Consider the following 57671-nt stretch of genomic DNA (forward strand, 5'->3'; position numbering starts at 1 on the left):
GGTGAAGATCCCGATCATCATGTTGCCGTAGCCGGTGTCGTACTGACAGAGGTGACGTTTGCCATTCTCCAAAACCAAACGGGTACTTCCCGCACCGCGCATCAGGGTCACTTTGTCATTTCCTTCGACCTTCAGCACAGAGGTCACCGGCTTTCCGTTCTTCTTCGCTGTCATATTCTTTATAGGTAATATAACGATTTTTTCCTTTTTTTACATAGGAACCGAGCGTGGTGACCTGAACCTCGCCGGTTTCACCGTCCACCTGCTGGCGTCCCAAAATGGAAATTAAATAATTTTCCTGCATTTTTACATTCCCCCTACCTTGGGTCAATAGCGGTTGATGTCGATTTGGTGGACCTCCTGGCCGATGTCCCTGCCAAGAAAGATGCCCGCAATGCGGGAGAAATCGTCTACCCGGTCGCTCACATAGAAGGAACAGTCCCCCTTGGCGGGACGGTCACACAAAAGGCCGCGCTCTTCCAGCACCTTGCTGCAACAAAAGGCAGTCTCCCGCCCGCTGTCGATCAACGTAACTTCCTTTCCCATGGTTGCGCCGATAATCCGGCTGATAATCGGATAATGGGTGCATCCCATGATGAGTGTGTCTACACCGGCATCTCGCAACTCCCCAAGATAACGCTCCGCGACAAGGCGGGTGACCTCATCGTCATCTGCAACAAAGCCGTTCTCTGACCAAAGGAACAAATAGGGGGCACTCGCGGTCGTAGACCTGGATTTCCGAATCGATCTCTGCAAGGGCTCTGCGATAAGAACCGCTGCGGATCGTGGCAGAGGTCCCAATGACCCCCACGCGCTTGTTGCGCGTTGCAGCAGATGCTGCAAGGGCTGTCGGATGTAGGACATCGATAAAAGGGACACCCTGGGGCTTTTTGAGGTTTCTGGCCAGAGAACTGACGGTGCCGCACGCAACAACAATCATTTTGACACGGTTTTCCGTCAGAAAGTGGATGTCTTGGGCGGCATATTTTAGAATCGTCTCTTGGCTTCGGGAACCGTAAGGCACACGCCCCGTATCGCCAAAATAGACGATGTGTTCCTGTGGCATAATCTCCAAAAGCTCTTTGACCGCTGTCAGGCCGCCGAGCCCGGAATCGAAAACGCCGATTGGTCGGTTATCCATATTTTTTGCTCCCTATCCCTTCCCGTTCTTACATCCGGCCTTCCTTTTCAAAGGCGAGCTGAATCAATTGGTCCAACAGGTCTGGAATCGGCACGCCACATGCTTCCCAAAGTTTGGGATACATGCTGATCGAGGTGAATCCGGGCAATGTATTGAGCTCGTTGAGCAGAACTTCGGTCCCACCCCGCACAAAGAAATCGACACGCGCCAGACCTGTGCAGCCCAAGAGACGGTATGCACGTTCCGCAGTGTGACGGAGCTCTTCGGAAACCTCCGGCGCGAGATGTGCAGGGATATAGAGCTGTGATGTTCCGTTTTTATATTTGTCGTCGTAATCGTAGAAGTCGGCAGAAGGAGCGATTTCCCCCACAATGGAGGATTTGGGGACATCGTTTCCCATTACGGCGCATTCGACCTCCTGGCCGACAATGCATTCCTCAATGACCACTTTGCTGTCCTCGCGGGCGGCCTTGGAGACCGCTGTATCCAGATCTTCTTCCCGCTCTACTTTACTGACTCCTACAGAAGAACCGGCATTGGCGGGCTTGACAAAGACCGGATAGCCGAGACGCGCCTCGACCTTTCGTTTGATCTTTTCGATGCCCTCGCCGGAATAGTTGCAGGCAAAGAACCAAAGATAATTGGCCTGTTTGATACGCGCGCCGGTCAAAAGGGTATGAGCGATTGCTTTATCCATGCACACGGCAGAAGCTGAGGTCCCACAGCCGACAAAAGGAATGCCGGCCATTTGGAATAGGCCCTGAATGGTGCCATCCTCGCCGTTTTTTCCATGTAGCACGGGAAAAACCAGATCGAGCTTTACCGTTTCACAGGCGCCGCAGCCATTCATGACCACAAGTCCCCTTACAGAGCGGTCAGGGGAGAGGAATGCAACACGGTTGTTTGGATTTTGTTCCCAAGCGCCGCTTGCAATGTCCTCTGTAGAACTGTCCGTCAGAAACCATCGGCCAGCTTTATCAATGCCTACAAGAATCACGTCATATTTTTCTTTTGAAATATTTTCAACAACGCATTTTGCAGAAAGTCGGGAGATCTCATGCTCCGAAGAACATCCGCCGAAAATCACGGCAATCCTGCGTTTCTCCATAAGATATAACCTCCTGGATTATTCGGGATTTTGCGTGTTAAGACTCATTGGCTACACGCGGACCCTTGAATATATATGATAACACACGGCCCAATTCTGCGCAATCTCTACATTTGCCAACGCAAGACGCTGCTACAAAGAATTGCTGGATATTTCGCCGATAAACCGTGGAAGGGGCAACGTGCCGCCAATAAATTAGTATGGTGACAAAAAAATAAATATGTAGTATAATCAACAGAAAAAGGATCAGAACAGCCGTAGGGTCCGTGGGTGCGGACGGCTTTCATAGAGCAGGAGTGATAATTGTTGGATCAGAAGGCATTTGACCTGATTGTAGAGAAAACGGGCGCTTCGCTCGCGCCGCAGGGATTCCAGCGGGACAAAAACGGTGAGAATGAAACCACCGCGTTGTTTGTCGGCGAGAGTGTGGCATACAGCGTCTTTTTTGACGAGCAGAAAAAGCAGTTTGAACTGCGGGCCTGCGCAATGACCGAGGATGGTCCGGACGAAAAGTGGAAGGTCCTTTCCCGCTGGCTGTTTGAGCCGGAAGAGCGGCCGCTCGCGGAGGCGGAGAGTATTGCCAACGATTTTGTGGAAACCATCGAAGGGCCTCGCCGTGTGGCAGCGGTCCAGACGGCAAAGCGCAAGTCAAAGGGCGGCGAAAACAATGCGGACCCGCTTTTCTTTTTTAACCGCCTTGTGGGAATTTTCCCGGAATTGCGCGAGGAGATCACGGAAGAGCGTTCCTGGTATGGGATGGTGCGCGGGGTGACCTTTGCGCGGGAACACGTGTTGCCCAAGATAGAGTCCTTTTTAAACTCTGCGCGGCCGGAGCAGATGAAACGCCTTTGCGATGTTTTGGGAGATATGTATGTTGCAGGGGACATGGATGTGCGTTCGATTATCACCATCGTTCTGCTGAACGGGATTCACGACCCGGAGGTTGTGGAACAAAAGATGGTGCCTCAGTTCCGCAAAGAGCTGCAGGAAGCATACCGTGCGGGAAAAAAATATCGGGGAAAGACCGTAAAACCGGAAAAGAAAAAGAAAGAAAAGAAATATTCAGCGGAGACGTTAAACGACTTGCGTTGAAGCAGGGAACTCTTATCAGCTAGCGGCTGAGAGGGAGGCGCCGTTGCAGTGTCCGTTCATCGAGGCGCTACAACGGCTGTTTATCCCTTGTAATCGGGAAAGTCTAGGGAAATTGCGGCTTTTTCGCAAGTTTTTCGAAAAATTCCCTTGACCGTTGGGCGAGGGTATGGTATAGTTATCTTACCTCATAAATTGGGGTTCTTTTTTTGTGCCCTTTTTTGAGGGAGGCTGTGGGCCTGCAACGAACGTGGGTCCGGGGAACTGTGCAACCGCGCAGATCCTTGAAAATTGTTCCGTATAACGGGAGGTGCCGTCATGAGAGTGAAAATCGTATTAGCCTGCACAGAGTGCAAACAGCGCAACTACAACACTATGAAAAACAAGAAGAATGATCCGGACAGACTTGAGATGAACAAGTACTGCCGTTTCTGCAGGAAGCACACGCTTCATAAGGAAACGAAGTAATCCGGACGGAGGGACAGAAAATGCCAGAAAATACCGAGAAGTCCGTCAAGGACACCGAAAAGGCCGTTAAGGCTGACAAGCCGGCAAAGACGGAAAAGTCGGACAAGAAGGAAAACGCATTTGTCCGCTTTTTCAAGAACACAGGCAAGTTCCTTCGCGACGTTAAGAATGAGGTCAAAAAGATTGTGTGGCCAACCCCAAAGTCTGTGTTTAAAAACACAGGCGTTGTCCTGGTGACCATCCTTGTCATCGGTCTGTTCATCTTTGGGCTGGACACCGTATTTATGAACCTGCTGGGGCTGATTATGAACATCGCCAAGTAGGAAGCGGAGGAATGGCTATGCCCGAAGAAGGAAAATGGTACGTTGTTCATACCTATTCCGGGTATGAAAACAAAGTGGCCTCCAACCTGGAAAAAACCGTTGAAAACCGTCAGTTGCAGGATCTGATTCAGGAGATCCGCGTTCCCACCGAGACGGTTACCGAAATTAAGGATAACAAGAAACGCGATGTGGAGCGCAAGATTTTCCCTGGATATGTGCTGGTCAAAATGGTTTTGACGGACGAGTCCTGGTATGTCGTGCGGAATATCCGCGGATGCACAGGGTTTGTCGGTCCGTCCTCCAAGCCGATCCCGCTCACCAATGAAGAGGTGGCCAAGCTCGGCGTGGAAAAACGCGAGGTGGAAGTCAACTATGGCGTAGGCGATTCCGTCCAGATCGTCGATGGTCCTTTGGAGGGCTTTGTCGGCACCGTGGAGGAAGTCGACCTAGAAAAGAACCGCGTCCGTGTTACAGTCAGTATGTTCGGACGGGAAACGCCGGTGGAGCTGGAGCTCGACCAGGCGGAAACAATGGAATAAGGACCCGAAGGGGTCCGGGCCGTTGGGGTTTGCCCAACGTGTCGGCAAGTGAGGTAATATGCGGGCAACCGCTTATTATGAGGGACGAAGTCCCCTGGGGAGCATAAAGAACCGCTTCCCCTGTGGGAGGAACGGCTAAAATGCTTGTTCCGCCATTTACCACAAATTTTGGAGGTGCAGAAAATGGCTCAAAAGGTTACGGGCTTGATTAAGCTCCAGATACCGGCTGGCAAAGCAACGCCGGCGCCGCCTGTTGGACCGGCTCTCGGTCAGCACGGCGTCAACATTATGGCGTTCACAAAGGAATTCAATGAGCGCACAAAGGGAGACGCAGGACTGATTATTCCTGTTGTTATCACGGTCTATGCGGACCGTTCGTTTACCTTTATCACAAAGACGCCGCCTGCGGCCGTTCTGATCAAGAAGGCCTGCGGAATTGAAACCGCATCGGGCGAGCCGAACAAGAAAAAGGTTGCAAAGATTACCCGTGAGCAGGTCAAGAAGATTGCCGAACAGAAAATGCCCGACCTCAACGCTGCTACTGTCGAATCTGCTATGAGCATGATCGCTGGCACTGCACGCAGCATGGGCATCGAAGTCGTAGATTGATCACCCGGGTGGGAGGAACAAATCCGATTTACCACTCAATAGGGAGGAAAACCAATGAAACACGGTAAAAAATATGTCGACAGCGCAAAGCAGGTCGACCGTTCCAAGTTCTATGATACGAACGAAGCGTTGGAGCTCTGTGTAAAGACTGCCACCGCAAAGTTCGACGAGACAGTAGAAGTGCACGTCAAGCTGGGCGTTGACAGCCGTCATGCGGACCAGCAGGTTCGTGGCGCTATCGTTTTGCCGAACGGCACTGGTAAAAAAGTTCGCGTTTTGGCAATCTGCAAGGGCGACGCTGCAAAAGACGCAGAAGCGGCTGGTGCAGAGTTTGTTGGCGCAGAAGAGATGGTTCAAAAGATCCAGAGCGAGAACTGGATGGACTTTGACGTGCTGATCACGACTCCGGATATGATGGGTCTGGTTGGCCGCCTCGGTAAGATCCTCGGTCCCCGCGGTTTGATGCCAAACCCGAAGGCTGGTACCGTTACGCGTGAGATCGGTAAAGCAATCGCAGATGCAAAGGCTGGTAAGATTGAATACCGTCTTGACAAGACCAACATCATTCACTGCGTCATTGGTAAGGTTTCCTTCGGCGCACAGAAGCTGGAAGAGAACTTCGATGCGCTCATTGGCGCAATCATTAAGGCGAAGCCGGCTGCTGCTAAGGGTCAGTATATCCGTTCCTGCGTGGTCGCTACCACGATGGGCCCGGGTGTCAAAATGAACCCGAACAAAGTTGGCACTGCTTCTTGACAAGGGCTTGTCCCTGTGTTAAGATAAATACTGCTTCCTGTAATATGGAGAGCAGATTCGTTGCTGTTCTTTATTCAAAGACAGCAGGCGCATTGCGTAATGGGGTTTCCCAGCCTGCCGAGGATAGAGCCGCAGAACATGTTTTGCTGTGTTAAACAGCGTGAGAATGTGTTTTACGCCCTTCCCGGTTTGGGAAGGGCTTTTTCTTTGCTCCGTCCCCATGGGAATGTTATTTTGGTTACGGAGGTGAATCCATTTGCCAAGCGAGAAGGTATTGGAACAAAAGAAGCAAGTTGTTGCAGAACTTTCTGAGAGCCTGAAGGGCGCTTGTATTGGCGTAATCGTCGACTACAAGGGTATCACTGTCGCAGAAGACACGAAGCTTCGTAAGCAGCTGCGTGAGACTGGCGAATATAAGGTTGTCAAGAATACGCTGCTGAAGTTGGCCTTGAAGGATGCTGGAATTGAAGGTCTGGACTCCGTTCTGGAGGGAACGACTGCAATTGCCATCAGCAAGGACGACTACACCGGCAGTGCGAAAGCTCTGTGCGACTTTGCGGATAAGAGTAAGACGTTTGAAATCAAGGCCGGCTTCGTTGACGGAAAGGTCATCGATGCAGCGGGTGTTAAGAACCTGGCAAAGCTCCCGTCCAAGGAAGTTTTGGTTGCGCAGGCTCTGTCCGGCTTGAATGCACCGATCACGGGCTTCGTCACCGTGTTGAATGGTACGATGAAGGGCTTGGTTGTTGCGTTGAATGCAATCGCGGAGAAACAGGCTGCGAATGCATAATTGTTTTTATTGGTCCAGCGCCATGTGGGCGTAAACAAATGATTATGAATAAAAAATAGTGGAGGTATTATCATGTCTGATAAAGTTGTTAAGCTGATCGAAGATGTTAAGGCACTCACCGTTTTGGAGCTCTCCGAGCTCGTTAAGGCTCTCGAAGAGGAGTTCGGCGTTTCCGCTGCTGCTCCGGTTGCTGTTGCTGCTGCTCCGGTTGCTGGCGCTGCTCCGGCTGCTGAAGAGAAGACCGAGTTTGACGTCGTGCTGAAGAGCGCTGGCGGCAACAAGATCGCTGTCATTAAGGTTGTCCGTGAGATCACTGGCTTGGGCCTGAAGGAAGCTAAGGAAGTTGTTGACAACGCTCCGAAGGCTGTTAAGGAAGGCGTTTCCAAGGATGACGCTGACGCAATCAGCAAGAAGCTCACCGAGGCTGGCGCAGAAGTCGAAGTTAAGTAATTTAACAAAAGAATGTAAAACCGCTTGTGGAACTTTCCACAGGCGGTTTTTTTATTAGTTTCAAAAAATCCTAGTTCTGTCGATGGTAATGCCCCACAAAAAGTTTTTTCTTCGAGTATCAAGTGAACGGGAGGCAACCAACAGTCTTTCGTAAACGGCAGATTGCGTGCCAACACTTTTAGGCGTGGGCTTGTACCATTGGGGCCTTGTCGCATCTGAAAATCACCTGTTTTGCTGCTGAGGGCCTATTGTATCAAGTACTGTCAAAAGTATACAATAGAATAAAAAGGTTTTAGCGAAATAAAGACGATAGGCCTTCTTACACCCCTATAGGCGAAATTGCCCAACATGTACATACGATTCTTGTCATAGTAAATGCTCCGGGATTTCCCTCCCCATAGTTCTTTATAGAAAAAGCCGCTCTTTTGCTGCTTCGCAAAAGAGCGGCTTTGAAAGGTATGTTTGGGTTTCAATCATCTATCTGCTCGACCTACATGATGTAAAAAATTAAAATGCTGTCAGGAAGATGGCAAAGAAATAGATTACTTCTACAATCAAACCGACGATTGTACCAATCAGGTTACAAACGAACGCATTTTTGAGCTTCTTTTCCTGCCCTTCGGGTGTGAACTCATTTTTGGCAGTAAGTGTAAAAACAAGGCCCACAATTCCGAGCGGAAGGCAGCAGCAAATCAAGTTGATGATCGACCAAACCAACAGCACAGTTGGATTCGTCTGTATTCCACCACCATTGGGAGATGGCTGGTAAGGCGTATAACCAGGCTGCTGCGGGGGCGCCTGATAACTATCATACCCCTGTGGGGGGACGCTGTTATTTGGTTGCTGTGGGTTGTAAGCCGGTTGTGCATGGAACTCCGCCTGGGTAGCATTATTGGCGCCGTCATTCTGCTCGGTCAAGTTATAAGAGCATTCTGGGCAAAATTTTGCACCATCTGGCACATTGCTGCCGCATTTTGGACACGTACTCATGTTCTTTTCCTCCTGCAATAAATATAATGTTGTTTAAAATAATACCTGAATCAAAACTTGTGTACAAAGATTCATCCAATTTAGAACAGGCTCTTCTTCAAAATTCTTAAATTTGGAGAGATAACAAAACCACATTCTTTCCCAAAAGGGATGTAATCCCCTTTTCTACTGGCAAAAGAGTTTAATCCACGAAATAAAAATCCGATACTTCGTTAGTCCCTTGGCCTTTTATGAAAGACAGCTTATCCAATACTTATGCTACTTCTGTGAGGGAAATGTGAATTGGATGGGATTTTCCTTTGAATAGCTCAACATACGGTCCTTATTCCGCTCAGTCTCAGAAAAATCTATCTTTCAGGGTGCCAAAAGAGAAAAGGGAAATACCGGAATATTCCGTAAAACCCAAAAGAGAAGGACCAAAAGCATAATACCATTATAAGCCGATAGGCCTATCTGGAAAAAAGGAAGTGGGTCCTTTCGGAATACAAAGCGAATATATTGCTTAATAAGATAATAAGCGACAAAAAGGAAAAGCCAACAGAAAAAAGGCATTGTAGTGAAGCGCGGCCAAAAAATCTCCATGTACCATTGAAAATAATGCGCGCCCGGCTCCACATCCTGGACAGTAAAACCCCGTCCATTGATAAAAAACACAGACAAAAGGACTTCCATATCGATAGAGATAGAACAATCCTCCCAAAGCAAGCAGGGGAGCACCAATTCCTACAAGTATCCGCAACCAACGGGAACGACTGAATTTCATAAAGCATGCTCCCTATCAGTCAAGAAATGTTTCTCATTAAATATATCATTTCTGACACAGAATGTCAAATATATCCCAAACTATTTAGGATTCTATCACAAATATTGGTTATTATAGGGAAAGACGGAAAACAATGGAAAACAGTTACATCCGGCGATATTTTTTAACCTTACGAAGATTTTTCTTTTTGCGGTTGTAGATCAAAGCGAGGATGAAATAGACCAACAACAGGAAAAGAATGATCCCTGCGATGACAAGGAACCAGGTAGAAGTAAAGATCGATTTTACAGTGTCAGGCTGAGTGTAAAAGTTCGCTGCGTTCTACGGATTCCGCGGCCACCAGGTCCACCGTGGCGAGATTCTGTCCCGCGTAACTCAGCGTGGCGGTGCCAATCTTTTGGCCCTTTTTCACTGGCGCCTCAATTTCTTCCGGCACATGTTTGGTCAAGATGATGCTGGAGACGTCTACGCTGTCCGGCATGATTGTAGAATAATTTTTTGCAGGGACCAGCAAGATCTTATCTTTATTCCAGGCATACTTGAGGGTGATCTCTCCCACCGCATCCTCACTGTTTAAGACATCTTTCATGCTCAGGTTGTTGAATGCCCATTCGTAGAGATTCTTCGAATCAATCATTTCACCCCGTGTGGTGATTTTATTGCCGTTTTCATCCACACTCGGCGAACCGAGTGCAATGCACAGATAGCTGTAGCCGCCTCTGGTGGCTGTAGAAACCAGGCAGTAACCCGCTTGGTCATGGGAACCGGTTTTGATTCCGCGCGCGTAGCGGTAATAAAGGTCCGGGTCCAGGTTCGGGTCAATCAAACGGTTTGTCGTGACCAATGTACGCTGCTGGCCGGCCTCAGGGCCGCCTACAGGGGTATACGTATAACGTGTTTGGTCACAAATATCGGTAAAATGTGGCAGGGACATCGCGTATTTGGTGATGAGGTAGAGATCATGTGCGGTTGTGTAATGTTCATCATCGTGCAGGCCGTGTGGATTTGTGAAGTGGGTGTCCTGACAACCGAGTTCCTGCGCCTTTTCATTCATCAGTTCCACAAAGGCGTTGGAATCACCATTGCCGATATAATCGGCTAATACTAAGGCGGCATCGTTGCCGGAAGGCACCATCATGCAGTTCAGCAGCTGCATAACCGTAAGGACATCGTTTTCTTTGATGCCGAGAGAGAGCTGCCCGTTCCCAACAACTGATCGACTACCTCCTTTGTCACCGTGACCTGCGTGTTATCCAGGTCCTGAATCTGCTCGCTGACAACAATGAAGGTCATAATTTTTGTGGTAGAAGCTGGTTCCCGCCTGGCCGTTGCGTTCTTTTCATAGACAATCGTATCCGTGTCCAGGTTTACCAACTCAATTGCGGCGGAATAGGTTTCAAAATCGATGTTAAAAGTTGCAGCGCCTGCTTGGGCTGCGGGAAGCATACAGCACAGCACCAAAAAGAAACACAGAATAGGAAAGAGCTTTTTTTTCATGGAACTTTTGCCTCCAATGTGATATGATTATAAAATATATAGTATGGTCGTTCAGGACAAATTCATCTTGGTATTGCGTTTCAAATAGCCTAATAAAAAGTATACCAGCTATTGGGCAAAAGATAAAGGCTGATACAAAAATCTTTACAATTAGCCATTCGGCAGTTGACTAAGGAGGGACACTCTTTGCTTTATATCACAGGAAATATGCACGGGGAGATGGCGCGCTTTGAGGACTCCCGCTTGCGCAAGCTGAAAAAGGGCGATACGTTGATCGTCTGTGGAGATTTTGGCTTTCTCTGGGACGGCGGGCCAAAGGAAGAAAAAAATCTCAAAAAGCTTGGAAGTAAAAAATATCAGATTCTGTTTGTGGATGGCACCCATGAGAATTTCGACTTATTAGACTCATATCCGATTTCAGATTGGAACGGCGGGAAGGTTCAGCAAATCAGCGGGAATCTTTATCATCTGATGCGTGGCCAGGTGTATACGCTTGAAGGGAAAAAAATCTTTACCTTTGGCGGAGGAGAGAGCACGGAAAAGCAGATGTATATAGACGCCGGTAAGTGGTGGGAACGTGAGATGCCCAATCTGAGTGAAATGCGCACGGCCGTCGATCAGCTGCGCGCCAATGAATTTCAGGTGGATTACATTCTAACGCATGAGCCGGCGCCGGGCATGCCAGCACATAAAGTCAATCCCAAGGACAGTACGAATCAGTTGGATGCCTTCTTTGATGAGTTGGTCAAGCGGGTGACCTATGATCGGTGGTTTTTTGGTTCGCTCCACATCGACCGAAAGATCACTGCAAAAACATACGCTGTCTTTAACGAGGTTGTACCGCTATGAAAATTTTACATACCTCCGACTGGCATTTGGGGAAGATGCTGTATGGGCGTTCTCTCTTAGAAGATCAGTCGTACTTTATCAACCGGGTGTTTCTGCCCCTTATGGAGCAGGAACACCCCGATTTGATTCTTCTGGCAGGGGACGTTTTTGACCGGCAGATTGCGCCCGTAGAGGCAATCCGGTTGTTTGACCATTTTGTGGAGGAGACCCACCGCCTTGGCATTCCGCTGGCGGCAATCAGCGGCAACCATGATGGGGCCGATCGAATGGCGCTGGGAACGCCTTTGCTGCGTCAAAGCGGGGTGACCATTGCAACCAAGCTGGAAGATGTCTTTCAACCGCTTTTGCTTCCGGAGAACGTGCATTGTTATCTATTGCCGTATTTTGAGCCCCAACAAGTGCGCCAGCTTTTGGGCAGAGAGGTACGGGGCTTTCAGGAAGCCTACCGGGCGGTATTGGATCGTGTGCGCGAACAGCTTATCCCCGGGGCGGTCAACCTATTGGTTGCGCACTGTTTTGTGATGGGAGGGGAGACCTCTGCCTCGGAAAGCCCCACCTTTGTCGGCGGAAGCTCGGAGGTCCATCCGGCATGTTTTGACGGTTTTTCCTATGTAGCATTGGGGCATTTACACCGTCCTCAGAAGGCGGGAACGAATGGACGTTATGCAGGGTCCCCGCTCAAGTATTCTTTTGACGAATCCATGCATCGAAAATCCGTTACATTGGTCACTTTGGAGGATGGACAGGTACAGACGGAATGCATCCCTGTGCAGCCGATGCGTGATTTGCGAACCATCTCCGGGACCATGGAAGAACTTTTGGAACTGGGAAAGCATACGCCGAGTGAGGACTATCTCTATGTGGAATTGCTGGACGAATCTCCGGTGTACATGCCGATGGACCGGCTGCGCCCCTATTTTCCCAATCTATTGGGCATTAACTCGCAATGGCTTTCTCGTGTGGGAACTGGAGAAAACGCCGCCCTGCGAGAGCAACTTTTACATCGAAAGACAGACGATACAGCGATCTTTGAAGCATTTTTACAACAAATATGTGGAGCCGAAGTGGACGCGGCGGATCGAAATTTATTTTTACAGGCGATGCGTGGAGAGGGGGCGGACGTATGAAGCCGGTCACTTTGACCATGCAGGCGTTTGGCTCGTACCTGAAACGGACAGAGCTGGATTTCCGTCTGTTGGGAGACAACCCCATTTTCTTGATTACCGGCGCCACTGGCGGCGGAAAGACGACGATACTGGACGCTATGTGCTTTGCACTCTATTGTAAGGCAACCGGCGGGCGGCGTAGTTGGGACAGTATGCGCTGTGCCGCCGCGCCGCAGGGCGCGGAAACCATGGTCGATTTTGTCTTTCAGTTGTCGGGCGAAACCTATCGATTTACTCGGGCGCAATCCCAATATAAGGCGCGCGGGACAGGGGTTCTCAAGACAAAAGAGACGCATGCCTGTTACCGTATGGAGAATGGAGAATGGTCCCTGCTTTTAGCAGGTGCAGAATCCCGTGTGCGGGAAAAGGCAGAAGAAATCTTAGGACTGACCTGTGAACAGTTTTCGCAGGTAATCGTTCTCCCACAGGGGGACTTCCTGAAGCTGCTTCTGTCCAGTTCCCGTGAGAAAGCGCAGATGTTTCAAACCCTGTTTGCGACAGGTCGTTGGGAGCAGGCCGTTCACAACCTGAAAGAAATGGCCGCCCGATTGGGGAAGGAAGCAGGAGAGCTGGAAGCAGCGAAACGTTCCATCTTGGAGCGGGAGGGGGTGGAAACCCTTCCCCTTTTGGAAGAGCGAGAAGCTGTCCTCCGGGAAGAATTGGCCAAGGCGAAAGCAGCGCAGCTGGCTGCTTCCGTGGCGCTGCAAAAGCAAAATGGTGCATTGCGTGCAGCTGAGGCCTTGGCAGAACAGTTTACTGCATTAGAGAGACAAAAAATACAGGCGCATGCATTGGAACAACAGCGGGAAGATCAGGAGAAAAAGCGCCAAAAACTGGCGTTGGCACGCCGGGCCGCAGGCGTATATCCGTACTTTACAGCATATAGGTCTGCACAAAAGGATCTCTTGACAAAACGGCAGGCATATACAGATGCAAAGCAACAGCTGGCAAAGGCAGAAGCGGAGCAAAACGCTGCGCAAAAGCAGCTGCCCCTCGCAGAACGCTATCGTGCGGGGCTGTCGGAACTCGCAAAAGAGGAAGAACGGCTGCAGGGATTCCGCGAGAACGCCTGCAAGAGACAGGAGCTCCGGGAAAAGCAAAAGGAGCTTGCACAACGTTTTGTCTTATTGGAGAAGCAGCGGAAAGAAGCCCAGGAGCGCCTTAAAACGGCAGACCGGCAAGTTGCTGACGGCAATGCTTACATTGAAAATGCATTGCAGCAGAGCGCTCTTCTCCCGAAATTGTTGGAAGATGTACAGGGGTTGATCAAGGAGGATGCCGCAGCTTCCCTGGCAACACAGTTGCAACAGGGGATTCCCTGTCCTGTATGTGGATCGGTACAACATCCCAGGCCGGCGCAACGGAGTACGCGACTACAGGAGGCGCAAAATGCTTTACAACAGGCGCAGAAAGCGGCAAGTCTATTGGAAAGCGCGCAAAAACGGCTTCAGGAACGCCGTGCACAGCGCGAACAGGCGCAAGGAGATCTCTCCAGGTGCAATGAGAAAATCGCTTTTTTGCGCAGTGAACAGCAAACACAGGCATCCTTGGAGCAGGAGTTGTCGGACAAGTTGGGAGAGTGGAGAGAACTGTCTGCAATTGAACGCCGCGTAACCGAAGTGCGGAACCTGGCAAAGAAAAATGCCGATTTAGCCCGCCAGATTGAGGAACATGCAAATATTTCGAAACGGGCGGCAGCGGCTGCAGAAGCGGTATTGGAGAGCGCGGAGCAGGCATATCGAGAGGCAAAGGAGGCAGAGGCGGTTGCGGCCAAACAGCTTCAACAAGCCTTGGCGGACTCTGGATTGGGGAGAGACGATGATTATGCAGCGATGATGTTATCTCCGGAACAGTTGGAGGCCTTGGAGCGTGCGTTGCAGGCCTATGATGCCGCTGTGGAGAGTGTACGGCAACAGGTAAAACGATTGAACCAGGAATTGGAAGGCAAGGATCGGCCGGATGTCGATGCGGAAAGAACCAAACAGTCTCAAGCACAAGAGGCGGCTGAGCAAGCGGCGCAGGCCGTGGGAAAACTTGAGCAAACGGCCCTTGCAGCCAAAGATTCTCTCGAACGGTTACAGAAACTGGAAGAGAAAGGGAAAAAGCTGGAAGAAAAGTACGGGCGTACAAGCCGCTTGTCAGCCCTCCTATCGGGTAAAAATTTGCGAAAGGTTCCCCTACATCAGTTTGTACTGGGGGTCATGCTGGACGATATCCTTTCTTCGGCAAATCAATTTTTTGCTACATTGAGTTCTGGACGCTATAGTCTCAGCCGCGTAACGGCCATCACCAGCGGGAATGCCCTGGGAGGATTGGATCTGGAAGTATTTGATGCCTATACGGGTGGAGCACGTGCGGTAGAAACCCTTTCCGGTGGAGAGCTTTTTCTCGCGTCTCTGTCCCTGGCGTTCGGTCTTTCGGATGTGGTGCAGAGTTATTCCGGAGGGGTTCATCTGGATTCCCTCTTTATCGATGAGGGATTTGGCTCCTTGGATCAGGAGACACTGGATACGGCGATGAAAGCGTTGGGCCAGTTACAACAAATGGGAAGGACCGTTGGGATTATTTCCCATGTGAGTGAATTGAAAAGCCGCATCGCGTCCCAAATCGTTGTGGGTAAAGATCGAGAGGGTGGAAGCACGGTAGTTTTTCGGAGTGTGTGATAGAATATTTTTATATTCGAAAATGGATAAAGTGGCATTCATGTCCGTGCGGGCTAATTGTTCTCACATGAAACACGATTCAGTAAAAAAGCAAAAGCACTTTCAAAAACAAAGACGCCTTGAATCTGAACTACCCTGAGCATGGTGATTACCCTGTTGGAAAAGACTATTGAAACCATACCAGATGGGACAGAGCGGCTCCTTCACTCGGACCAGGGTTGGCAATACCAGCACAAGCAATACCGGCGTATGCTCAAAAGAAAAGGAATCCGGCAAAGTATGAGCCGCAAAGGCAACTGCTCGGACAACGAATTCATGGAATATTTTTTGGTTTGCTCAAAAGCGCGCTGCTTTATCTGCAAGAGCTCAAATCCGTGAAGCACTTCGAGCAGGAATGGATTGCCAATCTTGATTACTACAACAACCGGCGCATGAAGGCAAAGCGAAAGGGCGTGCTGCCTGCGATTCACAGGCAACAAGCCCTTTCGGTTGCTTGAACAAATTTCTCTTAAAAGTATTGCCTAACTTTTTGAGGTCACTTCAAATCACGTCTGGCCGAATTTGGGGCGTTTTATCCTTGTATCCATTAGGCGGTTTAGATGGAATGAGAGGGTTCGTTGCCCATGGCGTTCTTTGCAGTGGGCAATGGTCAACCACCAACCAATGTTTGGAAGAGTTGATTGACTTCTGCACGCAAGCCTCGATGCTCCGGCTGCTCCAAGGCAAAATCTTGGGCTAAGATGGTACGTGCAACCTCCTGAGCCTGTTTGAGTGTTTCCAGATCCTGCGCCATATCGGCAATTTTCAAATCAGGCAGGCCATGTTGACGAGAACCGAAAAAATCACCCGGACCACGCAAACGAAGATCCTCATCGGCAATCTCGAAGCCATTTGATGTGCGGCACATCACCTGTAGGCGTGTCAGGGCCTCATCATTCTGTGCATCAGAGAGCAGAATACAGGTTGAGCGATGGGTTCCACGTCCAACGCGTCCACGCAATTGATGCAATTGAGAAAGACCATACCGTTCTGCATTTTCAATCAACATTACGACAGCATTGGGAACATCCACTCCGACCTCTACAACCGTAGTGGAGACCAGAATATCCAATTGCCCCGAGGCGAAGTCCTCCATGACGCTCTCCTTTTCCCGCGCCTTCATGCGGCCGTGCAGAATTCCGATCCGAGTTCCGGGCATCCATTCCGTGCGGAGTTTATCCGCATACTGTAGAACGGCAGCCATATCGTTGTCGCCTTCTTCAATGGTGGGACAGATGATATAGCATTGCAATCCTTGATCGATATGCTTTTGCATATAGTGAAATGCACGTGTACGCTTTGAGCTGTCAATCGCATACGTTTCAATCTTCTGACGGCCGGGAGGTAGTTCGTCCAGCACAGAGAGATCGAGATCACCATAAATCATCAATGCAAGCGTGCGGGGGATCGGTGTCGCACTCATCACCAGAAGATGTGGATTATTTCCTTTGGACGCTAGCGCGGCGCGCTGTGCCACACCGAAACGGTGCTGTTCATCTGTGACAACCAATCCCAAATTTTGAAAAGTCACGCCTTCTGAAAGCAGGGCATGTGTACCGATGACCAGACGAATCTCGCCCGCCTGTAGTTGTTCTGCAAGTTTTTTCTTTTTGCTTGCGGTCAATGATCCAGTCAGGCGTGCGATGGGAATATCTGCAGGGGCTAAAATGGAGGAGAGCGTTTCGTAATGCTGATGGGCAAGAATCTCTGTAGGGGCCATCAATGCGGCCTGCATCCCATTTTCCACGACATTGTAACACAATGCAGCGGCCACCGCTGTTTTTCCGGACCCCACGTCTCCCTGTACAAGACGGTTCATTGGACGTCCTCCCGTCATATCTGCCATCGCTTCCTGTACAGCGCGCTTTTGGGCATTGGTGGGCGTAAAGGGCAACAGGCGATAGAATTCCTCTGTATAGTCTTTTGTCAAACACAAAGAAGTCCGTTCTCGCTCGCGGCTTTTCATGCGTAGAAGCCCCAATTGAAGGACCAACAGCTCTTCAAAGATCATTCGATGGCGAGCTTCTCGCAATTCTTCCATGTTAGAAGGGAAATGAATTTGCTCTAAAGCATTGCGAAGCGGGCAAAGATGTTGCTGCGTGCGCAGAGGCGCAGGAATCGGGTCACGCAGGTCATGTGGAAGCAGTAAAAATGCGTGTTTGACCGCATTGGAAATCATGCGGGAACTGAGCCCCTGGGTCTGTCGGTAGATGGGAATAATGGGCGGGCAACTTTCGATTGGATAGAATTCCGGCGAGAGCATTTCACGTTTCAGAAAGTTCGCAGATAACTTTCCATAAAATAGATAGGTTTCTCCTTCGACTAACCGGTCTTTTACATAGGGATTGTTAAAAAAAGTGATCTCCAAATCACTCACACCGTCTGTCACACGGCATTTACATAACAACATCCCGCCACGTACGCGCGTTTCTGTGGGAGCGCGGTATAGGGTCGCTTGGATGGCGCACGGTTCGTTGAGAGGGGCTTCTCGAATGGGATAGGGAGAGGTCATATCCTCGTATGCGCGCGGATAGAGACGTAGCAGTGCCCCAACGCTGGGCGCCCCAATCTTTTCGAAGAGTCTGGCCCGCTTTGGTCCTACGCCTTTTAAATCCTGAATGGGCATGCGAAATAAGGACATAGGTTCCTCCTTCCTATCGGTTGATAGAATCGACAAAAGCCGGATTACTCCGGCTTTTGAAAAACGGTTTCATTCACTTACTGCGTAAACACTGGACAGAATCAAAAAGGTTCCGTCCGTCCATATTGCTGAACAAATTTTTCTGAAAACTGGAAAGGCTTTTTTCTAACCGGATGACAGCATGCATCCATTCTGTAAAAAGGTTTGTACAGGCCGCACCTAGAAGATCGGCTGATCAAGGAAACAAGATATAAACCTTCCTTTATCCATCAACAGGATAGGACCGCGTTCTGAGAAGCCGGAAGCCGATTCTTTCTATCCAGCGAAGAAGATCTGTTTTACAGAAAAATTCGCGTCGGTCGTACCTTCCAACTCCGTTTGATTATTCGACAGAGATGATAAAATAGTAGACGGGTTGACCGCCATTCACGAGCGTTACTTCGATGTCGCCGCTGATCTTAGATTTGATACGGTTGTATGCGTCATTGGCCTGTGCTTCAGTGATGTCAGAGCCATAAATGATGGTGATAAAAGAGGTGCTGCGGTTCACCATAGAGCGTGTCAGTTTGCTGCATGTGTGGACAATATCCTTTTCAATCAATTCCATTTTGCCATTGCGTAACCCAAGAATGTCCCCTTCGCGGATTTTGTGCCCACCAAATTCCGAATCACGTGCAGCAAAGGTCACGGTACCCGTTGCCACGTTGCCGGCAGCTTCCATCATGGAAACAGCATTCTGTTCGGTGGAAACATCTGGATCATAGGCTAGCATCGCAGAGAGTCCCTGGGGAATGGTGCGTGTTGGTAACACGATCACCTTGCGGTCCTTTACCAACGGCACGGTCTGTTCCGCAGCCATAATGATGTTCTTGTTGTTTGGAAGAACCATGACCGTCTTAGCCGGAGTAGCCAGAATTGCCTCCAGAATATCATTGGTACTGGGGTTCATCGTTTGGCCGCCGCTCACTACATGGGTGCATCCCAAATCCGTGAACAGAGTTTTTAAACCATCCCCCACTGCGACGGAGACAAATCCGATCTCCTCTGTGGGCTCTACCGGCTCTAAAGGCTTCTTCTCCGCGGCTGCTTTTGCTTTAGCCGCTTCATTGGCCTCTGCAGCTTTGCGGTGCTGCTCTTTCATATTTTCAATCTTTACAGTGAGCAACTGACCGAATACCAACGCTGCCTGCAAAGCATTGCCAGGCTCTTCCGTGTGCACGTGAACCTTGATGATTTCATCGTCATCCACGACCACAACGCAATCTCCGATTCCTTCCAAATACTGGCGAAGATCCTGTGGATCTTTTTTACATGCGGGGTCACGACCCACAATAAATTCCGTACAGTAGGTGAAATGAATTTCTTGGTCAAATTCCGCCGCCGCATTGCGGAAGAATTCGTCTGCACTCAAATTGGACATATCAGCAGAGGGCTCATTTGCAATGATGGTATGATCCTTAAACACAGACATCATACCGTCAAAAATATGGCACAAGCCTTTGCCGCCGGCATCGACTACACCAGCCTTTTTGAGGACAGGCAACAATTCAGGAGTTTCTTCCAGTGCCTCTGCGGCGCCTTTGCAAATGGCACTCCAAACATAAACGGGGTCATTATCGATCTCCGCGGCTGCTTTTCCCTTCTCACATGCCACACGGGAGACGGTCAGGATAGTCCCCTCTGTTGGTTTCATAACAGCCTTGTATGCTGCCTCAACGCCCATTCCCAGGGCATTGGCCAATTCGGTACCGCCGATTTCCTCCATCCCTTCTACACCCTTGGAGAATCCACGGAACAAAAGGGAGAGGATCACGCCGGAGTTCCCTCGCGCGCCGCGCAATAGAGCGGAAGCCGCTTTGTGCGCAATTTCACCCGCGCTGCCTTCCGCGTTTTCAAGCTCCCGCGCGGCAGCACCCATTGTCAGTACTCATATTTGTTCCAGTATCGCCGTCTGGCACAGGAAAAATATTTAATTCGTCCACAGAAGTTTTATGCTTTGCGATATTATTGGCGCCAGAAATCATGGCGTCCCGCAATTCCAATCCACTGATCATTGCGAACACTCCCTCGGTAGTATTTTCTATAGCTACGACTGTGTTTCTCTCGGTTTTCTTTAGAGATTTTATTGAAATATTATACCATATTCCCATGTGGTATTCAATCAATATTATTGCCATAAAAAAGCGAAGATAGGCGAAAGAATCGGAAGGATTCGCAAAAAGGGTTCCCGCGCGGTTTGACATGCCAAAAGTTCTTTGGCATGGGTACCGTGCGGGAACCCTTTTGTTCATCATCGTTGCTCCACAATTAAGCGGATCGCTGTACGTTCTTCGCCGTCGATGACTACGCTGGCAAAAGCCGGGATACAGACAAGATCGATCCCGGCAGGGGCGAGATAGCCGCGGGCAATAGCGACTGCTTTGATCGCTTGATTTGCAGCGCCAGCACCCACGGCTTGCAGTTCTGCGCTGCCAGACTCACGGATGACCCCGGCAATCGCGCCGGCCACTGCGTTTGGTGCGGACTTTGATGACACTTTTAAAGGTTCCATAAAGCCATCCCTCCAACATCCCTGTATTGGAAATGTACAAAACCATTGCGGGTCTCCCAACCATATGATAAAACATTTTGTACAAAGTTTCAAGCAGAAGAGAAGAATAACTAGCAATTCTTTTTACAATTTTTCCGGGTCTATTCAATTTTTAACCGTTCAACAGCGATTGTTTTCCCTGTTTTTTCGTCTATTGTAAAAAGAACGCACCCCATTTCGCAGGCGCCGTCAGCAAGGTCGAACCGGACGGGCATCTTCAGACCGCATCTTCTGAATGACAAGTTCGGGCTTTACACCGAGAACAGAGCGCTTGGGGCCGGTCATGCCAAGGTCAGAGATATAACCGGTACCGTGCTCAAAAATACATTCGTCCGCAGTCTGTACATGCGTATGGGTACCAAAAACCGCAGATACACGACCGTCCAAATAATATGCCAAGGACTTCTTTTCTCCGGTGGCCTCGGCGTGGAAATCGACCAAAGTAATTTTTGGAACGCCTTCTGCCAGAATGCGATCCGCTGCATCAAAAGGGGAATCCATACTTTCCATATAGACGACCCCCATCAGGTTCAAAACCCCGACCTGGATACGCCCCATATCGACCACGCAATATCCGCGCCCCGGCGCCAACGATGGAAAGTTTGCAGGGCGCAAAAGGGTTTCGCAGGAATCGAAAAGGTCATAGGATTCTTTTCGGCGAAAGGTATGATTGCCAGCAGTAATCACATCTACACCGCTGTCAAACAAGAAGCGGGCAGACACGGGCGTAATCCCATTTCCATCTGCGGAATTTTCCCCGTTTGCAATGACGAGATCTACACCTTTTATTTTTTTCAGTTGGGGCAGATGTGCGCGCAAAAATTTGCAGCCAATGCTGCCAACAACGTCGCCGATGGCGAGAATATTCATAATCGATAGCCTCCTAGAGCTCTTTAGCATGATTAAAATCGGAAACATACTTAGGCGTCTTTTTATCAATAGAGCACGCGAAAAGAAGTATCCGCGGCCGCCTCTGTCATCTCACGCATTTCAATGTGGTCGATCAAACTGTAACCGTTTCCACGCCGGATTGCGGAAGAAAAGATTGCCACCGCTTCATTGGTACCCTGTACTTCCAGTTCTACAGCACCGTCCGCGCGGTTGCGAACCCAGCCGGATAGACCGTTCTTTCGTGCAGTTTGTAGGCAGGTCCAGCGAAATCCTACGCCTTGTACGCGCCCGTGTACGGTCATTTTATAGCGTGGCATGTCCAGTTCCCTCCTTTTTTGAATGAAAAGAGCGGGCAGAATTGCCCGCTCCAAATCTCTTATTTTGCGTATTCGATCGCGCGGCTCTCACGAATAATGTTGACCTTAATCTGGCCCGGATATTCGAGGTCGCTCTCGATCTTTTTACAGATGTCACGTGCCAACAGGATCATCTTATCATCGGAGATCACCTCCGGTTTTACCATCACGCGGATTTCACGGCCTGCTTGAATCGCATAGCAACGCTCTACGCCGTCAAAGGAGGAAGCAACCTCTTCCAACTTTTCCAAACGTTTGATGTAATTTTCCAGGTTTTCACGCCGTGCCCCCGGCCTTGCTGCCGAGATTGCATCTGCAGCCTGCACAATGCAGGCGATTACGGTCTTAGCCTCCACATCGCCGTGGTGAGCCTGGATCGCATGAATAACGGTTTCGCTCTCCTTGTATTTACGCGCCACATCGACGCCGATGTCCACATGGGAACCTTCGATCTCATGGTCCAGCGCCTTGCCGATGTCATGCAACAAACCAGCGCGGCGAGCGATGGTTGGGTCGAGACCAAGCTCCGACGCAATGACACCGGAGAGATACGCGACTTCCAAGGAATGATTCAAAACATTCTGGCCGTAACTGGTGCGATAACGCAGACGGCCCAGCAATTTGACCAACTCGGGGTGAATGCCGTTGACACCAGCCTCGATGACCGCACGTTCGCCCTCCTGCTTGATGGTTGTATCCACCTCGCGGCGAGCCTTTTCAATCATTTCTTCAATGCGCGCCGGATGGATACGGCCGTCTGCAATGAGTTTTTCCAATGCAATACGGGCAACTTCGCGGCGCACCGGTTCAAAGCTTGAAAGGGTGATAGCCTCCGGGGTATCATCGATAATCAGATCCACGCCGGTCATGGTTTCAATGGTTCGAATATTGCGGCCCTCGCGGCCGATGATGCGGCCTTTCATTTCATCGTTTGGCAGCGGCACCACCGAAATCGTGGCCTCTGCCACATGGTCAGCAGCACAACGCTGAATCGCCATAGAGATGATCTCGCGGGCGGACGCCTCGGCGTCTTCCCTTGTCTGCTGCTCAAATTCCATGAGCTTGACCGCTTTTTCGTGCGTGAGCTCGTCTTCCAGATTTTTCATCAAATAGTCTTTCGCTTGTTCGACTGTAAAACCGGAAATACGCTCCAACATTTCAAACTGGCTCTTTTTCACGGCCTCCGCTTCGGCCAACCGTTCATCCGCCTGCTTGTTTTTGTTGTTGAGGATTTCGTCTTTTGCCTCCAGGCTTTCCATTTTTTTGTCGAGTGTTTCTTCCTTTTGCTGGATGCGGCGCTCTTGACGCTGAACCTCTTTGCGGCGTTCGTTCAGTTCCTTTTCAGCTTCTGCACGTTGGCGATGGATTTCATCCTTGCCTTCCAGAACAGCTTCCTTTTTCTTTGCTTCTGCGGTTTTGATGGCTTCGCTTACAATGCGTTTTGCCTCATCTTCGGCAGAGTGAATGGCAAATTCTGCCGTTTTTTTGCGGTGCGCAACGCCTGCAAAGAAGGCGATTGCAGCACTGATCACAGCGCACACCAGTGCTATGACAATACATACGGGGATCGAAATTTGATTCAATTCTGTTGGCACCTCCTTGTTTTCCATTTGATTCAAGGGGGCACTGAACCAGAACTGCACAGATCAACCTGTCCAGTGGCAATCCACTGGGAAAGGGTCCCTTGGTTCTTTCCGACGTGGCACAAAGGCGCAAAAAATCCAACCGGCCTGCTCTTCCTTAAAAACAAAACCGAGGTTCTTGCCTGCAATTGGCATGTCGGATTTTTCGGGTTCCTTCCATTTTAGGGATGGAAAAGCGCAAAAATACGGTTATCTATGGGAGCGAGACAGGGCAGCCATATACCGGATGGCCTGCCGTGCTGATGACACACTTCCCGATGCGCTTAGGACATGTTCGAAACATAAAATAAGAGAAACGGAGAAAAAGAACCGCCGAGCAGCAAACAACCTGAAAAACTGCGCCAGCGGGTTCCAGATCCCTTATGGATGGGTTTCCCAAACATGCACAAAGCAAAAAGTATTTTTAACACAAATCCGGCCGAACATCCGCCGGCGTTGATATTGAGCGAGTTCCTTCAGCGTCTCCCCATGGGGATTCCCGGATGTCCGGACCATCCCACATTTGAAGTTAAAGTCATTGGAATCTGCGGATGAAAAACATCCGCTGTGAAAATAAGATCACGCTTATAATTGTATTACGATATATACCCGAATGTCAAGAATTTTGATGTCAATATGTATAAATTATGAATAGAATTTTAGGGATTGCTTTTGAACAATCACAAGAGATTCTCTGCTTGACAATCGTTGAGGGGAATGATAAGATAAAAACCAGAACATAATAATACCAACGCGTTGATGAGGACGCCGCAGATTCCGGCCAACAGAGAGTATGGGCAGTAGCTGTAAGCCCATACGGCGAAGGGGATTTTGCAAGGGCCACCACCTCGGAGCGCACGCTGAAAGCATTGCAGAAAGCGTGCCGTTTGGCCGCGTTATAGGCCGCTGAAAGGACAGCAATGCTGTCGAATCAGGGTGGAACCGCGGGTTATTCAGCCTGCCCCTTTGGAACGAAGGGGCAGGCTTTTTGTTTTGTTGAAAATCAAAAAGGAGACGAAGAAACCATGGTAAAAGTAACGCTGAAAGGCGATGTGCGGGAATACGAAGCTGGCACGACAATCGCTGAAATCGCAAAATCCATTGGAGCAGGTCTGTATAAGGCAGCCTGCGCTGGCAAAATCGACGGTGAGGCAGTAGACCTGCGTACACCAGTGACCAAGGACTGTACTGTGGAGATCATGACGTTTGACTCTCCCGAAGGGAAGCACGCCTATTGGCATACCACCTCGCACATTATGGCGCAGGCGGTCCAGCATTTGTTCCCAGATGCGGTGTTTGCCATTGGCCCGGCTATCGATAATGGCTTCTATTACGATATGGATCTGCCGCGCACGCTTACGCCGGAGGATCTGGAAAAAATTGAAGCTGAGATGAAGAAAATCATCAAGCAAGATTTGCCATTGGAGAAGTTTGAACTCAGTCCAGAAGAGGCCAAGGATATGATGGCCCAAAATAAGCAGATATACAAAGTAGAACTGATTGAAGAACACTCCGGAAAAGGGGAGAAGATCAGCTTTTATAAGCAGGGCGATTTTACCGATCTTTGTGCCGGACCGCATCTGATGTCCACTGGGGGCGTCAAAGCGGTGAAACTGCTCAATTGTACAGGCGCCTATTGGCGGGCTGATGCCAACAATAAGATGTTGCAGCGTGTTTACGGCATTTCTTTCCCAAAGGCATCCCAGCTGGAGGAATATGTCACGATGCTGGAAGAGGCCAAAAAGCGCGACCATCGAAAGATTGGCAAAGACCTAGAACTCTTCACCATTATGGAGGAGGGACCCGGATTCCCGTTCTTCCTGCCCAAAGGAATGGTGCTGAAGAATCTATTGATCGATTATTGGCGTGAAATTCATCGGGAGGCGGGGTATCAGGAGATCTCCACACCCATTATCCTGAGCCGGAAGCTTTGGGAGCGCAGTGGACACTGGGATCACTATCAACAGAATATGTACACCACGGTCATTGACGATGAGGACTTTGCGATCAAACCCATGAATTGCCCGGGTGGAATCCTAGTATATAAGACAAAACTACACTCCTATCGTGACCTGCCCCTGCGTATTGGCGAGCTGGGGCTGGTTCACCGCCATGAGCTTTCCGGAGCGCTGCACGGCTTGATGCGCGTGCGTTGCTTCACACAGGATGACGCACATATTTTTATGACGCCGGAGCAGATCAAAGAGGAGATTAAGGGTGTGGTACGCCTGATTGATAAAGTGTACAGCACCTTTGGTTTCAAATATCATATTGAACTGTCGACCATGCCGGAGGACCACATGGGTGCATTGGAAGATTGGAACACGGCAACCGATGCATTGCGTGCGGCGATTACAGAGCTGGGTTATGACTATGAAGTCAACGAGGGCGATGGCGCCTTCTATGGCCCGAAGCTCGACTTCCATCTGACAGATTGTCTTGGCCGCACTTGGCAGTGCGGTACCATTCAGCTGGACTTCCAGTTGCCTGAGCGCTTCGAATTGGAATATACCGGTGCAGATGGTGCAAAACATCGCCCGATTATGATTCATCGCGTCGTATTTGGCAGTATTGAGCGTTTCATTGGCATTCTGACAGAACATTTTGCAGGCGCGTTCCCGATGTGGCTGGCGCCGGTTCAGGTGAAGATCCTGCCGATTGCAGAACGTCACCATGACTATGCCGCTCAACTGGAAAAGGCGCTCACCAGTGCGGGTCTACGCGTAGAAAATGATCTTCGAAGCGAAAAGATCGGATACAAGATTCGTGAGGCACAGCTCCAGAAGATTCCATATATGATCGTAGTGGGAGACAAAGAAGCAGAGCAAGGAAATGTTGCTGTGCGCAGCCGTAAAGAGGGCGATCTGGGAACGATGCCAGTGGAAGCTTTTATCGAAAAAGCGCAGAAGGAAGTCGCAGAAAAAGCGCATGATTAATAGGTGGGCATCCACTGCTTGTTGGTAAGAAAGGCCAGGAGGTACACGGTTGGGAAAGATCACTTCTTTTCCAACGGGTGGTCTCCGGCCTTTTTCCTTAGTTTTAGGAAATGTTCGCATTTTGTCTCAAAGATTATGTAAAGCGATTTTTTTGAAATTTTTCCACGGAATTGCACAGCAACTTTTCCAGCTCTAGTGGAAAAGTGGGCGGAAACAGAGGAAAATGCCGCTCTATCTTGTGGAAAACTCAGTGGAAAATGTGGAATACCATAATTCCCGCAAAATATGGAGGGTTTAGGCCTATGGAAATTATGTAAAGCTCTGACAACACCATACTGAAAAGTTTGATTCTCTGCAATCTTTCTGTAAAAAGAGGCTTGCAACTCGATACAATATATGGTAGAATAGTAAAGCTTTCAAAAAAAAGTTTTATAGTATATGCGGCTGTAGTTCATCGGTAGAGATAGAAGCTTCCCAAGCTTCGGAGGTGGGTTCGACTCCCATCAGCCGCTCCAACGCTACGGTATGTCTTGCACATACCGTAGTTTTCTTTTTGTTGCAAATCGTGGTGGCTACTTCCGCATTTTCGCCATAGGACAGAGGATTCATTCCGATCATTCGCGTTCGTACAAAAGATAAGACGATAAGACACCGAAATTACAACGAATTTCCGTAATATGGCATAGAGATTCTTTGCTATAGAATCGTGCAGAGCTTTATTCCTGCTTGATTTTTCTGCCTCTATCGTGATGGTTTATTGAATAAAACTTGCCATAGATCATCCGATTATTCGCACAAATATAGGATTTAAACACGATTCATCAATCCCAAAACAACCATTTTACCGCAGATTTGCTACGGTTGAACGATTCCTGATATGATACAAAAGGAGTGGGAGAGTTTACACCAAAGCCGTGGAGTTCCCTTTTTTCAAGGGTATCACCCCACTGTACTTTAAGCTCAAAATAGAGCTTCTCTTCTGATCGCATAATTTGTCGCCTGTAAATAAAAATAGACCGGTGGGGAGCCTCGGATAAGCTGACAGGCTTGATAAGCTTTTTATTGGATTCGTATGCAAGAGAATGGTAGAATTTCCTTTTGTCCCTGAAAATCCTATACAAAAGAAGATCAGAAACGAGAAACGTAAAAATAGAGGTTGTTTAAGATTTGTGGGAAAAGTCAAAAGAATAAAAGGGTGCTTTTGCAAAAGATTCATTTGTTTGATGTCTTTTCTCCCAGCCTACTTTTTAACCAAAACAACCCAAGTTTTGTCTGACTTAGTGTTGTTTCGGTAGAATCTGCCAAAAATCGCCTCGATCGGTTGACGGACTACACATCCTTCCTCTACAATAAAGATACAAATCGCATGTTTTCATGTGTGCAAAAGATCTGAGGAGGAATTCATACTTATGAAAAAGATGTCCCGTGCGTTCCTTTCCGCTGTTTTAACAGTCGCTCTGCTGCTGTCTCTCGCTGCGTGCAGCAATGCGGACAACCATTCCAGCACCGTTTCTTCCGAGTCTGTTTCTACGGCTGAAACCAGTTCTGAAGCATCCAGCACCGTTTCCGACGCTTCGGAAAGCAAGCCGATCGGTATCATTACTGCAATGTCCAATGAATTGGCGATGTTGCTTGAAAAAGCTGAAATCAGCGAGACCAAAACCATCGGTGGCGTGGATTACAACATCGGGACATTGGAAGGTCAAGATGTTGTCCTTGTACAGGGCGGTATCGGAAAATCTATGGCAGCCGCGGGTACAACGGTTTTGATTAATGAATTTGATGTGAAATCCATCATCTTCACAGGTATTGCCGGCGGAGTAGGCGATGAAGTTCAGGTTTTGGACGAGGTCATTGCAACGGATTTGGTATTCCACGATTATGGCAATCAGACAAACGATGGATTTGTTTGGGACGCAGCGGCAGGAGTCAATGAAGATGGCACCATTCCTGTAGATGAAGAACTCAGCAAGAAAGCGTATGAAGCAGCCGTTTCCGTTCTGGGTGAGGATCATGTATTCCAGGGCCGCATTGCTACAGGCGATCAGTTTGTTGCCAGTGCAGAGTATGTCACTTATCTACAGGAAGAGTTTGACGCTATTGCCTGCGAGATGGAGGGGGCGGCAGTTGCGCGCATTGCTGCTCAATATGAAGTTCCTTGCTGTGTTATTCGCGCGATGTCGGACAAGGCAGACGGTGCTGCACATGACACCTATGAGAACTTTGGTGATACAGCCGCCGACAATTCTGCGAGCATTGTCCTGGCAATGTTGCAGAGTATGTAACAGCATTTTCAATCGAATGGATCGGTTGTAAATCCCCCGCAGTCCCAAAACTGCGGGGGATTCTTTTTTTAAGTTGGCATGTGTGCATATTTCCAATGGAAATGACCTTATATACAATGCTTTCCAACGGTTTTACCGGCTATCTCCGGTTGGAATAATATGATAACAAGAAAGAATATTGTGTTGTTCCAGTTTGTTTTTGGCGGAACCGATTCCTTTTAAACATGCAATAGCATAGAAAGATGCCATCCTTTATCATGGAAACTACTTTCGGAATATTTCTCAGAGGAATGGGACGGGAACGATTCAGAAGGATTGCTGAACGAAGTTGTTTCAAGTTCCTGGAAAACGATTGACCATTTTAAAGAATGTGTTCCGCTGATTCAACAAGCAGTGAAGCGCACAGAACATCAGGAGAAAAGTGTCCGCCTTTACTATAATGGTATCACACGGAAGGGGGAGAAATCGTTGAATTGGACCGCTGCATTGCAAAATGCAATTGACTACATGGAGGATCATCTGACAGAGACCTTGGATTATGCTGAAATTGCAAAGTGTGCTTGTTCTTCCAGCTTCCATTTTCAGCGAGTTTTTGGTATTGTCTGTGGGTATACGCTGGGGAATATATCCGCAACAGGAGACTCACCCTTGCAGGAAGTGAACTAGTCTCTTCCGATGCCAAAGTCATCGATGTTGCGCTGAAATATGGTTATGACAGTCCAGAAAGCTTTGCGAGAGCCTTTGTCCGGTTTCACGGCATTACACCATCCCAGGCAAAGTCAAATGCAGCGAGCCTAAAGTCTTTCTCCCGTCTTTCCGTAAAATTGGTGATGGAAGGTGGAAATGTAATGGATTATCGCATCGAAAAGAAGGGGCCAATTCAGTTGGTTGCACACAAGGAACGCTTTCAGGGCGGTGATGTTGGAAAGCAGGAGATTCATGCCTTATGGAACAAATTTTGGAAAGACGGCACTATAGAGATACTAAGCCGTTATATCCGTCCCGGAAATGCCATTGGGGATGCACTTGTGGGTATCTGCTTTGACAATCCAGAACAGGGAGATTTCGACTATGCGATCGGCGTCGCTTATGGGGGCGGAGAACTGAAAGATACGCTCTCTTTCGAAGAGATTCCTACCAATACCTGGGCGATTTTCCCCTGCGTAGGGCGTATGCCAGAGGCCTTTCAAAGCTTGTGGAAAAGAATTTATACAGAATTCTTTCCCACCAGTGAATATCAGCCATCGGGAGGCATATGCTTAGAGGTTTATCCGAGCGCCAATATTACTGCTCCGGATTATACCTGTGAGTTTTGGATTTCTGTCGCGAAGAAATAATTCGTTTTTGTCGAAAAAGGGTATGCATATGCATACCCTTTTGGTTTGTTAGGGTCCCCGGCAGAGTCGATGGAGGCACCCTCCAAAAAGCTTTTCCTTTACGCATCGAACAAAGCGAACCGCTAACAACGGTCTTTCAATGATAGAAGGTTGCCGTTAGAACAGTGATTGCCCGTTTACAGGTTATGGAGCAAGGGGTGTAAGCGGCATAAAGCTTTGTGCGTCTGGGGACACTTGCCGGCAATAGACATTTATAAGGACCCCTTAAGCCACCGGCTTAACCGATGATTTTAACTTAGTATATTAGCGAGAGGGACACCCTACCTTTTGCGGAGACTGTCCCTATTAAAAATATTCATTAGTCAATTAGCGAGAGGGATCATCCGCCATTTTACAGCTGCCGTTTGATCACAGTTATCCCTATTACCAATATCCGTTTGTTTATTTGTAATGGGGATATATCAAATGACAGCCCCCACCCAATTGCAGGGTAACCCTGTCATTACTATGATTTATCAAATCTTTAAAGATATGAGGCGAAATTTCAAGTGAATATTTATAAACAATTTGAAAATAGATTGGAATGGAAACACAGAATGTAGATAGGTGTATGTTAAGGGATTAGGGAATGTATTAATTTATTAATACGGAAAATTATAGTCTTTTCTACTTGTGAAAACTAGTAAAAAGAGTGTTCTTTAATTTAATTATTTAACGCGACAACGTGTAATAATATACAGAAATAATTGATTATATATTCTATTTTTATAAAATATAGACAGACAAGAATTACCGTGTTATAATGATTTTGCCTTTAAAGGTAAAATATGTGAAGGAGGAATTGTAACCATGTTTGCAGTCTGGAAATCTTCAAGACGATTTCTAGCCATGTGCTTGGCGGCTTCCATGTTAACCAGCATGTTCAGTGGAGCTGCTTTTGCCGTGGGAGAGACGCAGACTCCAACGTGGAGCAGCAGTGCGCCACAACTTTATGATGCAGGTGGAAATCCCCTGCAAGCGAAAGGCCCGGAACTCGCGCCGGAAGAACCCAAATTTACCCATTACGAGTATACGGGAAAAAACTATACGGACCTCAATGGAGAGGAAGTCCGTGCTAGCGACATCTTTGAAGTAAACCGCGAAGATCCTCACACAACGGCTACCGTAGCCTATGATTCAGAGGAAAAAGCCGTTCTCGGTGCGGTAAACTTTGAAAAAGAGCGCTCGGACTATGTCCAGGTGCTTTCTTCGGATGATTGGGAACTGACGGTCGTACGAAACGACGCAGAGGGGAAGAAATTCCTCGATGGGAAGTTTTATAACAGTGATTATGTACAGGACCCAGAAGACGGATGGCGCACAGTCGATGTTCCTAGAAGCTGGACAACCTATGAAGGGGCTGACTGGGACACTCCGCTTTATGGCGATACGGTAATGCCTTGGCAGCTCAAGTACGATTCGGATGTCCAGGTTCCTGGTATTCCGGTAAATTACAGTCCAGTGGGATTTTATCGAAAGACATTCACAGTGGACGATTCCCTCTATGGAAATGACAACCGTATTTTTATCAATTTCCAGGGAGTTGAGACGGCCTATTATGTGTGGGTCAATGGAAAAGAGGTCGGCTATAGCGAGGATAGCTTCCGGCCACACGAGTTTGACATTACCGACTACTTAAACCCAGCAGGAGAACCGAATATCCTGGCAGTTGAGGTTCACAAGTTCGCAGACGCAACCTGGATGGAAAAACAGGATATGATCCGCGATGGCGGTATTTTCCGCGATGTCTACCTGTTCGCAACCCCGCTGGTTCATATCAACGACTACCAGCTGGAAACCGATCTGGACGATCAGTATCAGGATGCGACCCTGAAGATGGATGTCAATGTCAAGAATTTTAGTTCCGTTCCGGTGGACAACTATGCCGTAGAGGTAAAGCTTTACGATGCAGAGCAACAGCTGGTTCCCGAGGAGCAGTTTGAGACCCAAAGCTTTGATGTGGGTAAAATTGCATCTGGCGAACAGTCCAGCAATAAACAGGCATGGGCTGTAAAAAATCCACATCTGTGGTCCGCAGAAGACCCCTATCTCTATACGTTGGTTCTGAATCTGTATGATAAGAATACAATGACGTATGTAGAGAGCATTTCTCAGCAGCTGGGCTTCCGAGAGATTGGCTTTACACATACGGAACTCGATGATTCTTATCACAATATCACAGAGGAATATGAGCCGATGACGATCAACGGGCAGCCGCTCCTCATCAAAGGTGTCAACCGTTGCGAGTCGGATCCATTCTATGGAAAGTATGTTCCACGCGATGTGGCAGAAGAGGACGTCCGCTTGATGAAACAGTATAACATCAATTCGGTTCGTACTTCTCACTATGGAGACGATGAATACTTCTATTATCTCTGCGACAAATACGGCCTGTACATGATGGCAGAAGCCAACATTGAAGCGCACTCGTTGATTAATGAGATCGATACGATGGCGAAGTATTTCACCAAGGTAGCATTGGAAGACCGGACACCGACCTCTTTCCATACATTGAAGAATCAGACCTCTGTCATTATGTGGTCCATCGCCAACGAGACAGGGTATCCACAGCTGGAGGATTCCGACAGCCTCAAGGCGATGGAAGACGGCGATTATATTTTCCCGAAGTTGGTTGCTTATTATCACGACCGCGACCAGACCCGCCCGGTACATAGTGAAGGTATGCGCTATCAGGGCGGCACCGATATGGATAGCCGGATGTATCCGACTTTGGAGCGTGTACAGCAGGCGGCCGATGCAGAAACCAAGATGCCTTACATCATCTGCGAGTATGACCATGCGATGGGCAACGGTGTTGGAAACCTGAAAGAATATTGGGACATCATCCGCAGCAAGCCCCACATGTTGGGCGGTTATATTTGGGACTGGGTGGATACAGTGCGTGCAACGGATATTGAGGATTGTGCACGGCAGTATAATATCACCGAACTGAGCAATTATGGCGTCACCATGCAGGTCCAGGGTGGAGACAAGCAGGAGGATGCAGACCCAGCCGAAGCGGTGGTGGACAAATCTTTTGGAGGGTTCCTTGTTCTTCCGAAGGACAAAAATACCATCTATGACCAGTATCTCTCCGGGGAAAACATCAACTTTACGCTGGAGACCGTTGTAAAACCACAGGCGGATGTGGCCGATAATATCTTCATTGCGAAGGGCGACTACCAGGTGGCGCTAAAAACATCCGACGATGGTACGCAGCTGGAATTCTCCCTATGCGCAGAAGATGACGGCAATTATTCTTGGCCTGCAATCTTCTGGGACCTTCCGGAAGACTGGGCAGAGAAATGGCATCAGATTGCAGCTACCTATGATGGTAAGGTCATGAAGCTCTATGTTGACGGCGAAGAAGTCGGCAGCAAAGAAGGAAGCTATCAGGTGCCCAATTGGGACGGGATCGATGCCCTCGGCATTGGCTATGATTCTAAGAACCCCGACCATACGCTTAGAGGGCAGATGTCTCTCGCCCGCATCTATGCCAGGGCATTGACACAGGAAGAAATCGTGGCGCAGCGCAGTACGGACGCCCCCATCCAGCCAAACAGCGAGGACGTACTCGTTTGGGTGGACTATTCGCAACCATTTGAATCGGCCAAAACTGGCAACTACAATTACTATGTAGAAGATTTTGCCCATAATCGCCTTTATAACAACGGAGAGATGGACGGAAAGTTCTATGCTTTTGGCGGCGACTGGGGCGACTATCCGACGGACTATGATTTTTGTGCAAATGGCCTGGTATCTGCGGACCGCGATCCACAGCCAGAGCTGTATGAAGTGAAATACCAGTACCAGAATTTCTGGATGACAGCGGATGAAACACAGATCAAAGACCGTCAAGTGACCTTCTACAATGAAACCAGCTTTACCAATTTGGACCAGTATGAGGTATCCTGGCAGCTGATGGAGGATGGTAAGGAGATCGACCAAGGCTTCTTGCATGAAGAGCTTGGTCCGCGTGAGACAAAAACGTTTACCGTTCCTTATACATTACCCGCAGAGAAAAAGGCTGGTGCGGAATATTATCTGAATATCTGGATTCGCCTGAAGGAAGATACCCTCTGGGCGGAAGCAGGGCATGAGATTGCACATGAGCAGTTTGCCATTCCGGCAGATGCACCGGCAGTATCTCCTGTGATTTCCGACCAGGAAGTGGTGATCGATCAGGAAAGCGATCCACAGGTAATCACCGTAACCGGAACAGATTTCCACTTTGAGATCGATAAAACGACAGGCGCCATGCAGAATTATTACTATAAGAATGATCTTCTTATTGAACAGGGACCCATCCCTGACTTCTGGCGCGCAAGAAATAGCAACGATGTCGGCAATGTCGATGGCGATTGGCAAAAAGCCAATAAAGATATTTCGGTAGAGGAAAACGGGATTCAGATCTCTCAGAGACGCGACGGCCGTATGGTCATCACTGCAAATTTGATTTTGAACAGTGGAAAGGGCGCAAAAGAAACGGTTATCTATACCATCGACGGCTCTGGTGTAGTGACGGTCAGCCTGACTTTGGATGCCAGGGGAACAGGGCTTGGTTCCATTATGAAGGTCGGTTCCACAATGACGCTTCCTGTTGGTTATGAGGACATCACCTGGTACGGGGACGGTCCATCTGAGTCGTATACCGATCGTGGCAGCTATGCGATGACTGGATTGTACAACTATACAGTTGACGAAAGTTTCTATCCGTTTGTGGACCCGCAGACTTCCGGCAATTTCAGTGGTGTGAAATGGATGGCTTTGACAGGAAGCGACCGCAATACCGGCATCATGGTAGCTGCTGATGAAAATTTGGAGGCAAGTGCTCTGCGCTTTACTATGGACGAGCTGGACGAAGCGAAGCATCCCTTTGAGCTTCCAGACCCAGATGGCAGAACCTATTTCCATGTCGATCTGATTTCTCGCGGTATCGGCAACGCGAGCTGCGGACCGGACAACCTGGAACAGTATACAATCCCAAATGATCGCGCTTACTCTTATCAGTACTCCATCGTTCCTTTTGAGAATGGCGCAGATCTGATGGAACTCAGCAAGCCGTGGCGCTTACCCGATCAGGAAGAAATCGACCGACAGGCTGCCAAGGTGGTAGAAGACGCTATCGCAGACATTTATGTTTATTCATACAGCCAGCTGGAAGCGATCGAAGCGGTTAAGGCGCAGTACGATGCATTGACCGAGGCGCAGAAAGAGCTGGTTCCCAACTACGGCGACTTGGAGAAAGCTTTGGCGGATGTCTATGCTTTGGAAGGGACTGTCACCGTTATCAAAGATCAAAGTTCCCATCATATCGATACGGAAATTCCCGACAGTGCGGAATTGATTCCCGACGAGACGTTTGGGCTGGTTTTTAGGCGGGAATATGCCGATTCCCAATACCAAAGGTTCCAATGGTGGCGACATCTTTAGCGAAGTATTCCAAGGAAAGCATCCCTTTACCGTAGAATCGTGGTTTAAGCCGCTCGAATCCAATATGGGCGATGCATACAATGTGATCGTTGGAAAGGGAGACGATTGCTTTGGCTTGCGAGCAACCTTGCAAGGGGATGCAACCTATTATGAGTTGTATCTGAAGTCTGGAAACAATTGGTATACCGTAGAGGATACGCTCACTGACAAGGTGCTAAATGTCAATGAATGGCATCACATTGCGGGTGTGTATACAGGAACGACCTTGCAGATCTATCTGGATGGCGAGATGATCCTGGAGAATGTAGATGGAAGCCGCAATGGCATGAATGCAACAGATACAAACTTCTGGATTGGTTATGATCCTGTAGGAGGCTTTGTCGGAAAGAATGAATACGCGATTACACGTGTTTATTCCAGAGCTTTGACAGAGGAAGAACTGACCGGCCAGGAAAAATATGACCGTAAGGAAGCAGCCGAACCCGCAGTTGCACCAGAAGATGAATCGGTCGTCCTGTGGATGAACTTCGCGGACATCGAGTATCGGGATGTGCCGGAAGCGGGCGCAGAAGTGGCCCTGTCTCCAAAACGTGCAGAAATTGTTGTAGGAACCAGCCAAGAGTATACGATTGTAAAGGCCGCTCCGACGGCAATTGCAAAGGCGGGTTCTGCACGTGCAGCAGCAACACTGGAAGACCTGCAAGCACTGCTGGATCAGGCAAACGCCATTGATACCAGCATCTACACCGAGAGCAGTGTTGCAATCTTGAAGGCGGCAATCAATGTGGCAAACGTTGTTGTTGCTACGCCAGGTGTAACGGAAGAAATCATCGACAGTGCTTACAACATGCTGAAGGCCGCTATCGAAGGATTGGTGTGGGACGATACCTATGAAGTGATGTCTGCAGATTGGTCGGTGGTGGATGTATTCGGCAAGCCGGTAAATGGTGTCACCATTACCCCGAATGCGGAAGATGCCGGCAAGGCGACCGTTTCTGTAGGCGAAGCGGTTCCGGTTGGAACACGAATTCGCGTGATGGCGACGAACATCAATGGCAATGAGAATCTTACAGCAAAGACCTATGCAACCGTCGTTCCAGAGCCGGAAAAGACCCCGCGCGAAAAGCTGGAAGAACTGTATCTGGAAGCGACCAAGATCCACGACGCAGGCCAGGGCGAGTATCTGGAAGAGGCTTGGAATGCGTTCGAGTCCGCTTATAAGGCGGCAGGAGCAACGCTTGACAACGAGGCGGCGACGGACGACGAGCTGAGAAATGCAGCAGAGACTCTGCAAAATGCCATTGACGGCTTGACCGCAGAAGAGCCATCCGAGCATAAGCTGCTGGTTGAGTTCGACGACAATGTGACTTTGTGGGTCGACGGAGAGAAACCGCCCTATGCGGATAAGCTAGGCAGCTATACGGCAAATGTTATGGCAGGCGATGAAGTACAACTGACCTTTGCTCCGAGAGTGGACGGCAGAGAATTTGCAGCAGCCTCTGTGATTGTGAACGGTGAAGAGACAACAATCGATATCGAGGCGCTGGAATCCACAAGAGCGATTGACTATGTGCTAAATATGCCGAACACGGAGACTACGGTGCAGTTCAAGAGCACGATTGTCAACAAGCTTTTGTTGCGAGACGCGATCCAGAGTGCAGGAAAGGCTATGAAAGGCGACGAGTACGCGACGATGGTGCCAAGCGCGAAGAAGCTCTTTGACGAGGCCTATGAGGCGGCAATCAAGGTAGAGGCGGACAGAACCGCATTGCAGGACGAGATCAATGAAGCATGGCTAAACATGACGGATGCCATGTTCTACCTGTCCTTTACCGCAGGAGACCGAGAGGGCCTGAAGGCGTTGTTGGATAGCCTGCCGGAACTGAATGAGGAAGACTTCACGCCGAACAGCTGGAGCGTCTATGAAAAGGCAAAAGCGGACGCAGAAGAGTTGGTAAACGACGAAGATGCTCTCGAGGTGGAGGTAGAGCCGGCGAAGCAGGCTTTGCGTGATGCAATCCAGGGCTTGACGATGCGGGCGGACACCAGCACACTGAAAACGCTGATCGCAAAGGGCAATGAGATTCTTCCAGACCTGGACAGCTATGAGAGCAGCGAAGAAGTCAAAAAGGCCTTTACTGACGCGCTGAATGCGGCCGAGGGGATTCTGAACGATCCGAACGCGACGCAGGAAGAAGTGAACAGCATTGCGACCGAATTGACCATAGCGATGGCAAATCTGCGCAAGACGCCGGATAAGGAAGCGTTGGAAGCTCTGATCGCAAAGGGCGAACAGGTAAATGCGAACGACTATACAGCGGCAGATTATGCAGCGTTGCAGGCAGCGCTTCAGACAGCGAAGGTAGTTCTGGAAAAAGAAGATGCGACTTCCGAAGAGATTGAAAGCGCATACAATGCGTTGGAAGCGCGTATCCAGGCGACAAAGGGAGAAGAACCCACAAAGCCGGATAACGACCAGAATAGCGGAAACAAGAAACATACCAGCTCTTCCGGCTCGAAGAGCAGCGGGAACATCTATGGTTCCGCGGGCAGAGCAGTGGTGAATCCGACCGTCGCAGCGGCGCAGGGAGTTGTAGCCCAGGCGAGCGTATACAGCGATACGACGGTAAACTTCACATTGAAGAGAGGCGCAGCATACTGCTTCAAGATGACCGTGGTGAATGGAAACGGGCTGGTACCGAGCTTCACAGTGGGCAACGGAAGCGTTCTGAAGACACAGTTTGTGACGCAGATCGGCAATGACTACTACTATAGAGTTTATGCAGTTGGCACACCGGGCCAGAGCACGGGAGTCTATACGACCTTGCCGGGCCAGAATGCGCAGATGCATTGTACGGTGACGGTTGGCTGAATGCCTGGATAACTTGCGAATGGCATAAGCCACTCAGCTTAGGCAGCAGATGACGGAAGCGCGTTTTCGTAGAAAACGCCGTAGGAGCGAAAGACGCTGTGCGTCCGCCAGGCGAGGGTACGGGAGGTCTATACGACCTTGCCGGGCCAGAATGCGCAGATGCATTGTACGGTGGCCGTTGGTTGAGCACTGGATAACTTACAAATGGTATAAACCCATTCAGTTAGGTAGCAGATGACGGAAGCGCGCTTTCATAGAAAACGCCGTAGGCGCGGAAGACGCTGTGCGTCCACCGGGCCAGAGTACGGGAGGTCTATACGACCTTGCCGGTACAGAATGCGCAGATGCATTGTACGGTGACCGTTGGCTAAGTGGAGAAAGAAAACTCTATAAAAGTGTCGCGGACAGATTTCAATGCTTGGAAATTGGGATTTGTGACCGATACATAGGCATATTCTCATCCCTAATTCGATAATGCAGGACACCCTGCCGCATTCCTAAATGTGTTTGCGGCAGGGTGTTTCTATGATCAAACTGTTTTTTGCTCTTATTGGACGGAGTGTATACAGCACTCGCCGTGTTATGGAAGCCTCCCTTCATCCTTTAATATGTCGATTAAATATGTTAGCTTATCATTTCAACGCCAATTGGGAAGGGAATAGTCCAGCTTTCTGGCAAACCTGTTGGAAAATCTCAAGTGTTTTTTGCAATTTTTCATTCCATATAGAGGAAAACATTGTGGTATAATAAGGATGAAAACTGTTCATGGAGATTTGGAAAAATATTTTTCGCTTGACAAAAAATGGATTTGCAATATAATTAAAAAAATTGAAGTATTTTAAAATGAGCTGTTTTGCACCTGCCGGACGTTTGAAAACGGCTGCGTGGAGTGTGCCCGATTTGGGGAGTTCTCCTGAGGGACCTTGTGGTTCTTCGCACCGCGGACGGCAATCTAAAAGAGAGAAAGAATGGTGTGCATATGAGTTTTCAGATCCTAGGAACGGGAAGTGCCCATCCGGTCTGTTCACAGACAAATGATGACCTCTCTGTGTTCCTGGATACCTCTGATGAATGGATTTCCACGCGAACCGGGATTAAGAGCCGGTATGTCTGTACCACGGAAACCATTTCCGATCTGGCTGTACAGGCGGGGCGTGCTGCGCTGCAAAATGCAGGAATTACACCAGAAGAACTGGACTTGATCCTCTGTTCTACCATACGCGGCGATTACATAACCCCTGCCTTGGCTTGCATCGTGCAAAAAAGTTTAGGGGCGACATGTCCGGCTTTCGATATTAATGCGGCATGTTCGGGTTTTGTCTATGCGTTAGATGTTGCGGATGGATATTTCGTCCGTAAGCGTGTAAAAAAGGTTTTGGTTGTCGCTGCTGAAGAGATGTCCAAGTTATTGGATTGGAAGGACCGCAGAACTTGTGTGTTGTTTGGCGATGCTGCGGGCGCGGCGGTGCTAGGAGAAGGCGAAGGACTGCGCTCTATTCGAATTACGACGACAGGAAATTCGGATGCCTTGCGCATCCCGCATGTGCGGGGAAGTTCTCCATTTGATAAGACCCAGGCTGAATCCGCGGAGTCCTTCCTATATATGGATGGACAGGAAGTCTACAAATTCGCGGTGGCCGCTATGTGCAACGATGTGCGCATCGTATTGGAAGAAGCGGGGTTCACGGAGGAGGATGTGGATTACGTGTTGCCACATCAGGCCAATTTGCGCATCATTGAGACAGCGAAAAAGAAGTTGAACATTCCTGCGGAGAAGTTCCATGTCAATATCAGCCGGTATGGCAATACATCGTCCGCTGGAGTGGCAATCTTAATGGATGAGATGCATCGTGCAGGGAAGTTTCATCCAGGCGACGTACTGGTGCTTTCGACCTTTGGCGGAGGTTTGACAACAGGCGCCTGTACATTGGTATGGACGGTATAAGTAAGGATATTTGGAAAGGAGTCGTTTTTTATGATAAAGACACCGATTTGTGAATTGTTGGGCATTGAATACCCGATCTTGCAAGGGGGGATGGCCTGGGTGGCTGATGCATCCTTGGCTTCCGCGGTATCCAATGCGGGTGGCTTAGGCATCATCGCTGGCATGAATTCCAATGGCGAGCAGCTCCGTACCGAGATCCGCAAATGCCGCGAATTGACGGACAAACCTTTCGGCGTGAACGTGATGTTGATGAGCCCCTTTGTAGAAGAGGTCGCACGTGTGGTCGTGGAGGAGAAGGTTCCGGTGCTCACCACGGGAGCAGGGAATCCCGGTAAATATATGCCCGCATGGTTGGAAGCGGGTATCAAGGTGGTACCGGTGGTAGCTTCTGTGGGCGTGGCCAAACTGGTGGAAAAGCGTGGAGCGGCCGCAGTGATTGCAGAGGGTGGCGAAAGTGGCGGCCATATCGGAGAATTGACTACGATGGCGCTTGTCCCTCAGGTATGCGATGCGGTAAAGATCCCTGTGATTGCGGCGGGCGGTATTGCAGATGGCCGTCAACTGGCAGCAGCTTTCATGTTGGGCGCTGTAGGGGTGCAGGTAGGTACCCGTTTCTTGGTGGCGAAGGAATGTACGATTAGTCCTGTTTATAAGGAGAAGATTCTCAAAGCAAAGGATATTGATACGATCAGTACCGGCCGCCGTTTGGGGCACCCGGTGCGCGCTTTAAAGACGCCGTTTACCCGGGAGTTGGCCCACATGGAATATGATTCCAATATTTCAGACGAGGAGCTTGAGCAGTTTGGCGTAGGCGCTCTGCGTAAGGCGGCACGTGAGGGGGATGCGCAACACGGTTCGTTCTTGGCAGGTCAAGTTGCGGCGATGGTCCACAAGGAGCAGACCGCCAAGGAGATCATCACGGAACTCTTTGAACAGGGAGAACAGGTACTTGGAGGTGCGATGAAATGGGTAAAATAGCCTTTTTATTCAGTGGCCAAGGCGCCCAATATCCTGGAATGGGAAAATCGCTTTGTGAAGCCAGCAGTGCTGCGAAAGCGGTATTTGACCTGGCAGATTCTGTGCGTCCTCATACATCTGTACAGTGCTTTTCTGGCACCAAAGAAGAACTGAGCCAGACAGAGAACACACAGCCCTGTGTTTACTGTGTCGATTTGGCAGCAGCGGAAGCACTGAAAGCGTGTGGCATTGTTCCGGATGTGGCAGCTGGTTTTTCGCTCGGAGAAGTGGCGGCGCTAACCTTCTGTGGAGTACTGACTCCGGAAGAGGGGTTTCAGCTGGTTTGTAAGCGTGCTTCTTTTATGGATGAAGCAGCCCAACGTACCAACGGCGGCATGGCCGCGATTCTTAAGTTGCCGGATGAGCGTGTAGAGGCGCTTTGTGCAGAACAGAAAGGGACGTATCCGGTCAATTACAACTGCCCTGGGCAGGTGTCGGTGGCGGGGGAAAAGGCAGCACTGGAACGGCTTTGCAAAGCGGTTCAGGAAGCCGGCGGCCGCGCCGTACCGCTTGCTGTCAGCGGCGGATTTCACTCCCCAATGATGGATTCGGCGGCGGAAAAGATGCAGCTGGAGCTTCAGAATGTGGCGGTGTCCGCTCCAACAGTTCCGCTCTATGCCAACTACACCGCAGAGCACTATGCGGCGGATGCGGCAGCAATCAAAGAGAATATCGCCATGCAAGTGAACCATCCGGTGCCATGGCAGGCAATTTTGAAAAAGATGGCGGAGGAAGGTGTCACCGACTTCGTAGAGGTCGGCCCTGGGAAGACGCTTGCCGGCTTGGTAAAAAAGACCCTTCCGGGGGTTTCCATCCATCGCGTAGAGGATGCAGAAACCTTACAAGCTACCGTGGAAGCACTAAAATAACACTGAAATCACGAGACTAAAGGAGGAATTCTTTTGCTGACCAACCAGACAGCCGTGATCACGGGAGGTTCCCGTGGAATCGGCCGCGCGATTGCCCTGAAGATGGCGGAAAACGGCGCAAATGTAGCGATCGTTTATGCGGGCAATGAGGAAGCCGCCCAGGAAACGTGCGCACTCGCTGCGGAGCACGGCGTAACGGCCAAGGCATATCGCTGTGATGTGGCGGACTTTGATGCAACAAAGGAGGCCGTGGCACAGATTCTGGCGGACTTCGGACAAATCCATATTTTGGTGAACAATGCCGGTATTACGCGCGATGGTCTGCTGCTTTCTATGAAGGAAGCAGACTTTGATGCGGTGATCGGCACCAATCTGAAGGGCGCATTCCATATGATTAAGCACTGCTATTCCCATTTTATGAAGCGCCGCAGCGGAAGAATCATCAATATTTCCTCCGTTTCCGGTCTTATGGGGAATGCGGGACAGGCAAACTATGCGTCCGCAAAAGCCGGTTTGGTCGGATTGACTAAGACGGTTGCAAAAGAACTCGCATCCCGCAATGTGACTTGTAATGCCATAGCGCCGGGATTTATTGAAACCGACATGACAGCGCAGCTCAGCGATAAGGTCAAAGAGGGAGCAAATGCAGTCATCCCGCTCAAGCATATGGGAAAACCGGAAGATATTGCAAATTTGGCGGTTTTCCTGGCAGGGGATGGCGCTTCCTATATCACTGGTGAGGTCATCCGCGTCGACGGCGGCCTCGGTATGTAAACGTTTGGGGGATTGTAACGATGGAAAAAAGAGTTGTGATTACCGGAATTGGCGCGCTTACACCGCTTGGCAATGACATTCCGACCTCTTGGGAAAACCTGATTGCAGGCAAAAACGGCATTGCGAAGATTACAAAATTTGATACCTCCAACAGCAAAGTGAATATTGCAGCAGAGGTCAAGGGGTTTGATCCGCTTCAATATATTGAAAAGGCACAGGTGCGCAAATTGGATCGATTCACCCAGTATGCCATTGCCGCTTCTGCACAAGCAATGCAGGACAGTGGCATCGAGGGGAAGGTGAAACCGGAGCGCCTGGGGGTTTATATCGGGACCGGTGTGGGCGGTATGGACACCTTTGTAGAAGAGGTCACTAAGTTGCTCAACAAGGGCCCGAAAGGGATTTCGCCGTTTTTCATCACAAAGATGATTACCAATATCGCCTCCGGCAATGTCGCAATCCGGTACAATGCGAAGGGTCCGTCCATGTGCGTTGTAACGGCATGCGCGACTTCGGCACATGCGGTTGGCGAAGCATTCCGCGCGATCAAGCACGGTTACGCGGATGCAATCCTTGCAGGTGGTACGGAAGCGACCATCAATGAAATGGCAACCGCCGGCTTTGCAAATTGCATGGCGTTGTGTACAAGCAACGATCCGGAGACTGCATGCACCCCGTTTGATAAGCGCCGCAGTGGCTTTGTCATGGGCGAGGGCAGCGCGGTCATGGTTTTGGAAGAATACGAGCATGCAATTGCACGCGGTGCGAAGATTTACGCCGAATTGGTCGGTTATGGAAACACAAATGACGCGCACCATGTGACAGCGCCAGACCCCGAGGCGGATGGTCCAGCCAATGCAATCCGGTTGGCGATTGCAGAGGCACAGATGCCAGAGGATGCCTCCCTGTATATCAACGCGCATGGAACCAGCACGCCGCTGAACGATAAGACGGAGACGCTGGCCTTTAAAAAGGCTTTGGGACAAAAAGCGTATGAGGCGGTCATCAGCTCTACAAAGTCGATGACCGGTCACATGTTGGGGGCAACGGGCGCATTTGAGGCGATTGTGTGTGCTTTGGCGTTACAGAATAGCATTGTTCCGCCGACCATCCATTATCAAGAGCCGGACCCGGACTGCGACCTCGACTATACGCCCAATACAGCGCGCAAGGTGGATCTGGATTATGCACTGTCCACCAACCTTGGCTTCGGCGGACACAACGCATGTTTGGTCCTCAAGAAGTACAAAGGTTAAGGAGGTAGTGTCATGAAGATCGAAGAAATTCGGGAGCTGGCACAGATTATGAAGGAAAATGGACTGGGCGTCCTGGAACTACAAGAGGACGGAACCAGCCTTCGTTTGGAAACTGCTTGCGCGACGGCTCCCGTGGTTCAGGCAGTGGTGCCTGCCGCCGCCCCTGCGGCGCCCGCCCCGGCTCCAACAGCTCCGGCAACCGCGCAGGATGGGACGCCGGTGGACTTCAACAATCTCAAAGAGGTCAAGTCGCCGATGGTCGGCATGTTTTATCAGGCTCCTTCCCCGGAGGCGGCCCCCTACGTCCGTGTCGGCAGCAAGGTGAAAAAGGGCGATGTGCTCTGTGTTATTGAGGCAATGAAGCTTCTCAATGAGATCACTGCGGATACGGATGGCGAAATTGTAGATGTTTGTGTTGAGAATGGGCAGTTGGTAGAGTATGGCCAGGTGCTCTTTAAGATTTTTTAAATGCTGGGGGAGAGGAACCGATGACAAAAGAAGAGTTGAAAGAGGTTCTGCCGCATCGCGAGCCGATGCTCTTGCTGGATGAGGCAACCAAAATCGAGGACAACCTAGCAGAGGGTAAGTATACGGTGCGCGGCGATGAATGGTTTTTGCAAGGGCACTTTCCAGGGAACCCAGTGGTTCCAGGGGTCATTCAATGCGAGATGATGGCGCAGACCTGCTGTGTTTTGTTGGTAGAGGATGTCAAGGGGCATACCCCGCTCTACGGCGGCCTGGATAAGGTGCGCTTTAAGGGGCAAGTAAAACCCGGCGATACCATAGTGTTCCACTGCAGTGCGACCGGGCGGCGTGGACCGTTCTGCTTTGCAAAGGGCGAAGGGCGTGTCAACGGCAAGGTAGTGGTCAAAGGAGAGCTCTCCTTTGCCATTGTTTGAGCTTGTGAATCTGAGGATAAAGAGGTGTAGGCCTTGTTTTCGAAAATATTGATCGCCAACCGCGGGGAAATCGCGGTGCGTATCATCCGTGCCTGCAAAGAGATGGGGATTTCCACCGTAGCTGTCTTTTCGGAGGCGGATCGCGACGCACTGCATGTGAGTTTGGCGGATGAGAGTATCTGCATTGGCCCCGCGCCGGTGCAGGACAGCTACCTGAACATGACGGCGATTCTCTCCGCTGCGGAGGCGACGGGCGCTGGCGCCATCCATCCGGGATATGGCCTGCTCTCTGAAAATGCGAAGTTTGCCGCTTTGTGCGAGGAATGCCATATTGTCTTTATCGGACCGACCTCAAAAGTTATTTCTGAGATGGGCGACAAGGATGCCGCGCGTAAAACCATGATTGCAGCGGGGGTGCCGGTGGTACCGGGCTGTGAGATGGTAGAGGATCTGGAACAGGCGCACAAGGAAGCGGACCGGATTGGGTATCCGCTTTTGGTCAAAGCGCGCGCAGGCGGTGGCGGACGGGGGATTCGCCGCGTCAGATCGTTCGGAGGATTTTGAAACGGCGTTTCGTTCTGCATCGCAGGAAGCACAGTTGGCCTTTGGAGACGGCGGGGTCTACCTGGAAAAATTTGTTGCTCCGGCCAAACATATCGAAATGCAGCTGCTCTGTGACCGCCAAGGAAACGTGGTCACATTGGGCGAGCGAGAGTGTTCCATCCAGCGCAAAAATCAGAAGTTGATCGAGGAAAGCCCCTCTCCGGCGGTTACCCCGGAACTTCGCCAGAGAATGGCGGATGCGGCAACCAAGGCTGCAAAGGCGGTTGGGTATACAGGTGTGGGAACGGTGGAATTCCTACTGGACCCTGAGAAAAATTTCTATTTCATGGAGATGAACACGCGCCTTCAGGTGGAGCATCCGGTCACAGAGATGGTCACCGGTATCGATTTGGTGAAGTGGCAGATTCGTGTCGCCGCAGGAATGTCTTTGGGCTTTACCCAGGAAGATATCCAGATTTCCGGCCATGCGATTGAGTGCCGCATCAATGCGGAAAATCCAGAACTGAATTTCCGGCCAAGTTGCGGAAAGATCTCTTTGTTGCATATTCCGGGTGGTCCTTGGGTTCGGTTTGATACGGCATTGTACCAGGATTATCTGGTACCGCCGTTCTATGATTCGCTGATCGGCAAGCTGATTGTCCATGCGCCAACGCGTGAAGAGGCTATCCGCAAAATGCAGGCGGCCCTGTGCGAATTGGTGGTCGAAGGCGTGGATCACAACGCAGAGCTTCACATGGATATTTTGAGTTCTCCGTCGTTCAAGTCCGGAGATTACTATACAAACTTCATGGAATTGCGGGAAAAGAGGGGATAATGGATGCTTTCGAAAAATCTGTTTAAGAAACCAAAGAACGACCTGGAATCGTACGACAAATACACCAAGTCCCCCGCTCCGGATATTCCCAGCGAATTATGCATCTCCTGTCCGGAGTGTAAGGCGATGCTCTTTACCAGCGAATTAAACGATCATCTGCATGTTTGCCCCAAGTGTGGCCATCATTTTCGCGTAAATGCGCGGCAGCGAATCAGCCTGATTGCCGATGAGGATTCATTTGAAGAGCACGATGCAGGAATGCGTTCCCGCAATCTGATTGGCTTTCCAAATTATGATCGTAAGCTGAAACATGCGTATCTGGACAGTGCAGAAAAGGAAGGCGTTGTTTGCGGTACGGCGCGCATCGGTGGGATGAAGTGTTGCCTCTTTGTGATGGAGCCGTATTTTATGATGGGAAGTATGGGGACTGTTGTGGGTGAGAAAATTACCCGCCTGTTTGAATATGCCACAGCACATTCCCTCCCGGTAATCGGTTTTACGGTTTCTGGCGGTGCACGCATGCAGGAGGGAACCCTTTCCCTCATGCAGATGGCAAAGACCAGCGGTGCGGTAAAACGCCACAGCGATGCTGGTAACCTTTATGTGGTTGTGTTGACCGATCCGACGACCGGTGGGGTGACGGCAAGCTTTGCAATGGAAGCCGATATCACATTGGCAGAGCCAAATGCATTGATCGGCTTTGCGGGGCCGCGTGTCATCAAACAGACGATGCGGCAAAAGTTGCCCGCAGGATTCCAGCGTGCGGAGTTTCTGTTTGAGAAGGGGTTCGTAGACCAAGTGGTCCAGCGAAGCGCGCAGAAAGAAGTGTTGACAAAGTTGTTGGCATTGCACGGCGTAACCCCGGAAGGAGGAGCGTCCAATGGAAGCATTTGAGCGTGTACAGGCGGCCCGTGCCAAAGGGCGGCCGACTGGAACGGATTTCATCAATCATATTTTTGAGGATTTTATCGAGATGCATGGCGATCGCCGCTTTGGAGACGACAAGGCGATTGTGGCGGGAATTGCCCGCCTGAACGGCTTGCCCGTTACGGTCATTGCACTGGAGCGCGGCCATGATACAAAGGAAAAATTGTTCCGAAATTTTGGTTCCGCTCACCCGGAGGGGTATCGGAAAGCACTTCGCCAGATGAAGCTGGCAGAGAAGTTTCATCGTCCTGTGGTCTGTTTTGTCGATACAGCCGGAGCTTTCTGCGGCATTGCAGCGGAGGAACGTGGACAGGCGCAGGCCATAGCGGAAAATCTCTACGAGATGATGACTCTTAAGACGCCGATACTTTCCATATTCATTGGCGAAGGCGGCAGTGGCGGAGCGTTGGGCCTTGCGGTGGCCGATGAGGTGTGGATGCTGGAAAATGCCGTCTATTCGGTGATTTCGCCTGAAGGCTGTGCGAGTATCCTTTGGAAGGACAGTTCTAAGGTGCGGGAGGCGGCTGCATGCCTGCGCATGACGGCGCAAGACCTGCTGGAATTTGGCATTATTGAAAAAGTCATTCCGGAGGAGCAGAACCAATTTGAAGAAGTATATCAGAGCTTAAAGGCCGAACTGTATGAGAAGCTTTCTCATAATGCAACGCTTCCCATTCAACAATTGCTCGACAACCGTTATAACCGCTTCCGCAGACTGGGGGCGGGAAACGGATGATTACACTGGTGACGGACAGCACGGCTTATTTGACAAAGGCGGAGGCGGAAAAGCTGAAAATTCGCTTAGTGCCGATGCATTATATTCTTGCTGGGAAGTCCTATGCAGAGAGTTATGCGGATGAAAATGGCGATTTTGTTCCCCAAATTGCTGCGCATCAGGAGATCTGTGCAACAGCACAGGCTTCTGTAGCGGATTTTGTCGGAATCTTTCAGGCCATTGTTCATCAGGGGGGCGAGGTGCTCTGCCTGGTAATTTCCTCACGACTGAGCGGCGCTTACAGCAGTGCCTGTATTGCTGCAAAGGCGGTAGACGCTGAAAAAGTGCGTGTGGTGGATTCCCGGACAACGGCGGGGGGCTTGGCGCTGCTGCTCAAGCGCGCGGCTGCTTTGATTCGTCAAGGATATCCTTTGGAGGATATTGTGGCGCAGATCAAAGAGCAACGTGGAAAGACCGGCATAGCCTTTTCTGTAGAGGACATGGATGCTTTGCGCAAAAGTGGGAGGCTGAGTATTGTACGCCAGTCTGTAGGCTCTATTCTCAATATCCGACCGATTCTGTGCTTGGAAAAGGACGGAGGCGCCCTGATTTCGGGAGGAACAGCGCGTGGCCGTAATGCACAGATGCAGGCGTTGGCCGATCGTGTACCGGAGAAAGTCAAAGAGGTCATCATCGAGTCCTTGGGTAGCGCTTACATGGCACCCGCGCTGAGAGAACGTATCCGCGCGCGGTTTCCACAGGTGACCATCTCACATGCCACCATAGGCCCGGTGTTGGCGATTCATATAGGCCTGGATGTGATTGGTGTGGCGTGGTCGGAAGAATAGATATAACAGAGAAGTCGATTTTAAAAAGTATAGAGGTAACTCGCTTTCGATAAGAGGGTGTCCCCAAACTACGAATCTTTGGATTCATAGGAAAGGGGCATCCTCTTTCTGTTTGGAAAAATATCTGCGTTTCTAAAAAACGTGGGCATCCTTCAAGTCATTTCATGGCTTTTGGGATACCCCCTTTGTTTTTTTAGCCCGAAAAGCTCTGATAGTACTAGAGGGTTAAAAGGAGTTTTAATAGGGAATAGAAAATGGAGATCCTTTTGGACGCAATAGAGCCGTAGCCTGTCGATTGTGCTGAGTATTTAAAAGAGGATAGTTGGACATGGCGTCCAATAACGCGAATTGCATCACACATATCACATGGAATTGTAAACAGATCAGGTTTTTATCTATAGATATCGAAGTAAATCAGGCTCGTGGATAGATCAAACTGAAAAATCACGTTTCATAATGACTTTGTCGGATGGCAAAGTGCGTGCTTGAGATCCATATGGCATTGCATGCATGAAGGACAGCTTCACCAGCCGGTTCCTGGGGCCTCAATGTTTTCAGCTGATAAGATCGTTGATTGAAAGAATGATCCTATAGATTCGCATGAGCTTCCGTATCCATTGAAAAATCGACGGAAAAGATGGTATGGCCGTTGGTGCTTTCTACGGAAATCTTTCCGTGGGAACCTTCGACAATCGATTTTGCGATTGCAAGGCCCAGACCATAACCGCCGGTTTCACGCGAACGGGCGCTGTCTGCACGGTAGAAACGATCGAATACATGGGGAAGCGCTTCTGCAGAAATCTCTTCCCCAGAATTTTGGACACGAAGAATCACGCGGTTCTTTTCGCGGAAAAGCCCGATGTTCACCGTGCCTCCCGGTGGGGCATGCTTAACGGCGTTGTCGAGAAGAATGTCTACCAGCCGGGAAAACTTTTCCGGACTTCCTCTCACAAGGAGGTGTTCGGAAACTTGGGAATGAATGGCAACCCCTTTTTCGTAGGCGACCGCTTCGAAAGAGAGCAGACAACCAGTCACTAGGCGGCTAAAGTCCACTGTTCGCGTGGGGCTGGCATCTTGATCGTGATCCAATTTGGCGAGCGTCAGCATATCGCTGATAAGACCGCTCATACGGGTAATCTGAACGCGCATAGCGGAAATCCATTGCTTTTGGCTGTCGACGGATTCAGCGCCGTTTTCCTCTAGAACAGATAGATTGGCGTTTATAATTGCGAGTGGTGTCTTTAACTCATGCGAGGCGTCTGCAACGAAATTCTTTTGCCGCTCAAATGCCTCTTGGACAGGACGTACCGTCCGCGATGCAAAGAGCGTACTCAATCCAAACAACAGAAGAAGGCTTAAAAGACAGACTCCAAATAAAATGAACAGAACATTTCGCTGCATAGCCCGCGGGCCGGTTTGATCTAATAGGACCAAGTGCGCATGGGTTTCGTCGAACGCATATGCAAAGTGGTATGAGTCGAGCGAGAAATTTCCCTGCTGTTGCTGTTGTTTCTGTGCCAACTCGGAAATCTGCTGTACCCACTCTCCGGAGATGTCTGGCGGCGCGCTGAAAGAGACAATTTGTTGTTTTTCATCGAACATCACGCGGATAATCCCCATGACTGGTGGCGGTTGATGCTGCCCTTCGGGAAAATGAAGGGCGGCATTTAGGGACATCTGTGTTTGCCGGTCGCTGGCCACGATCATCAGGACAGCGGTTACGGCAAAGATGGCAGCGAATACCAGGCTCAAAAGAGCCATATTGAAACGAACCAATTTCCATTTTAGTTTTCGAAACATAGCGGCTCCTCCAAGCGGTATCCCACATTTCGAATGCACGCGATGCGCATACGGGAACACAGATAAGTCAACTTCTTCCGGAGAAAAGAAATATAAACTTCGACGTTGTTTCCAGCAGCTCCATTTTCAAATCCCCAGAGTCTGGTTAAGAGTTCCTCTTTGTTGAGAATGGTATCCGGATGTAAAAAAAATTGTTTCATGATCTCAAACTCCTTGTTGGCCAGTTGAACCCGTTGATCGCCACGGGAGAGGGTATAGTTGGCCAGATTTAGGGTGAGATCGCCCACCTGTAAGGTATCGTCAAAGATCAGTTCTCCGCGCCGGCGGGTCATGGCGCGAATACGCGCCAACAACTCTTCGGTTGCAAACGGTTTTGCCAGATAATCATCCGCACCACAGTCCAACCCCGCGACCTTATCGCTGATCTCTCCCTTGGCAGAAAGCAGCAACACTGGGGTGGAGATAGAAGCGGCGCGAAGACGCTGCAAAACAGTGAGTCCATCTAGCTTGGGAAGCATTATGTCCAACAGGATGATGTCATAGATACCGGTCAATGCTTCATCTAAACCGGTTTCCCCATTGTAAGCAGCGAAGGTTTCCCAACGTTTTTTGCTGAATATCTGACAAAGCGCGTCGCTCAAAGCCTTTTCATCCTCAATCAATAGTATTTTCATAGGATTTTTCCCCTCCTAAAATATCAAAAGTCGGCCAAAGCCCAATTTTCCACAATAAGAGTACAAAAGAGGTGTGAACGGTATTTGCTGAAAATGTGACGATTCCCTGATTTTGTAAACGAACATCGTTCTCCAAAAAGGATAAAGTCCTTAAGAAGCCCTTTTTCAATTGTAACACATTTTCCGTCGCCTGTGACGAACATGTGAAGGCCCCCTTAAACTTGTGTGAAGTGGGATTTTTTTCAGGTTAATTTCAGCTTTTTTCCCTATAATGAGAACCGTACAAACGGCGGGAAGTTACAGGGCTTCTATGCCGCATCAGAGAAAGGGGTGTATGATCCATGAATGGATTTCTGCAGCGCAGGGAGTGGATCGCGCGTCTTCCCCTTTTTTGGGAGACGCACCGATGGGCAATTTTGGCAGCTCTTTTGGGGGTAGCAGTCTGGGCGGCGGGAATCGCAGGGACCCTTTTGCTCGCCGGAAGATAATCTGTGAAAAATTTGATGAGGTGATTAAGATGAATCATACATGGAAACGAACCATGTCCATGCTTTTGGCTATGGGTATGTTGACACTCTCCATTCCAGCGCAGGGAATCGCCGCGTCTGTGGATACTTCGGATAAGGTGCTATCCAACTTAGGAATCACCGATTCGGTGTTGGTGGCCTCCAACGCTGAGGTGACGCGGGCACAGTTTGCACAGTTGTTACTAAATACTTCTTCTTTTAAGGGAAAAACGGGAACAACTGTCAATTACCGTAGATTTAGCGATGTGCCTACGGATTCCACCTACGCTGCTGCAATCAATATTGCGGCGCAACAGGGATGGATGACTGGTTATCTCGACGGAACCTTTAAACCTGACCAACCGGTGAAGTTGCGCGAAGCGGTTTATGGTGTGTTGGCTTTGTTGGGTTATACCAATGAGGACTTTACTGGCGATCAGACCCAGGGACGCACCTCCATGTACTATGCAAAAGAATTGGACGAAGGCTTGGCGTTGGTGACCATGGAATCCAATTTGACCATGTCCAACTGTGAGGCGTTGCTTTACAATACCCTCAAAGCGAATACAAAATCTGGAACAATGTATGGACAAATTTTTGACTGTGAACTGGACAGCGATGGGGAAATCAATTATTTGAAGCTGTCGGATAACAACATTAACGGCCCTATTCGTGTGACTGCTAGCAAGGATATCGAAAAGATTTTGCCCTTCAGCGAGCAAAACGCAACCTATATCATCGATGGCGAAGTAGGTTATAACCTTGACTACAACAGCGTGGAAGAAGACGATATCGTTTATTACAGCAGCAAGACCCGTACCGTATGGGTCTATCAGGATGATCGCGCAAGCGGCGAGGTGACAGGAATCGTCTACGACAATTCCAGCTCGATGACGCCGGTAGCTGTCTATGTGGAGGGAACTAAGTATACCATTGAGAGTGAAGAGATGCAGTATGCGTTTTCTACATTGGGAAAGGTCCATGTTGGGGATGAAATAACGGTGGTGTATGACGACCAAACCAACACAACCGATCCCGATAACTATAATTTTGTATTGAAGGGGTATCTGCTCGATGACTGATACGGATGATGTGAAGTTTGATACGGCGGAATTGGAAAATCTTAGGCCCAAACGTTCCTTTTTCCGCAGGAAGAACCAGCCAGATGGAAAACGGCCCAAATGGAAAAAGCCTATTAAGGTATTGATTGCATTGGTTCTGGTTGCTACTCTTGCTTTTGCTGGATTCCGTGTATTCCGGAAACCCGAAGGGCCGAATATGGAGGATGCGACCCGCACCGCCACAGTTGAACGGCAGACGATTCAGTCGTCTATTTCTTCTTCGGGTACACTGGCCGCCCTGGATACATATACCATCACTTCCCTGGTCTCAGGAGAGGTGATTCGCGCAGATTTCGAAAAGGGTGACCAGGTTGAAAAGGGAGATGTGCTTTATTGCATTGACACTGGCGATGTGGATGAAAAAATTGAATCGGCTCAAACCAGTTTGGAACGTGCCGAAAAGAAGTATGCAGAGGCGCAAAAGAATTACAACAAGGCCGCGGAGGATTATCAATCTCTCGACTATGTCTCCCCAGAAGAGGGCTATGTTCAAACGGTCTATGTGGAGGTAGGAGACACTGTTAAGAGCGGCGATAAGTTGGTCGATTTATATAACGACCGAACGATGGTACTCAAAGTGCCGTTTTTAAGCGCTGATGCCAGTAAAATCAAAGTGGGCGATGTAGCACAGGTACAGATTTTGGAGACCTATGAAACCGTCAACGGTACAGTAACAGCCGTTAGCTCTATGGAACAAACACTCAACGGTGGCAGCGTGGTCCGCATGGTGACCATTGAGGTCGGAAATCCCGGAGGAATTTCAACCTCCAGCACAGCGGCCGCGACGGTTAATGGTGTGACATGCAGCGGCGACGGAACCTTCACAGCAAAGCTGGAAGAGACGATCACAGCCGAGTATGGTGGAGACATTGCTTCGATGAACGTCGAGGAAGGCAGTTATGTGCACGAAGGGGCGGCTTTGTTCACTTATACCCAGGAGTCGGCAGACGACGCGTTGCAGACTGTCAAGGATTCGTTGGAGTCAGCAGAGCAGAGTGTAGAGGATGCCCAGACCAATTTGGAGAATGCGCAAGACAGCTTGGAGGACTATGAAATAACAGCGCCGATTTCTGGCCAAGTGATCGTGAAAAACACAAAGGCTGGAGATACATTGAAGAGTGGAAACGACAGCAACGCAAGCATGGCCGTGATTTACGATATGTCTGCTCTTACATTTGACATGTATGTGGATGAACTCGACGTATTAGATGTAGAAGTTGGCCAAAAGGTGCAAGTCACGGTGGATGCATTTGAAGGAGAAACATTCACAGGAAAAGTGACAAATGTCAGCTTGGAAAGCACATCAAGCAATGGCGTTACCCAATATCCCGTGACCGTCCAGATGGACGAGGTGGGGGATTTGCTTCCCGGCATGAACGTCAATGGAGAAATCATCATTGACGAAGCAGAAAATGTACTGGCAATCCCGGCTCAAGCATTGCAGCGCGGCAATGTGGTCTATGTAAAGGATGACAGCGTGACCGAAGCGGAAGGCAACGTTCCGGCGGGCTTCCGGTCGGTAGAGGTAGAGACCGGCTTAATCAGCGAAAATTATGTAGAGATTCAGAATGGTCTTTCTGAGGGGGATGTCGTCTACATCGATCCGACCACTTCAACAGACAGTACAGTCATGATTGAAATGGGCGGGATGCCCGGTGGCGGTATGCCTGGTGGCGGCGGAATGCCCGGCGGAGGTCCTGGCGGCGGTGGTATGCCTGGCGGCGGTGGCCCCGGCGGACCGGGAGGTGGTTTCTAAGATGAAACAGACACAGACCGGGACGCAGCCCCTGATCTCGCTGCAAAATATTTATAAGATTTATCAGATGGGCGATATGGTGGTGCGTGCAAACGACGGGATTTCCTTAGACATCTATCCCGGAGAATTCGTCTCCATTGTTGGCAAATCTGGAAGCGGAAAGTCTACCATTATGAATATCATTGGGGCACTAGACGTGCCAACAGAGGGAAAATATATCTTGAACGGCGAGGATGTAAGCGAGATGAAGGACGACAGCCTCGCGGAAATCCGCAACAAGACCATCGGGTTTGTATTCCAACAGTATAATTTGCTTCCCAAGCAGAACCTGCTGGAAAACGTAGAGCTGCCCCTTGTTTACGCGGGGGTCGGAAAAAGGAGCGCACAGAGCGATCTTTGGAATCGCTTGAACGAGTGGGACTGCGCGATAAGTGGCGCTACATGCCCCAACAGCTCTCCGGCGGCCAGCAACAGCGCGTGTCCATTGCACGCGCCTTGGTCGGAAATCCTTCCTTGATCTTGGCAGATGAACCCACCGGCGCGTTGGATTCAAAGACAGGCCGGGAGGTTCTCGACTTCCTCAAGCAGTTGCATGAGGAGGGCAACACCGTGGTCATCATTACCCACGACAATTCCATTGCCATAGAGGCCGAGCGCGTGGTCAAGATCAGCGATGGAAAAATTATATTTGACGGAGACGTGAAGGCCTATGAGTCAATCCTTTAGGCTTGCGCTCAAAAGCATCGCAAGCAGCAAAATGCGCTCCTTCCTAACCATGCTCGGGATCATCATCGGTGTGGCATCCGTTATCATCCTGGTCAGTTTGATGCAGGGGATGACAAACTATATTTCGGACAGTTTTTCCGATTTGGGGACGGATCAAGTAAGTGTATCTGTCACCAATACGGACACCCGAAACGTGGATGTTGACACCATGTATGAATTCCTGGATGAACAACAGGATTTGTTTGCTGCGATGAGCCCAATGGTTTCGGTTCGAGGGACCATCAAGAATGGCACGGAGAGTTCCACAACAGCTTCCATCTCCGGCGTAGGGGAAGATTATCTGTCCATTCAGGCGTTGGAGCTCTCTTTAGGACGTTTTATCCAGTATTCGGATATTGTTTCACGGCAAAAAGTCTGTGTGATTGGTTCCTATGTTGCGCAGGACCTCTTTGCAGGGGAATCCGCATTAGATCAAATTCTCAAGATCAACGGAGAAGCCTATACAGTGGTTGGCGTGTTGCAGGAGAAGGCAGATTCAGAGGAGGGGTCCTCGGACGATTGCGTATATCTCCCTTATTCGGTGGCGACAAAACTTTCCTTTAGCGCAGATATATCCAGCTATGTGTTTACCGTAACGAATGTAGACCATATGGAAGAGGCTAAAACGGTACTCAAAGACTTTTTGTATGAAATCTTCCTCAATGAGGATCTGTACAATGTAACTAGCCTTTCCGAGATGTTGGAGATGGTCACTTCTATGACGGACATGATGACAATGCTTTTGGTAGGCATTGCCGCCATTTCGCTATTGGTTGCTGGCATCGGAATCATGAACATCATGCTGGTATCGGTGACTGAACGAACACGTGAGATCGGTATCCGTAAATCTCTCGGTGCAAAGCGGCGTACCATCCTACAGCAATTCGTCATTGAAGCAGGTGTCACCAGTTCGTTGGGCGGTATTGTCGGAATTGCAATTGGCTGCGTATTAACCTCGGTGGCAAGCGGGATTATTGGATTTGATGCATCCCCTTCGGTGAGTGCCATTTTGGTTTCCTTTGGGGTATCTGCAGGGATCGGCGTAATCTTTGGCTATATGCCGGCGCGCCGGGCGGCGAATTTGAATCCGATTGACGCTTTGCGCAGCGAATAAATCTGGCGGGAATGGGGCGTGTTGGATCGCGCGACACTGGAGGACAAAATGCTAGAAAATAAATGAAAGTGCCGCTTATTCTATAAAGATCTATATCCAGTGCCCGCCCATCCGGACGGCTTCCAACAAGCCCCACCTTATCATAGATAAAAAGAGCACAACAAGTCGAAAGGACTCGTTGTGCTCTTTGCTTTATTCTACAATATGAATATATTCGTCGATCTCATCGGGGGTGGGTTCTTCAAACCAGGAGGAAAATCGTTTGCGTTTTTCTTCATCAATCGGATAGGCGCGGAGTTTACCGGTTTCGATCAATCGGTTTCGCTGCTCCAAATGGCGGGTGATAATCTCATAGGGGGCGTCTAAAACGATCAATCGGACCGGAATTCCCTGTTTACAGAAATACTGTTTGGTATCCAGGCGTTCCTTTCGGTTCCAAAAGCCGAAATCCAGCACAACATCGAGGCCCAGGGCAAAAAGGGATTCAGCCTGCCGCAAGAGAAAACTTCTACACCGGCGTTCCATGTCCTGATGGCGTTCCCGGCCGATACAGGCGTCAAATAAAGTCAGGCATCAGATCGTCACTGGATAGAACAAAGGTATTTCCGCGTGCCTGTAACGTCTTTGCATAGGTTGTTTTCCCGCAACCGCACGGTCCGCAAAGCATGATGATTTCCGGCATATTTTTACCCCTTCCCTAATAAAGCTGCTGGTATTGTAGCACATACAATAAAAAAAGAAAAGAATATGGGAAGTGTCCTTTTGCTCCAAAGGCATTCATCCAAGTTGCGTATCCCATACGCAATGCCGGAGACATCCCCTTTGGATGGAGATGAATCGAATCCGGTTCTCTGTGAAAGAGAGGTTCCTATCACCGGTTTTTTAAGGCTGTTTACCAATCCAATCATTTGCCGTTTTGTAATCGATGATTTGGTAAGCAACTACTTGCCATAAACCGGTTGTTTCTTTATAATCCTGCTTTTCCATGAGAACCAATAATTTGTCCGTTGGAGGATTGCATTCCACGATGACACTTGCAGAATCGTTCTCCTGGTGCAGAACTAC

Annotated in this window: 53 protein-coding genes, 1 tRNA gene, 5 pseudogenes and 1 other annotated feature (1 of these 60 running past the window's edge); of the genes and pseudogenes, 37 read left to right on the plus strand and 22 right to left on the minus strand. The window is 49.6% G+C overall.

The window, feature by feature from the left end:
* From ACGCCZ_RS01180 to ACGCCZ_RS01200, 5 genes are all read right to left on the minus strand, one after another.
* Window positions 1-174: DUF1934 domain-containing protein (locus tag ACGCCZ_RS01180; RefSeq protein WP_411655122.1), on the minus strand; the 174-nt coding region annotated here is incomplete at its 3' end.
* Window positions 116-304, minus strand: a complete 189-nt coding sequence (locus ACGCCZ_RS01185) for a DUF1934 family protein (RefSeq protein WP_411655088.1) — start codon at window positions 302-304, stop codon at window positions 116-118. The genes ACGCCZ_RS01180 and ACGCCZ_RS01185, both read right to left, overlap by 59 nt.
* Window positions 305-327: 23 nt before the next feature.
* On the minus strand, window positions 328-705 hold the full coding sequence (locus ACGCCZ_RS01190) for a glutamate racemase (protein WP_411655089.1): 378 nt from the start codon (window positions 703-705) through the stop codon (window positions 328-330).
* Entirely contained in the window at window positions 668-1141 is a 474-nt protein-coding gene (gene murI, locus ACGCCZ_RS01195; protein WP_411655090.1) for a glutamate racemase, read from the minus strand. The genes ACGCCZ_RS01190 and murI overlap by 38 nt, the downstream gene beginning before the upstream one ends.
* A 28-nt stretch (window positions 1142-1169) precedes the next feature.
* Window positions 1170-2249, minus strand: coding sequence for a D-alanine--D-alanine ligase family protein (locus ACGCCZ_RS01200; protein WP_054323562.1), 1080 nt, complete (start codon window positions 2247-2249; stop codon window positions 1170-1172).
* A gap of 303 nt (window positions 2250-2552) precedes the next feature.
* Here ACGCCZ_RS01200 and ACGCCZ_RS01205 point away from each other — a divergent pair, with 303 nt between their 5' ends.
* From ACGCCZ_RS01205 to rplL, 8 genes are all read left to right on the plus strand, one after another.
* A complete protein-coding gene (locus ACGCCZ_RS01205; RefSeq protein WP_411655091.1) occupies window positions 2553-3341 on the plus strand; it encodes a DUF7674 family protein in 789 nt (262 codons plus the stop codon).
* 315 nt (window positions 3342-3656) lie between these two features.
* Window positions 3657-3806 (plus strand): 50S ribosomal protein L33, encoded by a 150-nt coding sequence (rpmG, locus tag ACGCCZ_RS01210; protein ID WP_054323564.1) that lies wholly within the window; start codon window positions 3657-3659, stop codon window positions 3804-3806.
* Window positions 3807-3826: 20 nt separating this feature from the next.
* Complete coding sequence (secE, locus tag ACGCCZ_RS01215) at window positions 3827-4129, plus strand: preprotein translocase subunit SecE (protein WP_082402119.1); 303 nt, start codon at window positions 3827-3829, stop codon at window positions 4127-4129.
* A gap of 17 nt (window positions 4130-4146) precedes the next feature.
* Window positions 4147-4668: a transcription termination/antitermination protein NusG gene (gene nusG, locus ACGCCZ_RS01220; protein WP_054323593.1), complete on the plus strand. Its 522-nt coding sequence runs from the start codon at window positions 4147-4149 to the stop codon at window positions 4666-4668.
* Between the two features lie 183 nt (window positions 4669-4851).
* Window positions 4852-5277 carry a 50S ribosomal protein L11 gene (gene rplK, locus ACGCCZ_RS01225; protein WP_054323565.1) on the plus strand — a complete coding sequence of 142 codons (426 nt, stop codon included), beginning with the start codon at window positions 4852-4854 and terminating at the stop codon, window positions 5275-5277.
* A 54-nt stretch (window positions 5278-5331) separates the two neighbouring features.
* The gene (gene rplA, locus ACGCCZ_RS01230) at window positions 5332-6033 is read left to right on the plus strand and encodes a 50S ribosomal protein L1 (RefSeq protein WP_054323566.1); all 702 of its coding nucleotides are present in this window, start codon (window positions 5332-5334) and stop codon (window positions 6031-6033) included.
* Window positions 6034-6089: 56 nt separating this feature from the next.
* Window positions 6090-6248: a sequence feature (ribosomal protein L10 leader region), on the plus strand.
* 41 nt (window positions 6249-6289) lie between these two features.
* Window positions 6290-6823: a 50S ribosomal protein L10 gene (gene rplJ / locus ACGCCZ_RS01235; protein ID WP_054323567.1), complete on the plus strand. Its 534-nt coding sequence runs from the start codon at window positions 6290-6292 to the stop codon at window positions 6821-6823.
* A gap of 72 nt (window positions 6824-6895) precedes the next feature.
* On the plus strand, window positions 6896-7273 hold the full coding sequence (gene rplL / locus ACGCCZ_RS01240; protein WP_082402120.1) for a 50S ribosomal protein L7/L12: 378 nt from the start codon (window positions 6896-6898) through the stop codon (window positions 7271-7273).
* 507 nt (window positions 7274-7780) lie between these two features.
* Here rplL and ACGCCZ_RS01245 read toward each other — a convergent pair.
* The 5 genes from ACGCCZ_RS01245 to ACGCCZ_RS01265 all read right to left on the minus strand — a co-directional run bounded on the left by ACGCCZ_RS01245 (window position 7781) and on the right by ACGCCZ_RS01265 (window position 10523).
* The gene (locus ACGCCZ_RS01245) at window positions 7781-8263 is read right to left on the minus strand and encodes a CD225/dispanin family protein (protein ID WP_411655092.1); all 483 of its coding nucleotides are present in this window, start codon (window positions 8261-8263) and stop codon (window positions 7781-7783) included.
* Between the two features lie 502 nt (window positions 8264-8765).
* Window positions 8766-9026, minus strand: coding sequence for a DUF2752 domain-containing protein (locus tag ACGCCZ_RS01250; RefSeq protein ID WP_411655093.1), 261 nt, complete (start codon window positions 9024-9026; stop codon window positions 8766-8768).
* Window positions 9027-9170: 144 nt separating this feature from the next.
* Window positions 9171-9305 (minus strand): hypothetical protein, encoded by a 135-nt coding sequence (locus ACGCCZ_RS01255; RefSeq protein WP_411655123.1) that lies wholly within the window; start codon window positions 9303-9305, stop codon window positions 9171-9173.
* A gap of 13 nt (window positions 9306-9318) precedes the next feature.
* Window positions 9319-10182 (minus strand): D-alanyl-D-alanine carboxypeptidase family protein, encoded by an 864-nt coding sequence (locus ACGCCZ_RS01260; RefSeq protein ID WP_411655094.1) that lies wholly within the window; start codon window positions 10180-10182, stop codon window positions 9319-9321.
* Window positions 10170-10523, minus strand: a complete 354-nt coding sequence (locus ACGCCZ_RS01265) for a hypothetical protein (RefSeq protein WP_411655095.1) — start codon at window positions 10521-10523, stop codon at window positions 10170-10172. Before ACGCCZ_RS01265 ends, ACGCCZ_RS01260 begins: the two co-directional genes overlap by 13 nt.
* Before the next feature lie 186 nt (window positions 10524-10709).
* Between ACGCCZ_RS01265 and ACGCCZ_RS01270 the strand changes: the two genes are divergently transcribed.
* The 5 genes from ACGCCZ_RS01270 to ACGCCZ_RS01290 all read left to right on the plus strand — a co-directional run bounded on the left by ACGCCZ_RS01270 (window position 10710) and on the right by ACGCCZ_RS01290 (window position 15698).
* Window positions 10710-11372, plus strand: coding sequence for a metallophosphoesterase (locus ACGCCZ_RS01270; RefSeq protein WP_085531663.1), 663 nt, complete (start codon window positions 10710-10712; stop codon window positions 11370-11372).
* On the plus strand, window positions 11369-12499 hold the full coding sequence (locus tag ACGCCZ_RS01275; RefSeq protein ID WP_411655096.1) for an exonuclease SbcCD subunit D: 1131 nt from the start codon (window positions 11369-11371) through the stop codon (window positions 12497-12499). The genes ACGCCZ_RS01270 and ACGCCZ_RS01275 overlap by 4 nt, the downstream gene beginning before the upstream one ends.
* Window positions 12496-15201, plus strand: a complete 2706-nt coding sequence (locus tag ACGCCZ_RS01280) for an AAA family ATPase (RefSeq protein WP_411655097.1) — start codon at window positions 12496-12498, stop codon at window positions 15199-15201. Before ACGCCZ_RS01275 ends, ACGCCZ_RS01280 begins: the two co-directional genes overlap by 4 nt.
* Window positions 15202-15342: 141 nt before the next feature.
* Window positions 15343-15579, plus strand: coding sequence for a DDE-type integrase/transposase/recombinase (locus ACGCCZ_RS01285; protein WP_082402124.1), 237 nt, complete (start codon window positions 15343-15345; stop codon window positions 15577-15579).
* Window positions 15576-15698: a hypothetical protein gene (locus ACGCCZ_RS01290; protein WP_411655098.1), complete on the plus strand. Its 123-nt coding sequence runs from the start codon at window positions 15576-15578 to the stop codon at window positions 15696-15698. The genes ACGCCZ_RS01285 and ACGCCZ_RS01290 overlap by 4 nt, the downstream gene beginning before the upstream one ends.
* A 152-nt stretch (window positions 15699-15850) precedes the next feature.
* Here the strand turns inward: ACGCCZ_RS01290 and recG are convergent, their stop codons facing one another.
* The 6 genes and pseudogenes from recG to rny all read right to left on the minus strand — a co-directional run bounded on the left by recG (window position 15851) and on the right by rny (window position 23301).
* Window positions 15851-17881: an ATP-dependent DNA helicase RecG gene (recG, locus tag ACGCCZ_RS01295; RefSeq protein WP_054323575.1), complete on the minus strand. Its 2031-nt coding sequence runs from the start codon at window positions 17879-17881 to the stop codon at window positions 15851-15853.
* A gap of 382 nt (window positions 17882-18263) precedes the next feature.
* Window positions 18264-19935 (minus strand): annotated as a pseudogene (locus ACGCCZ_RS01300) (DAK2 domain-containing protein).
* Between the two features lie 236 nt (window positions 19936-20171).
* Window positions 20172-20432 carry a stage V sporulation protein S gene (locus tag ACGCCZ_RS01305; protein WP_054323577.1) on the minus strand — a complete coding sequence of 87 codons (261 nt, stop codon included), beginning with the start codon at window positions 20430-20432 and terminating at the stop codon, window positions 20172-20174.
* Window positions 20433-20572: 140 nt separating this feature from the next.
* Window positions 20573-21341 (minus strand): annotated as a pseudogene (locus tag ACGCCZ_RS01310) (TIGR00282 family metallophosphoesterase).
* A 65-nt stretch (window positions 21342-21406) separates the two neighbouring features.
* A complete protein-coding gene (locus tag ACGCCZ_RS01315; RefSeq protein WP_411655099.1) occupies window positions 21407-21679 on the minus strand; it encodes an acylphosphatase in 273 nt (90 codons plus the stop codon).
* A 59-nt stretch (window positions 21680-21738) separates the two neighbouring features.
* Entirely contained in the window at window positions 21739-23301 is a 1563-nt protein-coding gene (gene rny / locus ACGCCZ_RS01320; protein WP_242967210.1) for a ribonuclease Y, read from the minus strand.
* 1064 nt (window positions 23302-24365) lie between these two features.
* Here rny and thrS point away from each other — a divergent pair.
* From thrS to ACGCCZ_RS01415, 19 genes and pseudogenes are all read left to right on the plus strand, one after another.
* Window positions 24366-26276 (plus strand): threonine--tRNA ligase, encoded by a 1911-nt coding sequence (gene thrS, locus ACGCCZ_RS01325; RefSeq protein ID WP_054323595.1) that lies wholly within the window; start codon window positions 24366-24368, stop codon window positions 26274-26276.
* A 440-nt stretch (window positions 26277-26716) separates the two neighbouring features.
* Window positions 26717-26791: transfer RNA gene (locus ACGCCZ_RS01330), tRNA-Gly, on the plus strand.
* A gap of 894 nt (window positions 26792-27685) precedes the next feature.
* Window positions 27686-28561: a 5'-methylthioadenosine/adenosylhomocysteine nucleosidase gene (locus ACGCCZ_RS01335; RefSeq protein WP_411655100.1), complete on the plus strand. Its 876-nt coding sequence runs from the start codon at window positions 27686-27688 to the stop codon at window positions 28559-28561.
* Between the two features lie 315 nt (window positions 28562-28876).
* Complete coding sequence (locus ACGCCZ_RS01340; protein ID WP_411655128.1) at window positions 28877-29227, plus strand: hypothetical protein; 351 nt, start codon at window positions 28877-28879, stop codon at window positions 29225-29227.
* Window positions 29188-29277 (plus strand): annotated as a pseudogene (locus ACGCCZ_RS01345) (AraC family transcriptional regulator); the annotation flags it as partial. The gene ACGCCZ_RS01340 and the pseudogene ACGCCZ_RS01345, both read left to right, overlap by 40 nt.
* 132 nt (window positions 29278-29409) lie before the next feature.
* Window positions 29410-29898 (plus strand): GyrI-like domain-containing protein, encoded by a 489-nt coding sequence (locus ACGCCZ_RS01350; protein ID WP_411655124.1) that lies wholly within the window; start codon window positions 29410-29412, stop codon window positions 29896-29898.
* 849 nt (window positions 29899-30747) lie between these two features.
* Complete coding sequence (locus tag ACGCCZ_RS01355; RefSeq protein ID WP_411655101.1) at window positions 30748-35370, plus strand: glycoside hydrolase family 2 TIM barrel-domain containing protein; 4623 nt, start codon at window positions 30748-30750, stop codon at window positions 35368-35370.
* The gene (locus ACGCCZ_RS01360; RefSeq protein ID WP_411655102.1) at window positions 35324-38242 is read left to right on the plus strand and encodes a LamG-like jellyroll fold domain-containing protein; all 2919 of its coding nucleotides are present in this window, start codon (window positions 35324-35326) and stop codon (window positions 38240-38242) included. Before ACGCCZ_RS01355 ends, ACGCCZ_RS01360 begins: the two co-directional genes overlap by 47 nt.
* A 979-nt stretch (window positions 38243-39221) precedes the next feature.
* Window positions 39222-40187: a beta-ketoacyl-ACP synthase III gene (locus ACGCCZ_RS01365; RefSeq protein WP_085534629.1), complete on the plus strand. Its 966-nt coding sequence runs from the start codon at window positions 39222-39224 to the stop codon at window positions 40185-40187.
* A 30-nt stretch (window positions 40188-40217) separates the two neighbouring features.
* Window positions 40218-41165, plus strand: a complete 948-nt coding sequence (gene fabK, locus ACGCCZ_RS01370; protein ID WP_054323939.1) for an enoyl-[acyl-carrier-protein] reductase FabK — start codon at window positions 40218-40220, stop codon at window positions 41163-41165.
* The gene (locus ACGCCZ_RS01375) at window positions 41153-42073 is read left to right on the plus strand and encodes an ACP S-malonyltransferase (protein ID WP_054323940.1); all 921 of its coding nucleotides are present in this window, start codon (window positions 41153-41155) and stop codon (window positions 42071-42073) included. The genes fabK and ACGCCZ_RS01375 overlap by 13 nt, the downstream gene beginning before the upstream one ends.
* 33 nt (window positions 42074-42106) lie before the next feature.
* On the plus strand, window positions 42107-42847 hold the full coding sequence (gene fabG / locus ACGCCZ_RS01380) for a 3-oxoacyl-[acyl-carrier-protein] reductase (protein WP_054323941.1): 741 nt from the start codon (window positions 42107-42109) through the stop codon (window positions 42845-42847).
* A gap of 20 nt (window positions 42848-42867) precedes the next feature.
* Complete coding sequence (fabF, locus tag ACGCCZ_RS01385) at window positions 42868-44103, plus strand: beta-ketoacyl-ACP synthase II (RefSeq protein ID WP_054323942.1); 1236 nt, start codon at window positions 42868-42870, stop codon at window positions 44101-44103.
* 12 nt (window positions 44104-44115) lie between these two features.
* Complete coding sequence (gene accB / locus ACGCCZ_RS01390) at window positions 44116-44571, plus strand: acetyl-CoA carboxylase biotin carboxyl carrier protein (protein WP_411655103.1); 456 nt, start codon at window positions 44116-44118, stop codon at window positions 44569-44571.
* 20 nt (window positions 44572-44591) lie between these two features.
* Complete coding sequence (gene fabZ, locus ACGCCZ_RS01395; protein WP_054323944.1) at window positions 44592-45002, plus strand: 3-hydroxyacyl-ACP dehydratase FabZ; 411 nt, start codon at window positions 44592-44594, stop codon at window positions 45000-45002.
* A gap of 33 nt (window positions 45003-45035) precedes the next feature.
* A pseudogene (gene accC / locus ACGCCZ_RS01400) lies at window positions 45036-46380 on the plus strand (acetyl-CoA carboxylase biotin carboxylase subunit).
* 3 nt (window positions 46381-46383) lie between these two features.
* Window positions 46384-47274, plus strand: coding sequence for an acetyl-CoA carboxylase, carboxyltransferase subunit beta (gene accD, locus ACGCCZ_RS01405; protein WP_054323946.1), 891 nt, complete (start codon window positions 46384-46386; stop codon window positions 47272-47274).
* Window positions 47261-48043, plus strand: coding sequence for an acetyl-CoA carboxylase carboxyltransferase subunit alpha (locus tag ACGCCZ_RS01410; RefSeq protein WP_054323947.1), 783 nt, complete (start codon window positions 47261-47263; stop codon window positions 48041-48043). The genes accD and ACGCCZ_RS01410 overlap by 14 nt, the downstream gene beginning before the upstream one ends.
* Window positions 48040-48870, plus strand: a complete 831-nt coding sequence (locus tag ACGCCZ_RS01415) for a DegV family protein (RefSeq protein ID WP_054323948.1) — start codon at window positions 48040-48042, stop codon at window positions 48868-48870. Before ACGCCZ_RS01410 ends, ACGCCZ_RS01415 begins: the two co-directional genes overlap by 4 nt.
* Window positions 48871-49458: 588 nt before the next feature.
* Here ACGCCZ_RS01415 and ACGCCZ_RS01420 read toward each other — a convergent pair.
* The 3 genes from ACGCCZ_RS01420 to ACGCCZ_RS01430 are packed head-to-tail and all read right to left on the minus strand — an operon-like array spanning window position 49459 to window position 51480.
* Complete coding sequence (locus ACGCCZ_RS01420; RefSeq protein WP_054323949.1) at window positions 49459-50670, minus strand: sensor histidine kinase; 1212 nt, start codon at window positions 50668-50670, stop codon at window positions 49459-49461.
* Complete coding sequence (locus ACGCCZ_RS01425; protein ID WP_085533700.1) at window positions 50655-51344, minus strand: response regulator transcription factor; 690 nt, start codon at window positions 51342-51344, stop codon at window positions 50655-50657. Before ACGCCZ_RS01425 ends, ACGCCZ_RS01420 begins: the two co-directional genes overlap by 16 nt.
* The gene (locus tag ACGCCZ_RS01430) at window positions 51325-51480 is read right to left on the minus strand and encodes a hypothetical protein (protein ID WP_411655104.1); all 156 of its coding nucleotides are present in this window, start codon (window positions 51478-51480) and stop codon (window positions 51325-51327) included. Before ACGCCZ_RS01430 ends, ACGCCZ_RS01425 begins: the two co-directional genes overlap by 20 nt.
* 205 nt (window positions 51481-51685) lie before the next feature.
* On the opposite strand from ACGCCZ_RS01430, the gene ACGCCZ_RS01435 reads away from it, so the two are divergent.
* From ACGCCZ_RS01435 to ACGCCZ_RS01455, 5 genes and pseudogenes are all read left to right on the plus strand, one after another.
* Entirely contained in the window at window positions 51686-51832 is a 147-nt protein-coding gene (locus ACGCCZ_RS01435) for a hypothetical protein (protein ID WP_158089022.1), read from the plus strand.
* Window positions 51833-51861: 29 nt separating this feature from the next.
* Complete coding sequence (locus ACGCCZ_RS01440; RefSeq protein WP_411655105.1) at window positions 51862-52932, plus strand: S-layer homology domain-containing protein; 1071 nt, start codon at window positions 51862-51864, stop codon at window positions 52930-52932.
* The gene (locus ACGCCZ_RS01445) at window positions 52925-54727 is read left to right on the plus strand and encodes an HlyD family efflux transporter periplasmic adaptor subunit (protein WP_054323952.1); all 1803 of its coding nucleotides are present in this window, start codon (window positions 52925-52927) and stop codon (window positions 54725-54727) included. Before ACGCCZ_RS01440 ends, ACGCCZ_RS01445 begins: the two co-directional genes overlap by 8 nt.
* 1 nt (window position 54728) lies before the next feature.
* Window positions 54729-55453, plus strand: a pseudogene (locus ACGCCZ_RS01450) (ABC transporter ATP-binding protein).
* A 49-nt stretch (window positions 55454-55502) separates the two neighbouring features.
* Window positions 55503-56606 carry an ABC transporter permease gene (locus ACGCCZ_RS01455; RefSeq protein ID WP_411655106.1) on the plus strand — a complete coding sequence of 368 codons (1104 nt, stop codon included), beginning with the start codon at window positions 55503-55505 and terminating at the stop codon, window positions 56604-56606.
* A 192-nt stretch (window positions 56607-56798) separates the two neighbouring features.
* Here ACGCCZ_RS01455 and ACGCCZ_RS01460 read toward each other — a convergent pair whose 3' ends face one another.
* From ACGCCZ_RS01460 to ACGCCZ_RS01470, 3 genes are all read right to left on the minus strand, one after another.
* A complete protein-coding gene (locus ACGCCZ_RS01460; RefSeq protein ID WP_411655107.1) occupies window positions 56799-57131 on the minus strand; it encodes an AAA family ATPase in 333 nt (110 codons plus the stop codon).
* A 31-nt stretch (window positions 57132-57162) separates the two neighbouring features.
* Entirely contained in the window at window positions 57163-57288 is a 126-nt protein-coding gene (locus ACGCCZ_RS01465) for an AAA family ATPase (protein ID WP_411655108.1), read from the minus strand.
* A gap of 200 nt (window positions 57289-57488) precedes the next feature.
* Window positions 57489-57671, minus strand: partial view of a hypothetical protein gene (locus ACGCCZ_RS01470; RefSeq protein WP_411655109.1) — the 3' end only. The gene runs 378 nt beyond the window's last position; only the last 183 of its 561 coding nucleotides appear in the window; the start codon falls outside the window, past its right edge; its stop codon occupies window positions 57489-57491.

Source organism: Anaeromassilibacillus sp. SJQ-1 (assembly GCF_046693725.1).
In the GTDB taxonomy this organism is placed as follows: domain Bacteria; phylum Bacillota; class Clostridia; order Oscillospirales; family Acutalibacteraceae; genus Anaeromassilibacillus.

Coding starts and splice junctions, on each gene's coding strand:
- ACGCCZ_RS01185 (WP_411655088.1), bottom strand. CDS start 304: ATGCAGGAAAATTATTTAATTTCCATTTTGGGACGCCAGCAGGTGGAC.
- murI (WP_411655090.1), bottom strand. CDS start 1,141: ATGGATAACCGACCAATCGGCGTTTTCGATTCCGGGCTCGGCGGCCTG.
- ACGCCZ_RS01200 (WP_054323562.1), bottom strand. CDS start 2,249: ATGGAGAAACGCAGGATTGCCGTGATTTTCGGCGGATGTTCTTCGGAG.
- rpmG (WP_054323564.1), top strand. CDS start 3,657: ATGAGAGTGAAAATCGTATTAGCCTGCACAGAGTGCAAACAGCGCAAC.
- secE (WP_082402119.1), top strand. CDS start 3,827: ATGCCAGAAAATACCGAGAAGTCCGTCAAGGACACCGAAAAGGCCGTT.
- nusG (WP_054323593.1), top strand. CDS start 4,147: ATGCCCGAAGAAGGAAAATGGTACGTTGTTCATACCTATTCCGGGTAT.
- rplK (WP_054323565.1), top strand. CDS start 4,852: ATGGCTCAAAAGGTTACGGGCTTGATTAAGCTCCAGATACCGGCTGGC.
- rplA (WP_054323566.1), top strand. CDS start 5,332: ATGAAACACGGTAAAAAATATGTCGACAGCGCAAAGCAGGTCGACCGT.
- rplL (WP_082402120.1), top strand. CDS start 6,896: ATGTCTGATAAAGTTGTTAAGCTGATCGAAGATGTTAAGGCACTCACC.
- ACGCCZ_RS01245 (WP_411655092.1), bottom strand. CDS start 8,263: ATGAGTACGTGTCCAAAATGCGGCAGCAATGTGCCAGATGGTGCAAAA.
- ACGCCZ_RS01250 (WP_411655093.1), bottom strand. CDS start 9,026: ATGAAATTCAGTCGTTCCCGTTGGTTGCGGATACTTGTAGGAATTGGT.
- ACGCCZ_RS01260 (WP_411655094.1), bottom strand. CDS start 10,182: ATGCAGCTGCTGAACTGCATGATGGTGCCTTCCGGCAACGATGCCGCC.
- ACGCCZ_RS01265 (WP_411655095.1), bottom strand. CDS start 10,523: ATGAAAAAAAAGCTCTTTCCTATTCTGTGTTTCTTTTTGGTGCTGTGC.
- ACGCCZ_RS01275 (WP_411655096.1), top strand. CDS start 11,369: ATGAAAATTTTACATACCTCCGACTGGCATTTGGGGAAGATGCTGTAT.
- ACGCCZ_RS01280 (WP_411655097.1), top strand. CDS start 12,496: ATGAAGCCGGTCACTTTGACCATGCAGGCGTTTGGCTCGTACCTGAAA.
- ACGCCZ_RS01285 (WP_082402124.1), top strand. CDS start 15,343: ATGGTGATTACCCTGTTGGAAAAGACTATTGAAACCATACCAGATGGG.
- recG (WP_054323575.1), bottom strand. CDS start 17,881: ATGTCCTTATTTCGCATGCCCATTCAGGATTTAAAAGGCGTAGGACCA.
- ACGCCZ_RS01305 (WP_054323577.1), bottom strand. CDS start 20,432: ATGGAACCTTTAAAAGTGTCATCAAAGTCCGCACCAAACGCAGTGGCC.
- ACGCCZ_RS01315 (WP_411655099.1), bottom strand. CDS start 21,679: ATGCCACGCTATAAAATGACCGTACACGGGCGCGTACAAGGCGTAGGA.
- thrS (WP_054323595.1), top strand. CDS start 24,366: ATGGTAAAAGTAACGCTGAAAGGCGATGTGCGGGAATACGAAGCTGGC.
- ACGCCZ_RS01335 (WP_411655100.1), top strand. CDS start 27,686: ATGAAAAAGATGTCCCGTGCGTTCCTTTCCGCTGTTTTAACAGTCGCT.
- ACGCCZ_RS01350 (WP_411655124.1), top strand. CDS start 29,410: ATGGATTATCGCATCGAAAAGAAGGGGCCAATTCAGTTGGTTGCACAC.
- ACGCCZ_RS01355 (WP_411655101.1), top strand. CDS start 30,748: ATGTTTGCAGTCTGGAAATCTTCAAGACGATTTCTAGCCATGTGCTTG.
- ACGCCZ_RS01360 (WP_411655102.1), top strand. CDS start 35,324: ATGCCGATTCCCAATACCAAAGGTTCCAATGGTGGCGACATCTTTAGC.
- ACGCCZ_RS01365 (WP_085534629.1), top strand. CDS start 39,222: ATGAGTTTTCAGATCCTAGGAACGGGAAGTGCCCATCCGGTCTGTTCA.
- fabK (WP_054323939.1), top strand. CDS start 40,218: ATGATAAAGACACCGATTTGTGAATTGTTGGGCATTGAATACCCGATC.
- ACGCCZ_RS01375 (WP_054323940.1), top strand. CDS start 41,153: ATGGGTAAAATAGCCTTTTTATTCAGTGGCCAAGGCGCCCAATATCCT.
- fabF (WP_054323942.1), top strand. CDS start 42,868: ATGGAAAAAAGAGTTGTGATTACCGGAATTGGCGCGCTTACACCGCTT.
- accB (WP_411655103.1), top strand. CDS start 44,116: ATGAAGATCGAAGAAATTCGGGAGCTGGCACAGATTATGAAGGAAAAT.
- fabZ (WP_054323944.1), top strand. CDS start 44,592: ATGACAAAAGAAGAGTTGAAAGAGGTTCTGCCGCATCGCGAGCCGATG.
- accD (WP_054323946.1), top strand. CDS start 46,384: ATGCTTTCGAAAAATCTGTTTAAGAAACCAAAGAACGACCTGGAATCG.
- ACGCCZ_RS01410 (WP_054323947.1), top strand. CDS start 47,261: ATGGAAGCATTTGAGCGTGTACAGGCGGCCCGTGCCAAAGGGCGGCCG.
- ACGCCZ_RS01415 (WP_054323948.1), top strand. CDS start 48,040: ATGATTACACTGGTGACGGACAGCACGGCTTATTTGACAAAGGCGGAG.
- ACGCCZ_RS01420 (WP_054323949.1), bottom strand. CDS start 50,670: ATGTTTCGAAAACTAAAATGGAAATTGGTTCGTTTCAATATGGCTCTT.
- ACGCCZ_RS01425 (WP_085533700.1), bottom strand. CDS start 51,344: ATGAAAATACTATTGATTGAGGATGAAAAGGCTTTGAGCGACGCGCTT.
- ACGCCZ_RS01435 (WP_158089022.1), top strand. CDS start 51,686: ATGAATGGATTTCTGCAGCGCAGGGAGTGGATCGCGCGTCTTCCCCTT.
- ACGCCZ_RS01440 (WP_411655105.1), top strand. CDS start 51,862: ATGAATCATACATGGAAACGAACCATGTCCATGCTTTTGGCTATGGGT.
- ACGCCZ_RS01445 (WP_054323952.1), top strand. CDS start 52,925: ATGACTGATACGGATGATGTGAAGTTTGATACGGCGGAATTGGAAAAT.
- ACGCCZ_RS01455 (WP_411655106.1), top strand. CDS start 55,503: ATGCTCGGGATCATCATCGGTGTGGCATCCGTTATCATCCTGGTCAGT.
- ACGCCZ_RS01460 (WP_411655107.1), bottom strand. CDS start 57,131: ATGGAACGCCGGTGTAGAAGTTTTCTCTTGCGGCAGGCTGAATCCCTT.
- ACGCCZ_RS01465 (WP_411655108.1), bottom strand. CDS start 57,288: ATGCCGGAAATCATCATGCTTTGCGGACCGTGCGGTTGCGGGAAAACA.